The sequence below is a fragment of the Bifidobacterium sp. LH_426 genome (assembly GCF_056356875.1).
Genome location: NZ_JBKEVB010000010.1, coordinates 1 through 57,671, shown reverse-complemented (window position 1 = coordinate 57,671; position 57,671 = coordinate 1). Strand labels below are relative to the sequence as shown.

General features: G+C 65.7%; 50 protein-coding genes, 1 tRNA gene and 1 rRNA gene (1 of these 52 running past the window's edge). 14 read left to right on the top strand and 38 right to left on the bottom strand.

Annotated features, from left to right (window positions below; translation table 11 throughout):
* The 3 genes from AC1AYD_RS09340 to AC1AYD_RS09330 all read right to left on the bottom strand — a co-directional run.
* Positions 1-460: the beginning of an AMP-dependent synthetase/ligase gene (locus tag AC1AYD_RS09340; RefSeq protein WP_476501621.1), read on the bottom strand. The gene continues 1,637 nt to the left of window position 1, outside the view; 460 of the gene's 2,097 nt are visible here — the first part of the coding sequence; its start codon is at positions 458-460; its stop codon lies beyond the left edge, outside the window.
* 77 nt (positions 461-537) lie between these two features.
* Positions 538-1,041, bottom strand: a complete 504-nt coding sequence (locus tag AC1AYD_RS09335; protein ID WP_476532236.1) for an Rv3235 family protein — start codon at positions 1,039-1,041, stop codon at positions 538-540.
* A 186-nt stretch (positions 1,042-1,227) separates the two neighbouring features.
* The gene (locus AC1AYD_RS09330; protein ID WP_476501619.1) at positions 1,228-2,355 is read right to left on the bottom strand and encodes a GuaB3 family IMP dehydrogenase-related protein; all 1,128 of its coding nucleotides are present in this window, start codon (positions 2,353-2,355) and stop codon (positions 1,228-1,230) included.
* Positions 2,356-2,493: 138 nt separating this feature from the next.
* On the opposite strand from AC1AYD_RS09330, the gene AC1AYD_RS09325 reads away from it, so the two are divergent.
* Positions 2,494-3,714, top strand: a complete 1,221-nt coding sequence (locus AC1AYD_RS09325; RefSeq protein ID WP_476501618.1) for an NADP-dependent isocitrate dehydrogenase — start codon at positions 2,494-2,496, stop codon at positions 3,712-3,714.
* A gap of 96 nt (positions 3,715-3,810) precedes the next feature.
* Positions 3,811-5,469, top strand: coding sequence for a type 1 periplasmic-binding domain-containing protein (locus AC1AYD_RS09320; protein ID WP_476545053.1), 1,659 nt, complete (start codon positions 3,811-3,813; stop codon positions 5,467-5,469).
* Positions 5,470-5,559: 90 nt separating this feature from the next.
* Here the strand turns inward: AC1AYD_RS09320 and era are convergent, their stop codons facing one another.
* From era to AC1AYD_RS09290, 6 genes are all read right to left on the bottom strand, one after another.
* On the bottom strand, positions 5,560-6,570 hold the full coding sequence (era, locus tag AC1AYD_RS09315) for a GTPase Era (RefSeq protein WP_476501616.1): 1,011 nt from the start codon (positions 6,568-6,570) through the stop codon (positions 5,560-5,562).
* A 1-nt stretch (position 6,571) separates the two neighbouring features.
* Positions 6,572-8,014, bottom strand: coding sequence for a hemolysin family protein (locus tag AC1AYD_RS09310; protein WP_476545052.1), 1,443 nt, complete (start codon positions 8,012-8,014; stop codon positions 6,572-6,574).
* A gap of 36 nt (positions 8,015-8,050) precedes the next feature.
* Complete coding sequence (gene ybeY, locus AC1AYD_RS09305) at positions 8,051-8,596, bottom strand: rRNA maturation RNase YbeY (protein WP_476501614.1); 546 nt, start codon at positions 8,594-8,596, stop codon at positions 8,051-8,053.
* Complete coding sequence (locus tag AC1AYD_RS09300) at positions 8,586-9,758, bottom strand: PhoH family protein (RefSeq protein WP_476501613.1); 1,173 nt, start codon at positions 9,756-9,758, stop codon at positions 8,586-8,588. The genes ybeY and AC1AYD_RS09300 overlap by 11 nt, the downstream gene beginning before the upstream one ends.
* An 82-nt stretch (positions 9,759-9,840) precedes the next feature.
* A complete protein-coding gene (locus AC1AYD_RS09295; protein ID WP_034528096.1) occupies positions 9,841-10,179 on the bottom strand; it encodes a histidine triad nucleotide-binding protein in 339 nt (112 codons plus the stop codon).
* Between the two features lie 110 nt (positions 10,180-10,289).
* A complete protein-coding gene (locus tag AC1AYD_RS09290; protein WP_476545051.1) occupies positions 10,290-11,087 on the bottom strand; it encodes a 16S rRNA (uracil(1498)-N(3))-methyltransferase in 798 nt (265 codons plus the stop codon).
* Positions 11,088-11,187: 100 nt separating this feature from the next.
* Here AC1AYD_RS09290 and AC1AYD_RS09285 point away from each other — a divergent pair.
* The 3 genes from AC1AYD_RS09285 to glgC all read left to right on the top strand — a co-directional run bounded on the left by AC1AYD_RS09285 (position 11,188) and on the right by glgC (position 13,637).
* Positions 11,188-11,276 (top strand) — tRNA-Leu (locus tag AC1AYD_RS09285).
* A gap of 105 nt (positions 11,277-11,381) precedes the next feature.
* Complete coding sequence (locus AC1AYD_RS09280) at positions 11,382-12,248, top strand: TrmH family RNA methyltransferase (RefSeq protein WP_476501611.1); 867 nt, start codon at positions 11,382-11,384, stop codon at positions 12,246-12,248.
* A gap of 141 nt (positions 12,249-12,389) precedes the next feature.
* Entirely contained in the window at positions 12,390-13,637 is a 1,248-nt protein-coding gene (glgC, locus tag AC1AYD_RS09275; RefSeq protein ID WP_476501610.1) for a glucose-1-phosphate adenylyltransferase, read from the top strand.
* Between the two features lie 94 nt (positions 13,638-13,731).
* Here glgC and AC1AYD_RS09270 read toward each other — a convergent pair whose 3' ends face one another.
* From AC1AYD_RS09270 to sufB, 6 genes are all read right to left on the bottom strand, one after another.
* The gene (locus AC1AYD_RS09270; protein WP_476545050.1) at positions 13,732-14,319 is read right to left on the bottom strand and encodes a metal-sulfur cluster assembly factor; all 588 of its coding nucleotides are present in this window, start codon (positions 14,317-14,319) and stop codon (positions 13,732-13,734) included.
* Positions 14,320-14,411: 92 nt separating this feature from the next.
* On the bottom strand, positions 14,412-14,969 hold the full coding sequence (sufU, locus tag AC1AYD_RS09265; RefSeq protein ID WP_476501608.1) for a Fe-S cluster assembly sulfur transfer protein SufU: 558 nt from the start codon (positions 14,967-14,969) through the stop codon (positions 14,412-14,414).
* A gap of 80 nt (positions 14,970-15,049) precedes the next feature.
* Positions 15,050-16,321, bottom strand: a complete 1,272-nt coding sequence (locus AC1AYD_RS09260; protein ID WP_476545048.1) for a cysteine desulfurase — start codon at positions 16,319-16,321, stop codon at positions 15,050-15,052.
* A 177-nt stretch (positions 16,322-16,498) separates the two neighbouring features.
* Positions 16,499-17,278: a Fe-S cluster assembly ATPase SufC gene (sufC, locus tag AC1AYD_RS09255; protein ID WP_476501606.1), complete on the bottom strand. Its 780-nt coding sequence runs from the start codon at positions 17,276-17,278 to the stop codon at positions 16,499-16,501.
* A gap of 31 nt (positions 17,279-17,309) precedes the next feature.
* A complete protein-coding gene (gene sufD / locus AC1AYD_RS09250; protein WP_476545047.1) occupies positions 17,310-18,545 on the bottom strand; it encodes a Fe-S cluster assembly protein SufD in 1,236 nt (411 codons plus the stop codon).
* 4 nt (positions 18,546-18,549) lie between these two features.
* Positions 18,550-20,049, bottom strand: a complete 1,500-nt coding sequence (sufB, locus tag AC1AYD_RS09245) for a Fe-S cluster assembly protein SufB (RefSeq protein ID WP_034528076.1) — start codon at positions 20,047-20,049, stop codon at positions 18,550-18,552.
* 159 nt (positions 20,050-20,208) lie between these two features.
* Between sufB and AC1AYD_RS09240 the strand changes: the two genes are divergently transcribed.
* The 4 genes from AC1AYD_RS09240 (at position 20,209) to AC1AYD_RS09225 (ending at position 23,815) form a co-directional block, all read left to right on the top strand.
* The gene (locus AC1AYD_RS09240) at positions 20,209-20,883 is read left to right on the top strand and encodes a LuxR C-terminal-related transcriptional regulator (protein ID WP_476545045.1); all 675 of its coding nucleotides are present in this window, start codon (positions 20,209-20,211) and stop codon (positions 20,881-20,883) included.
* A 77-nt stretch (positions 20,884-20,960) separates the two neighbouring features.
* A complete protein-coding gene (locus AC1AYD_RS09235; protein WP_476545044.1) occupies positions 20,961-22,106 on the top strand; it encodes a sensor histidine kinase in 1,146 nt (381 codons plus the stop codon).
* Positions 22,107-22,337: 231 nt separating this feature from the next.
* Positions 22,338-22,844, top strand: a complete 507-nt coding sequence (locus tag AC1AYD_RS09230; RefSeq protein ID WP_476501602.1) for a hypothetical protein — start codon at positions 22,338-22,340, stop codon at positions 22,842-22,844.
* 68 nt (positions 22,845-22,912) lie between these two features.
* Positions 22,913-23,815 (top strand): TraX family protein, encoded by a 903-nt coding sequence (locus tag AC1AYD_RS09225; RefSeq protein WP_476501601.1) that lies wholly within the window; start codon positions 22,913-22,915, stop codon positions 23,813-23,815.
* A 157-nt stretch (positions 23,816-23,972) separates the two neighbouring features.
* Here AC1AYD_RS09225 and AC1AYD_RS09220 read toward each other — a convergent pair whose 3' ends face one another.
* From AC1AYD_RS09220 to aroC, 5 genes are read right to left on the bottom strand one after another with little or no spacing between them, the layout of a single operon-like run.
* On the bottom strand, positions 23,973-25,634 hold the full coding sequence (locus AC1AYD_RS09220) for a CTP synthase (RefSeq protein WP_034528073.1): 1,662 nt from the start codon (positions 25,632-25,634) through the stop codon (positions 23,973-23,975).
* A gap of 6 nt (positions 25,635-25,640) precedes the next feature.
* Positions 25,641-27,092, bottom strand: coding sequence for a DUF2142 domain-containing protein (locus AC1AYD_RS09215; protein ID WP_476501600.1), 1,452 nt, complete (start codon positions 27,090-27,092; stop codon positions 25,641-25,643).
* 31 nt (positions 27,093-27,123) lie between these two features.
* On the bottom strand, positions 27,124-27,573 hold the full coding sequence (gene aroQ / locus AC1AYD_RS09210; protein ID WP_476501599.1) for a type II 3-dehydroquinate dehydratase: 450 nt from the start codon (positions 27,571-27,573) through the stop codon (positions 27,124-27,126).
* Positions 27,574-27,598: 25 nt separating this feature from the next.
* Positions 27,599-29,221 (bottom strand): bifunctional shikimate kinase/3-dehydroquinate synthase, encoded by a 1,623-nt coding sequence (locus tag AC1AYD_RS09205; protein ID WP_476502012.1) that lies wholly within the window; start codon positions 29,219-29,221, stop codon positions 27,599-27,601.
* A gap of 8 nt (positions 29,222-29,229) precedes the next feature.
* Complete coding sequence (aroC, locus tag AC1AYD_RS09200; protein WP_476501598.1) at positions 29,230-30,423, bottom strand: chorismate synthase; 1,194 nt, start codon at positions 30,421-30,423, stop codon at positions 29,230-29,232.
* Positions 30,424-30,534: 111 nt separating this feature from the next.
* Here aroC and AC1AYD_RS09195 point away from each other — a divergent pair, with 111 nt between their 5' ends.
* The gene (locus tag AC1AYD_RS09195; protein WP_476501597.1) at positions 30,535-30,993 is read left to right on the top strand and encodes a peptidase A24; all 459 of its coding nucleotides are present in this window, start codon (positions 30,535-30,537) and stop codon (positions 30,991-30,993) included.
* Positions 30,994-31,057: 64 nt separating this feature from the next.
* Here the strand turns inward: AC1AYD_RS09195 and mltG are convergent, their stop codons facing one another.
* The 11 genes from mltG to AC1AYD_RS09140 form a co-directional block, all read right to left on the bottom strand.
* On the bottom strand, positions 31,058-32,236 hold the full coding sequence (gene mltG / locus AC1AYD_RS09190) for an endolytic transglycosylase MltG (protein WP_476501596.1): 1,179 nt from the start codon (positions 32,234-32,236) through the stop codon (positions 31,058-31,060).
* Positions 32,237-32,245: 9 nt separating this feature from the next.
* On the bottom strand, positions 32,246-32,701 hold the full coding sequence (ruvX, locus tag AC1AYD_RS09185) for a Holliday junction resolvase RuvX (protein WP_476501595.1): 456 nt from the start codon (positions 32,699-32,701) through the stop codon (positions 32,246-32,248).
* 5 nt (positions 32,702-32,706) lie between these two features.
* Positions 32,707-35,400, bottom strand: coding sequence for an alanine--tRNA ligase (alaS, locus tag AC1AYD_RS09180; RefSeq protein ID WP_476501594.1), 2,694 nt, complete (start codon positions 35,398-35,400; stop codon positions 32,707-32,709).
* Between the two features lie 131 nt (positions 35,401-35,531).
* Positions 35,532-35,768 carry a hypothetical protein gene (locus tag AC1AYD_RS09175; protein WP_476501593.1) on the bottom strand — a complete coding sequence of 79 codons (237 nt, stop codon included), beginning with the start codon at positions 35,766-35,768 and terminating at the stop codon, positions 35,532-35,534.
* Entirely contained in the window at positions 35,768-36,160 is a 393-nt protein-coding gene (locus AC1AYD_RS09170; RefSeq protein WP_476501592.1) for a DUF948 domain-containing protein, read from the bottom strand. Before AC1AYD_RS09170 ends, AC1AYD_RS09175 begins: the two co-directional genes overlap by 1 nt.
* Before the next feature lie 36 nt (positions 36,161-36,196).
* Positions 36,197-36,871 (bottom strand): histidine phosphatase family protein, encoded by a 675-nt coding sequence (locus tag AC1AYD_RS09165; protein WP_476501591.1) that lies wholly within the window; start codon positions 36,869-36,871, stop codon positions 36,197-36,199.
* Positions 36,872-37,040: 169 nt separating this feature from the next.
* Positions 37,041-37,667, bottom strand: a complete 627-nt coding sequence (rpsD, locus tag AC1AYD_RS09160; protein WP_101623104.1) for a 30S ribosomal protein S4 — start codon at positions 37,665-37,667, stop codon at positions 37,041-37,043.
* A 213-nt stretch (positions 37,668-37,880) separates the two neighbouring features.
* Positions 37,881-38,639 carry an ABC transporter ATP-binding protein gene (locus AC1AYD_RS09155; protein WP_476501590.1) on the bottom strand — a complete coding sequence of 253 codons (759 nt, stop codon included), beginning with the start codon at positions 38,637-38,639 and terminating at the stop codon, positions 37,881-37,883.
* A gap of 1 nt (position 38,640) precedes the next feature.
* Positions 38,641-39,858 carry an ABC transporter permease gene (locus tag AC1AYD_RS09150; RefSeq protein ID WP_476501589.1) on the bottom strand — a complete coding sequence of 406 codons (1,218 nt, stop codon included), beginning with the start codon at positions 39,856-39,858 and terminating at the stop codon, positions 38,641-38,643.
* 20 nt (positions 39,859-39,878) lie between these two features.
* On the bottom strand, positions 39,879-40,271 hold the full coding sequence (locus AC1AYD_RS09145) for a DUF4418 family protein (RefSeq protein WP_476501588.1): 393 nt from the start codon (positions 40,269-40,271) through the stop codon (positions 39,879-39,881).
* Positions 40,272-40,482: 211 nt separating this feature from the next.
* Positions 40,483-43,149, bottom strand: coding sequence for an ATP-dependent helicase (locus tag AC1AYD_RS09140; RefSeq protein WP_476545042.1), 2,667 nt, complete (start codon positions 43,147-43,149; stop codon positions 40,483-40,485).
* A 171-nt stretch (positions 43,150-43,320) separates the two neighbouring features.
* On the opposite strand from AC1AYD_RS09140, the gene AC1AYD_RS09135 reads away from it, so the two are divergent.
* Positions 43,321-43,902: a xanthine phosphoribosyltransferase gene (locus tag AC1AYD_RS09135; RefSeq protein ID WP_476501586.1), complete on the top strand. Its 582-nt coding sequence runs from the start codon at positions 43,321-43,323 to the stop codon at positions 43,900-43,902.
* Between the two features lie 86 nt (positions 43,903-43,988).
* Positions 43,989-45,353, top strand: coding sequence for a nucleobase:cation symporter-2 family protein (locus AC1AYD_RS09130; protein ID WP_101623109.1), 1,365 nt, complete (start codon positions 43,989-43,991; stop codon positions 45,351-45,353).
* 133 nt (positions 45,354-45,486) lie between these two features.
* Here the strand turns inward: AC1AYD_RS09130 and nhaA are convergent, their stop codons facing one another.
* Positions 45,487-46,854: a Na+/H+ antiporter NhaA gene (gene nhaA / locus AC1AYD_RS09125; protein ID WP_476501585.1), complete on the bottom strand. Its 1,368-nt coding sequence runs from the start codon at positions 46,852-46,854 to the stop codon at positions 45,487-45,489.
* A gap of 234 nt (positions 46,855-47,088) precedes the next feature.
* On the opposite strand from nhaA, the gene AC1AYD_RS09120 reads away from it, so the two are divergent.
* On the top strand, positions 47,089-47,340 hold the full coding sequence (locus AC1AYD_RS09120; RefSeq protein ID WP_476501584.1) for a helix-turn-helix transcriptional regulator: 252 nt from the start codon (positions 47,089-47,091) through the stop codon (positions 47,338-47,340).
* Positions 47,341-47,427: 87 nt separating this feature from the next.
* Complete coding sequence (locus AC1AYD_RS09115; protein WP_034528036.1) at positions 47,428-48,909, top strand: ATP-binding protein; 1,482 nt, start codon at positions 47,428-47,430, stop codon at positions 48,907-48,909.
* A 52-nt stretch (positions 48,910-48,961) separates the two neighbouring features.
* Here AC1AYD_RS09115 and AC1AYD_RS09110 read toward each other — a convergent pair whose 3' ends face one another.
* The 6 genes from AC1AYD_RS09110 to rrf all read right to left on the bottom strand — a co-directional run bounded on the left by AC1AYD_RS09110 (position 48,962) and on the right by rrf (position 57,410).
* Entirely contained in the window at positions 48,962-51,079 is a 2,118-nt protein-coding gene (locus tag AC1AYD_RS09110; protein ID WP_476501583.1) for a hypothetical protein, read from the bottom strand.
* 5 nt (positions 51,080-51,084) lie between these two features.
* A complete protein-coding gene (locus AC1AYD_RS09105) occupies positions 51,085-52,137 on the bottom strand; it encodes a glycosyltransferase family 2 protein (protein WP_476501582.1) in 1,053 nt (350 codons plus the stop codon).
* A complete protein-coding gene (locus AC1AYD_RS09100; protein ID WP_476501581.1) occupies positions 52,137-53,651 on the bottom strand; it encodes a lipopolysaccharide biosynthesis protein in 1,515 nt (504 codons plus the stop codon). The genes AC1AYD_RS09105 and AC1AYD_RS09100 overlap by 1 nt, the downstream gene beginning before the upstream one ends.
* Positions 53,648-55,510 (bottom strand): DUF6020 family protein, encoded by a 1,863-nt coding sequence (locus AC1AYD_RS09095; RefSeq protein WP_476501580.1) that lies wholly within the window; start codon positions 55,508-55,510, stop codon positions 53,648-53,650. Before AC1AYD_RS09095 ends, AC1AYD_RS09100 begins: the two co-directional genes overlap by 4 nt.
* Before the next feature lie 126 nt (positions 55,511-55,636).
* On the bottom strand, positions 55,637-57,118 hold the full coding sequence (locus AC1AYD_RS09090) for a DUF1846 domain-containing protein (protein ID WP_476501579.1): 1,482 nt from the start codon (positions 57,116-57,118) through the stop codon (positions 55,637-55,639).
* Between the two features lie 175 nt (positions 57,119-57,293).
* A 5S ribosomal RNA gene (gene rrf / locus AC1AYD_RS09085) occupies positions 57,294-57,410 on the bottom strand.
* Between the last annotated feature and the right edge of the window lie 261 nt (positions 57,411-57,671).

Sequence of the window (57,671 nt, the reverse complement as noted above, 5' to 3'; positions counted from 1 at the left end):
CCTTCGCCTTGAAGTTGAACACGTATTCGAGGCTCTTGACCTCGTCGCGCACCTGTTCGAGGGTCTGTGCATGCGCCTGGTCGCCGGCGAAGGCGATCAGCGGCGCGGTGTCCTCGATGATCGAGGCGGCCTGGCGTTCCGAGTCGGTCTCGTAGATCGGCACGCTGACCGCGCCGATGGCCGCGCAGGCGAAGTCCGTCACGCCCCACTCGTAGCAGGTGGCCGAGTAGATGGCGACCATGGTGCCGGGACGCACGCCCAGCCCGAGCAGCCCCTTCGCCACGGCGCGCACGCGTTCCAGCATCTCGGAGGCCTTTACCGAATGCCAGCGCCGGTCGTCGTCCTGGTATTCGGCGATCTCGTCATCGGGAGCGCTCTCGGCGCGGGCGGCGAGCAGCGAGAAGATCGTGTCGCCGTCGTTGGTCACATACTCGGGGTCGGAAATATACTCACGCAACATGGACACCAGACTATACCCGGTCCGGTATCAGCCGTGCCGGCGCGGCCGCACGTCCGCGCGAGGATCCGGGACCGTCGCTATCCGATGTCGGCGACGGTGCACATCCACCGCGACCCGCGGACCTCGAATCTGAGGTTCGACCAGTAGGACTCCCCTCCGACGGACAGGTGCACGGCGAATTCGAGCGCGGTGGCGCTCACCAGCATGCCGCTGAGCGAGAGAGGCACCACCGGCAGGTAGCGCATGCGCGCCCGGTACGCGTCGTCGGCGCGCATCCTGCCGTCCATCATGTACGCCATCGTCTCCAGCTTGCCCACGCATGACGGTTCGACGGCGCGTCGCAGTATCGACGAGGACAGGCTGCCCCGCATCACGTCGGCCGCCAGGCATGCGACCCGGCAGCCGGACACGGCCATCGCGTGCATCTGCTCGTCGCTCATCGCGTCGTCGACGACCGCGACGACGCGGTACGGGACGGGTTCCGGCGACAGTTCGACGTGGACGACGCCCTCGTAGACGGGAGGCGTACGGCCATACGAGAATCCGGCTGACGGGAAGATGACGTACTGCTGCGGCTGCATGATGGGCTCCTTCGTCCGATGTCTCGCGTCCGGACCGGCGGCGGGCCGGACGTGGGGCCATCACATCATGCGAAAGGTCCCGCGTCAACAGGCGCGGGACCTTGGTGCATCACCGTGGACGACACGGTGGACAAGCGCGCACGGACGCGGCGGGGAGCTCCCTCGCCGCGCCCGTGCGCCGCCGTCTCAGCGGCGGCCGGCGTACGGCGTGACGACCACGCCGCAACGCTGGAAGTTCTTCACGTCCACGTATCCGGTGGACGCCATCGCGCGGCGCAGCGCGCCGACGAAGTTCGTGGTGCCGTCGGCCGTGTGGCTCGGCCCGAACAGGATCTGCTCGAGCGGCGCGACCGTGCCGACGTCGGTGCGGAAGCCGCGCGGCAGCGTCTGGTGGCGAGCCTCGGCGCCCCAGTGCTTGCCGCGGCCCGGCGCCTCGGTGGCGCGGGCGAGCGGCGCGCCGAGCATGACCGCGTCGGCGCCGAGGGCGAGCGCCTTGACGAAGCTGCCGGAGTCGCCCATGCCGCCGTCGGCGATGAGCTGCACGTAGCGGCCGCCCGACTCGTCCATGTAGTCGCGACGGGCCTCGGCCACGTCGGCGATGGCGGTCGCCATCGGCGCCTCGACGCCGATCGTCTGGCGCGTGGCGGACACGGCGCCGCCGCCGAAGCCGACGAGCACGCCGGCCGCGCCCGTGCGCATCAGGTGCAGGGCCGCCGTGTAGTTGGCGGCGCCGCCGACGATGACCGGGACGTCCAGATCATAGATGAACTGCTTGAGGTTGAGCGGCTCGTGGTCCTGCGACACGTGCTCGGCGGACACGGCGGTGCCGCGAATCACGAACAGGTCGACGCCCGCCTCGACCACGGTCGAGTAGAACTGCTGGGTGCGCTGCGGGGAGAGCGCGCCGGCCACGGTGACGCCGGCGTCGCGGATCTCGTGCAGACGCTTCGTGATGAGCTCCGGCTTGATCGGCTCCGCGTAGATCTCCTGGATGCGGCGGGTCGCGCTCTCGGCCGGCAGGTCCGCGATCTCCTTCAGATACGGTTCCGGATCGTCGTAGCGGGTCCACAGACCCTCGAGGTCGAGCACGCCGAGCGCGCCGAGCTTGCCCATCGCGATCGCGGTGGCCGGGCTCGTCACCGAGTCCATCGGGGCGCCGATGACCGGCACGTCGAACTCGTAGGCGTCGACCTGCCAGGACGTGGAGACGTCCTGCGGGTCGCGCGTCCTGCGGGAGGGGACGATCGAGACGTCGTCCAGCGAGTAGGCCATGCGGCCCTTCTTGCCCAAACCGATTTCAATTTCCTGAGACATGCCTCCGAGACTAATGCGCGCGCGGGACGGCGGCGCGCGGCATACCGCCCGCCATCTCACATAATCGAACGCCCGCATGCGGCGTTACATTCCTGCGCTAGGAATGGCAATGTCTCAACCGAACTGTCAGGAGGAAGCATGGCCAGAATCAAGGTCGAAGGCAAGGTCGTCGAGCTCGACGGCGACGAGATGACGCGCGTCATCTGGAAGGACATCAAGAACCGTCTCATCCTGCCGTACCTCGACGTGGATCTCGACTACTACGATCTGGGCATCGAGAACCGCGACGCCACCGACGACCAGGTCACCATCGACGCGGCGCACGCCATCCAGCGCGAGCACGTGGGCGTCAAATGCGCGACGATCACCCCCGACGAGGCGCGCGTCAAAGAATTCGGCCTGAAGAAGATGTGGAAGTCCCCCAACGGCACGATCCGCAACATCCTCGGCGGCACCATCTTCCGCGAGCCGATCGTGATGAGCAACGTGCCGCGCCTCGTGCCCGGCTGGACCAAGCCGATCGTCGTCGCCCGCCACGCCTTCGGCGACCAGTACAAGGCCACCGACTTCAAGGTGCCGGGCGCCGGACGCCTCACCGTGACCTTCACGCCGGAGGACGGCTCCGAGCCGATCCAGCACGTGGTCTACGACTACGGCCCCGACGGCGGCGTCGCCCAGGTGCAGTACAACGTCAACGATTCGATCCGCGGCTTCGCGCGCGCCTGCTTCAACTACGGCCTCATGCGCCACTACCCCGTGTACCTGTCCACGAAGAACACGATCCTCAAGGCGTACGACGGCCAGTTCAAGGACATCTTCGCCGAGATCTACGAGACCGAATACAAGGAACGCTTCGAGGCGGAGGGCCTCACCTACGAGCACCGCCTCATCGACGACATGGTCGCCAGCTCCCTCAAGTGGCACGGCGGCTACATCTGGGCCTGCAAGAACTACGACGGCGACGTGCAGTCCGACTCCGTCGCCCAGGGCTTCGGCTCCCTCGGCCTCATGACCTCCGTGCTCATGACCCCCGACGGGCAGACCGTCGAGGCCGAGGCCGCCCACGGCACCGTCACCCGCCACTACCGCCGCTGGCTCAAGGGCGAGAAGACCTCCACGAACCCGATCGCCTCAATCTTCGCCTGGACCGGCGGCCTCAAGCACCGCGCGGACCTCGACGGCACCCCCGAGGTCCGCCACTTCGCCGAGACGCTCGAGAAGGTCATCGTCTCCACCGTCGAAGGCGGCCAGATGACCAAGGACCTCGCCATGCTCATCGGCCCCGACGAGCCGTGGCTCGACACCGAGGGCTTCATGGACGCGCTCGACGAGAACCTCGCCAGGGCGCTCGCCGACTGACGGCGGCACGCGCGGCTCCCCCAGCGGCGTATCCGCGGGGATGCTACTACAATCGACGGCAGTGCACAGCCCGCCGATCGAAAGGAATCCCGTCCCATGGCACTTCGCAGCAGCAATCCCGCGGCACGACTGATCGCCATGGCGGCGGGATTCGCCATGCTCGCGTCCTGCGCGGCGTGCGGCGCCGCGCAGGACGGTCCGACGAATGGCGCCACATCCTCCGGCGGCACCGCGACCACGTCGAAGACGTCCGCCGGCAGCGCCGTCATCTTCACACCGTCGGACGGCATCACCATCTCCCAGCGCACGCCGCTCAACAAGTGGGCGAAGCTGACGCCCGAGATCACCGCCAAACTCGTCGACGCCGGCATGGCGAAGAAGTCGATCGAGACGAAGACCTCCTCCGACCTCGACACGCAGAGCCGTGACGTGCAGGATTGGGTCGTGGACCATATGACCGCCGCGGACGCGTCCAAGTCCGGCAAGGCGGAGGCGAAGCGCACGACGCTGATCGTCGCCCCCGCCGTCGACGTGGATTCCTCGACACGCCAGTACGGCGACTACGTCACGCAGCCGCAGTCCGAGTCCTCCTCCGACGCGTCGCGGTCCGATTCGGCGGACACGGATACGACGGACAAGACGGATACCGCCACGGATACGTCCACGGACGACCAAACGCAGGACGACGCATACTCCCGTCTCGCCTCCGCGCTCCAACTCGCGCAGGATTCCGGCATGCACGTCGTGCTGCTCGCCAACGGGGTGGATGACATCACGCCGGACGCGTTCGTGCGGTTCTCCACGGCCGAGCAGATCGGCCGCATGCAGGCGCAGAAGCTCGTCACGAAGCTCGACCTGGCCAAGGCCAGCAAGGACAATCCGAAGGCCGTCGAGGTGTTCATCCCCTACTCCGCGAACGCGAAGGACGGCGACGAGGCGACCGACGCCGTCGATGACGACGCGTTCGCGCGTGAGGCGTTCGCCGGCATGTGGCAGGTGCTGCAACCGTATTTCACGCAGGGCAAGGCGTATTCGCCCTCCGGCCTGCTCACCAAGGACACGTCGGATTCCGATTGGGACGACGTGACCGTCGACGCCACCGATGAGAAGCACATCACGGCGGAGGTCGACAAGCGTCTGCCGACGAAGAAGACCGCCGACGGCACCTCGTTCACGCGCATCGACGGCGTCATCGCGATGAACGACTACGTCGCCTCCGCGGTGACCGACGAACTCGACACGCTCGGATACACCGGTTCGGCGGCGGACGTCAACCCGCAGATCACCATCTCGGGCATCGTCGGCAACATCGCCGGCCGCAAGGACCTGCAGCGCGGCGGCGTGCCCGATCCGGCGAAGGCCCCCGAAGACGATACGGACGGCAGCCAAGGCGACGAAGCGGACGGCTCCGACACTCCCGCGCAGACCGGGACCAGCGAAGTGAACCGACGCTGGCCGATCGTCACCGGCTTCGGCGGCTACGTGGACACCCTTCCCCAGGTGGTGAACGGCAAGCAGTGGATGACCGGATTGGAGAACCGCGTCGCCCTGGCGGCCGACACGGCCGAGGTCACGGTGAGGCTCAACCGGGGCGAATCGCTCGGCAAGCTCGCCTACGTGTCGAGGAAGAAGGCCCCCGGCGCGTTGAAGAAGACGAATGTCGTGGAGGAGGAGCCGCTGGCCGTCAGCGCCTCGAACCTCAAGGCCACGCTCATCGACCCCGGCTACATCACCATGGCCGACGCCGGCCTGTGACGTTCCCCGACGTTCCCCGCACAACATCCGGATACGATGAAGGCCCGCTCCCCCTGATGGGAAGCGGGCCTTCATCGCGCGATAGAACGGCTAGAAGCCGAGACGCTCCAATTGCTTGGGATCGGACTGCCAGCTCTTGGCGACCTTGACGTGCAGGTCGAGGCGCGCCTTCTGGCCGACGATGCGGTTGACGGGGGTGCGTAGCTTCTTCTTCACGGCGGTCAGGTTCCTCGCGCCCTTGCCGATGATGATCGGCTTCTGCGAGTCGCGCTCCACGTAGATGGACACGCGCACGTCCGCCTTGCCGTCGTAGGCCTCGCCGGTCTCGTTGTCCTCCGGATAGTCGATGGAGTCGACGACGACCGCCAGCGAATGCGGCAGCTCGTCGTCCAGCTGTTCGAGGAACGCGCCGCGGATGAGCTCGGCGATGGTGTCCTCGGGGCGTTCCTCGCTGATCTGCTCCTCCGGGTACATCTGCGGGCCTTCCGGCGTGTGCTCGATGAGCACCTTGCGCACCTCGTCGACGTTGTCGTGTCCGAGGGCGCTCACCGGCACGATGTCCGCGAAGTCGGCGAACCCGTCGATCTCGATGAGCTTGGCGACGAGCTGTTCGCGCGAGAGTTCGTCGATCTTGGTGACGACGGCGATCAGCGGCACCTTCCATGCGAACGTGCCGTCGTCGCGCTTCACGGCGAAGTCGGAACGCAGACGGGACAGGATGCGTTTGTCGCCGGGGCCGATCTCCTGGTCGGCGGGCAGCAGGAACGCCACCTCGTCCACGTCGGACAGGCTTTCGTCGACGATGTCGTTGAGACGCTGGCCGAGCAGCGTGCGCGGACGGTGGATGCCGGGCGTGTCGACGAGCACGAGCTGCGCGTTCTCGGTGGTAAGGATGCCGCGGATCGCCTTGCGCGTGGTCTCCGGACGGGACGACGTGATGGCGATGCGCTTGCCGATGAGCGCGTTGATGAGCGTGGATTTGCCGACGTTCGGCCTGCCCACGACCGCCACGAATCCGGAACGGTACGGCTGCGCCTCGCGGCGGTCCGCGCCGTCGTCAGCGGTCGTGTTCTCGTTCGTCGATACGGCGGTTTCGGTCATGTCACTCCTTGGCTTGGGTCTTCGTGTCCGCGGCCCCGCCGTCGGCGTCGTCCTCGGACGCCTTGGCCTGCCGCTCGCCGTCTCCGGCGTTGCCATCTTCCTCGCGCCCCTCGACGTGGGCGGGCTCCACCACGATGGTGGACACCTTCTTGCGTCGGCCGGCGGAATCGACGGCGGTGAGCTTCAGGCCGCGAGTCACGGCGGAGGCGCCGACGATCGGTACGCGGCCGAGCAGTTTGGTGAGCAGTCCGTAGACGGTGTCGACGTCGTCCTCGTCGATGTCGATCTCGAAGATCTCCTCCAGATCGGCGATGGGCGTACGCGCCGGCATCCGCCATTTGCGGTCGCCGATCCGCTCCGGCTCCTCGCGCTGCGTGCGGTCGTGCTCGTCCTCGAGTTCGCCGACGATCTGCTCGATGGCGTCCTCGATGGTGACGAGTCCGGCGATGCCGCCGTATTCGTCGACGACGACGGCGACGTGCTGCCGGGAGCGCTGCATCTGGTGGAACAGGTCGTCGACCGGCTTGGATTCGGGCACGAGCATCGGGTCGCGCACGATGGATTCGACCGCACGGCCGAGCGCCGCCTGGTTGAACGCGGTGGCGCGCACGGCGTCCTTGAGGTAGGCGACGCCGATGAGGTCGTCCACGTCGTCGCCGATGACGGGCACGCGGGAGAAGCCGGAACGCGAGCACAGCTTGAGCATCGCCTCGAGCGTCGCGTCCCTCTCGATGCAGATCATGTCGGTGCGCGGCACCATGATCTCACGGGTCAGTGTGTCGGACAGGGTGAGCACGTTGCGCAGCATCTCGGAGACCTCGGGGTCGAAGTCGTTCGATTCGACGAGACGGTCGATGGTGGCGCGCCCCTGCTCCTGCTGGATCTTCTCCAGTTCCTCGTCGTCGGACAGCTCCTGCGCGCGGCGACGCCCCTCGCGCGCCGCGCCGAGGCGCAGGAACGGCGTGAGGCGGACGGCCGCGGCGACGAGACGGGAGTGTTCGATCATGATGTCGGCTGGCTTGATCGCGCCGGTCTCGCGCGGACGGACGAACACGCTGACCACGGCGACGACGATGGCGACGACGGCCCCGATGACGAGCGCGAGCCACACGCGGGCGTCCCACAGCCCGGCGACGATGGCGACGAGCACGCCGACGAGCACGTTGCTGGCGATGCGGAAGAACGCGCACGCGCCGGCGGTCACGTACCGGTCGGCGATGAGCCGCTGCACGCGGTGGATGCGGTCGACGCGCTTCATGCGGCTGAACTGGGTGAGCTCGCCGTCGGTCTGCGCCTCCAGCACGAGGTTGTTGAGGCTGGCGCGCGTGACCCTGCCGACCGCGCCTTCGGCGGCGGCGAGGGACAGGGACAGCCACACCATCAGCGCGGCGACGATGACGAGCGCGGCGGTGACCGCGATCAGGGTCTGTTGGGAATACTCCATCGGTGTCGTGTTTCCTTTTGTGTCGGCGGTCGGCGGTCAGTGGGTGATCTGGCGGCCGGAACCGTGCTGCGCGTCGTAGGCGGCGAGCGCGTCCTCGCTGCCGGCGGGCAGCGCGACGGGAGCGCCGAGGTCGTGGCGCACGGCGATGAACGTGAGCAGCAGCTGGCGTTGCAGGCCGAACATCTGGCGTTCCTGCTGCGGGTTCACGTGGTCGTAGCCGAGCAGGTGGAGGATGCCGTGGATGGTCAGGAGCATCATCTCCTGGAGCACGCCGTGTCCGGCGGCGGCGGCCTGCTGGGCGGCGACCCATGGGCAAATGACGATGTCGCCGAGCACGCCTTCCATCACGGTCTTGCCGTCGCCGGGGCGCAGCTCGTCCATCGGGAAGCTCATCACGTCGGTGGGTCCTTCGAGGTTCATCCAGTGCTCGTGCATCTCGGCGATGGGTTCCGGGTCGACGAACAGGATCGTCAGGTCGGACTGGGTGCTCACGCGCATCTGGTCGAGGACCCATACGCCGAGGTCGGAGAAGAGTTTCGGGTCGATGGTCCATACGGTCTCGTTGGAGACGTCAACGCTCATCGGTGTCGGTGTCCTTTCGTTCGTCCGTCGCGCCGTCCGCGGCTTCGGCGGTCATGGCCTTCGTGTCTTTCGAGCCTTTCGCCCGCGAGATGCGCCGGTGGTCGCCGTCCAGTCCCTCGTGGCGGTTGTAGGCTTCGACGATCTGGCCGACGAGGCGGTGGCGTACCACGTCCTCGGCTTTCAGGTGCACGAACGCGATGTCCTTGATGCCGCCGAGGATGCGTTCGATGGTGGCGAGACCCGAACGCGGCACGGTGAGGTCGACCTGCGTGATGTCGCCGGTGATGACCATCTTCGTGTTGAAGCCGAGGCGGGTGAGGAACATCTTCATCTGCTGTTCGGTGGTGTTCTGCGCCTCGTCGAGGATGACGTAGGCGTCGTTGAGGGTGCGTCCGCGCATGTAGGCGAGCGGCGCCACCTCGATGGTGTTGTCGTCCATGAGCCGTCTGAGCTGGTCGGCGCCGAGCATGTCGCCGAGCGCGTCGTACAGGGGGCGCAGGTACGGGTCGACCTTGTCGTTGAGGGTGCCGGGCAGGAAGCCGAGGCTCTCCCCCGCCTCGACGGCCGGGCGCGTGAGGATGATGCGGCGCACCTGACGGTCCTGGAAGGCCCGCACCGCCTTGGCGACGGCGAGGTAGGTCTTGCCGGTGCCGGCCGGGCCGATGCCGAACGTGATGGTGTGCGATTCGATGGCGGCCACGTAGGCGGCCTGTCCGGGGGTCTTGGCGCGTACCGGGTTGCCGTTCGCGTAGGTGATGACGCCGGGCACCGCGGGCCTGCGCCGTCCGCCCCCGTCGCGGCGGTTCTTCGTCGACGCGGCTTCGACGCGCTGCAGCGTCTCAATCTCGCGGCCGTGGCCGGGGTGCGTGGCGCGCGTGCGGTTGTCGAGCACGTCCTGGTCGATCATGCGCCGCACGGTGTCGGCGTCCATGGGCGCCGTGTGGGCGGCTTCGATGATCGTGTTGATGAGTTCCTCGGCCTTCGACGCATCGGTCTCGGTCTGCTTGGATCGCGAGACGATGGCCACGCGGTTGCCGCGCACGATGATCGTCAGTTCGGGGAACGCCTTCTCTATCTCGCGAATCACCTGGTCCACGGGGCCGAGCACGGCCACCGGGTCGAGCTGGGTGGGGATGGTGATGGTGCGTGTTGTGGTCGCCACGGATTCCTTTCTGGAATATGGACCGTTCCTGAAGGGTGGATGGCCCGCGCGTCCGGCGGTCCGCCGGCGCGGGCCGGTTCCGCTACTCGTCGAGCTTCTCGCCCGTCATCACGTGCGCGTGCACGTGGAAGACGGTCTGGCCGGCGTCGAGCCCGGTGTTGAACACGAGGCGGAACGCGCCATGGAAGGCGTCGTCGGCGATGTGCTGGGCGACTTCGACGATGTGCGCGAGTTCGGCGGGGTCGGCGGCGGCGAGTTCGGCGACGTTCGCGTAATGCTTCTTCGGCACGACCAGCACGTGGACCTTGGCCTTGGGGTTGATGTCCTTGAAGGCGTATGTGGTGTCGTCCTCGTAGACCTTGGCGCTGGGGATGTCCCCGGCGATGATCTTGCAGAACAGGCAGTCGTCCGATGCGCTCATGGTTGCTCCTTCATGCGGGCCGCGCGGTGTCGGGACGCACGGCCATGGTTTCCGCACCCAGCTTAGCGCGTCCCGTCACCCGCCTTCCATACGCCCGACGGACGCCCGCCCTACGCGAACCGTCCCAGGGCGCGGCTGAGCAGGGACAGCGCCACGGGGCCGGCGGCGGACGCCCTGAGGATGTTCGAGCCGAGCACGACGCTGTGCGCGCCGGCCTCGGTGAACGCGGCGACCTCATCCTCGCTGATGCCGCCTTCGGGGCCGACCACCACGTAGACGGTGCGGGCCTTGGCGTCCTTCAGGCAGCGGTCCATGAGTCCGAACACGAGCCCCTCCACCGACGCCCATGTGTCGGTGGCGTCCTGGTGGAGCACGATGACCAGGTCGCCGTGCACGTTGGCGCGCAGGCACATGGCGACGATCTGCTTCGAGGAGACGCACTCCCCCAATCCGGGCCGCCACGCGCGACGGGACTGCTCGGTGGCCGCGTCCAGCGTGGTCCTCCACTTGCGGTCGGTGCGGCCGGCCTTCCATTTGGCGATGGAACGGTCCGCCTGCCAGGGGATCACCTCGTCGACGCCGATCTGCGTGGCCATGTCGATGGCCTGCTCGTCATGCCCGTTCTTCGCGAGGGCCTGCACGAGCGCGAGGCGGGTCACGGGCGCGGGTTCGCGCACGAATTCGCGCACCTCGGCGACGCCGTCGTCCGGATCGTCGAGCACCGCGGTGACGCGCAGCCCCCGGCCGTCGGACAGCTGGAGCTCGTCGCCGGCCTTGAGGCGCATCGACTGCACCGCGTGCCGTCTGACCTGCGCGGGCAGCGTGAGCTTCCACCCGGCGTTGAGCTCGTCCGAGTTCACGGGGACGTCGTCATGGTCGGAATCCAAGAGGAACAGGGCTTTCGTCATGACCACAAGGCTATCAGCATCATTGCGACACGCCGACGATTGCGCAAGCTCGGAAACCGTGTATTGTAATCACTCGTTGCTTCACAGCGACAACGCACCTGCCCGGGTGGCGGAATGGTAGACGCGCTAGCTTGAGGTGCTAGTGCCTATTTTTTAACGGGCGTACGGGTTCAAGTCCCGTCTCGGGCACCGTCGAAAACCCCTTGGAAACAAGGGGTTTTCTCGTATCTGCATGCATATCGTCCCCGTGTCCCCGCGATACGGCCCATCACACTCACCACAGGAGGCACCGCCATGCGCTTCGTCCATCTGGAATCCATCGACGACGAACGTGTGTCCGCCTACGTCAACCTGACGGAGATCCAGCTGCGCAATCGTCTCGAACCGGCCAAGGGCCTGTTCATCGCCGAATCCCCGAAGGTGATCGACCGGGCGCTGGCGGCGGGCCGCGAACCCATCTCCCTGCTCGTCGAGGAGCCGTGGATCGAGGGCATGGCCGCCACGTTCGACGCCATCGACGCGCGTTGGGGCGCGGACGTCCCCGTCTACGTCGCCTCCCCCGAACAGCTGAGGCGGCTCACCGGCTATCGCCTGCACCGGGGCGCGCTCGCGGCGATGCGCCGCTGGCCGCTGCCGTCCGTCGCCGACGTCTGCCGCGGCGCGCGCCGCGTGGCCGTGATGGAGAACATCGTCGACCATACGAACGTCGGCGCGCTGATGCGCTCCGCGGCCGCGCTCGACGTGGACGCCGTGCTCGTCACCCCCTCCTGCGGCGATCCCCTGTACCGTCGCGCGGCGCGCGTGTCGATGGGCACCGTCTTCCAGATCCCGTGGACGCGCATCGGCGGCGAGGACAAGCGCTACTGGCCGTTCCAGGGCATCGACGAGCTGAAGTCGCTCGGCTTCACCACCGTCGCGATGGCGCTGGAGGACGATTCGATCAGCCTGGACGAGCTCACGCGACGTCTCCACGCCGACGACGGCGACCCCGACCGCATCGACCGTCTCGCGCTCATCTTCGGCACCGAAGGCGACGGATTGTCGCGCCACACCATCGCCCGCGCCGACCTGACGGTGAAGATCCCGATGAGCCACGACGTCGACTCGCTCAACGTGGCCGCCTCCAGCGCGGTCGCCTTCTACGCCACGCGCATGCGCTGACGCGACGCGCTGGACACGATTCGGGCGTGTCGCGGTTTTTGTGCAATCATTGTCATTGTGAGTTCGGAGCGAGGAAGCCCGGACCAAACCCGAGCGCGGCGCCGAAAGGCGCTGTTGGTTGTTGAGAGGAGCAACACGACAATGGCCAAAAACAAGCAGAAGATTCTGTCGATAGTGTTGGCGGGCGGCGAGGGCACCCGACTGATGCCGTTGACTCGCGACCGCGCGAAGCCGGCCGTTCCGTTCGGCGGCGTGTTCCGCCTCATCGACTTCCCGCTGTCCAACCTGGTGAACTCCGACTACCGCCACATCGTCGTGCTCACCCAGTACAAGTCCCACTCCCTTGACCGTCACATCTCCCAGATGTGGCGCTTCTCCTCGCTGCTCGGCAACTACGTCTCCCCGGTCCCCGCGCAGCAGCGTCTCGGCAAGCACTGGTACCTCGGCTCCGCGGACGCCATCTACCAGACCATCAACATCATCGAGGACGTCCAGCCGGACATCGTCGTGATCGTCGGCGCCGACCACGTCTACCGCATGGACTTCGGCCAGATGGTCGAGCAGCACATCGAATCCGGCGCGGAGTTCACCGTGGCCGGCATCCGCCAGCCGATCGAGCAGTCCAACCAGTTCGGCGTGATCGACGTCGATCCGAACCACCCGAACCAGATCAAGAGCTTCCTGGAGAAGCCGGACACCTGCGCGGGCCTTCCGGACGACCCGAATTCGTTCCTCGCCTCCATGGGCAACTACGTGGCCAACACGGACGCCCTGTTCGACGCGCTCGCCAAGGACGAGAAGAACGAGAACACGAAGCATGACATGGGCGGCGACATCGCCCCGTACTTCGCATCCCGCGGCGAGGCCGGCGTGTACGACTTCAACTCGAACGAGATTCCGGGCTCGACGCCCACCGACCACGCCTACTGGCGCGACGTGGGTACGATCAAGCAGTTCTACGACGCGCACATGGACCTGATTGCCTACGTGCCCGAGTTCAACCTGTACAACCAGGCCTGGCCGATCTACACGAACTCCGGCACCCTGCCGCCGGCCAAGTTCGTGCACGCCGGCCGCGACCGCCTCGGCCACGCGACCGATTCGATCGTCTCCCCCGGCGTGATCGTCTCCGGCGGCGAGGTGCACCATTCCGTGCTGTCGCCGAACGTGCGCATCCACTCGTGGGCGCAGGTCGTGGACTCCGTGCTGTTCGACGGCGTCGTCGTGAACCGTCGCGCGCGCGTGTACAAGGCCATCCTCGACAAGAACGTCGTGCTCACCGAGAACTCGACGGTCGGCATCGACACCGAGCATGATCTCGCCCGTGGCTTCACCGTCACGCCCGAGGGCATCACCGTCGTGCCGAAGGGCACCGTCGTCGACGACTGACGGATTCCCGAGGACGCGAAAAAGGCCCCGAACCGTTCATCCGGTTCGGGGCCTTCCCGTATCCTCAGCCGTTTCCGATTGGATCGGCATCGGATCAGTACTTCGGCAGATTGTCGAAGTTGAAGCCGAGGGCGGCGAGCTGCTCGCGTCCCTCCGGCGTGATCTTGTCCATCGTCCAGCGCGGCTGCCACGTCCAGTCGATGCGGAACTCCTCGACGAGGCCGGCGAGCGTGCTCGCGCATTCGTCCTCGATGAGGTTGGTCAGCGGGCAGGCGGGCGTGGTGAGCGTCATCGTGATGATCGCGCGGCCGAGATCGTCGATCTCGATACCGTAGACGAGTCCCAGGTCGATGACGTCGATGCCGAGCTCCGGGTCGATGACCTGGTGCAGCGCCTCGCGCACGTCCTCCGCGGTGGCGCGGCCGATGTCGTCGACGAACTTCAGCGGGATGTGGCTGTCATCCGATTCCGCATCGTCGCCGTGACCGCATTCGCTCTTCTTGTGGCGTCCGCATGCGCACATGTCGTCGTCGGAGGCCGGTTCGGCGGGACGGCCGTTCGGGAATCCCTTCGCGAGGGCCGGGTTGGCCATCACGCGACGGGACGCCTCCTCGTCCTGCAGCACGCCGTTCACCGCGTCGAACACGCTGGGCTGGGGTTCGGGCACGAGATTATCGCTCATAGTTCACTCCAAAATCGTCGGGTCGTATCCACTGTACGCGTCGCCCACGGCTTTTCGCCCTGGGCGACGCGCATACGGGAATCGGGCGTCGGTCACTGCTTGGCGGCCAGCGCCTTGGCGACGGAGTCCTTGAGCCCCTCCCAGGCGAGGAGCGCGCATTTGATGCGCATCGGGTACTTGGACACGCCCTGGAAGACGATGCCGTCGCCGAGCGACTCCTCGAGCTCGTCGTCGCCGAGACCCTTGCCGCGCGATTCCATGAGCTTGTGGAACGTGTGCTCGAGCTCCATGGCCTCATCCACGGTCTTGCCGTCGACCAGATCGACCATGACGGACAGGCTGGCCTGGGAGATGGAGCAACCCTGGCCGTCCCACACGACGCGTTCGATGGTGTGCGGCTCCTTGTCGGAGACCTCCACGTGCACGGTCGCCTCGTCGCCGCAGGTCGGGTTGAACTGGTGGGATTCGCCTGGCGTGCAGTATTCGTGGCTGGCGCGCACCACCGTGTCGCCGGACGACTGGGCGCCGGTTCCCTCCTTGGTGAGGTCCGCCGCGAAATGCTCCTTGCCATGCGGGTTTTTCGCGGCCTCGAGGATGACCTCCTGGTACATCTGCTCGAGGTCGTCGCCGCTCATGCCGTAATCGTTCATAACTTCCTTATCGTATCGTCCCCTCGGACAGACGTGGACGGTCGGGTGCCGCCGGACTCGTCGGACGCCTCCGGACGCCGTCAGGCGCCGAAGAACTTCCTGATGCCCTTCGCCGCCTCGACGAGCGCCTGCGCGTCCTCGACGGTGTTGTACACGCCGGACGAGGCGCGGTTGGAGGCGTACAGGCCGAAGTGGCGGTGCACGGGCTGGGCGCAATGGTGGCCGACGCGGATGGCGATGCCCTGCGCGTCGATGTACTGGCCGACGTCGTGCGGGTGCACGCCCCTGACGTCGAACGCGACGGTGCCGATACGGTCCACGTTCTCGCGGGGGCCCAGGATGCGGATGCCGTCGATGTCGCCGAGCTTGAGCAGTTCGGCGGCGATCGTGCGCTCATGCGCCTCGATGTTCTCGAGTCCGACGTTCATCATCCATTCGGCTGCGACGCCGGCGGCCACGACCTGCGCGACCGGCTGCGTGCCGGCCTCGAAGCGGGCCGGCGGCTCCATGTACTGGGCCGGCTGGTCCATCCATGCGAGCTCGACCATCGATCCGCCGAAGTTGGCCGGCGGTAGCGCCTCGAGCAGCTCGCGCCTGCCGTACAGGAAGCCGACGCCGGTAGGGCCGTACATCTTGTGCGCGCTCCATGCGGCGAAGTCGACGTCCAGCGCGTGGAAATCGACCTTGAGATGCGGCACCGACTGGCAGGCGTCGAGGATGAACACGGCGCCCACGGCGTGCGCGCGGGCGACGATCGGGGCGATGTCGGTGATCGCGCCGGTCGTGTTGCCCACGTGCGTGACGGCCACGACCTTCGTGCGTTCGGTGATGACCTCGTCGAGATTGTCGGTGCGCACGCGGCCGTCCTCGGTCAGGTCGATCCACTTGAACGTGGCGCCGGTGCGGTAGGCAAGCTCCTGGAACGGCAGCAGCACCGAATGGTGCTCCGCCTTCGAGACGACGATCTCGTCGCCCGGCTTCAACGCGAAGCGCTTGGCAGCCGCTCCCCCACGGCCGAGCGACGCGTTGCCGAACGCGGTGGCCAACAGGTTCAGGCCCGCCGTCGCGCCGCCGGTGACGACGATCTCCTCGTTGCCCTCTTCGGCGCTCGCGCCGACCAGCTTCGCGACCTTCGCACGCGCCTCCTCGAACGCCACCGTGGAACGCGCCGCGAGCTCGTGGGCGCCGCGGTGCACGCCCGCGTTGATCGTGCGGTAGAAGTCGCTCTCCGCGTCGATCACGCATTGCGGCTTCTGCGAGGTGGCCGCCGAGTCGAGGTACACGAGCGGATGCCCGTGGATCTCCTGGTCCAGAATCGGGAACTCGTCCCTGATCGCTGCGAAATCAACCATTGTCATTTCCCCCATTTCGTGACATTCACATGCAAGTGAGTGGGAGTCGGCGGAACGCATGTCGAGACCGTAAAGACTCGGCCAGAGCGGCCCGGAGCGTGTCACGGTATGCGTTCCGCCGACTCCCATGGCTCCGCCGGAACCGTGAAGAAGCCGGATGGAACCGTCCGTCGGATGTCAGGCGAGTGCGGACTCGGAGTCCGCCCCTTCCGGCAGGTACGCGTCGTAGCCGTTCTCCTCGAGCTCGTCGGCCAGCTCCGGGCCGCCGGTCTTCACGAAGTGGCCGTCGGCGAACACGTGCACGATGTCCGGCTTGATGTACTTGAGGATGCGCGTGTAGTGCGTGACCATGAGGATGCCGAACTGGTTGGCCTCCTTGGCGCGGTTCACGCCCTCGGACACGATGCGCAGCGCGTCCACGTCGAGACCGGAGTCGGTCTCGTCGAGGATGGCGAACTTCGGCTTGAGCAGTTCGAGCTGCAGCACCTCGGCACGCTTCTTCTCACCGCCGGAGAAGCCCTCGTTGACGGAGCGCGTGGCGAACTTCGGATCCATCTTGAGGCGCTTCATCGCCTGGGACAGCTCCTTGGTCCACGTGCGGATGGACGGGGCCTCGCCGTCGACCTCGGTCTTCGCGGTCCTGAGGAAGTTGGTCATCGAGACGCCGGGCACCTCGACCGGGTACTGCATGGCGAGGAACAGACCCGCCTTGGCGCGCTCGTCCGGGGTCATCTTGAGGATGTCCTGGCCGTCGAGCAGCGCCTCGCCGGAGTCGACCACGTACTTGGGGTGGCCGGCCAGCGTGTAGGCGAGCGTGGACTTGCCGGAGCCGTTGGGGCCCATGATGGCGTGGGTCTCGCCGGAGTTGACGGTCAGGGAGGCTCCCTTGAGGATCTGCTTGGTGCCTTCCTTGGTTTCGACGTGGACGTAGAGGTCCTTGATTTCGAGAGTGGACATTGGTTCTCCTAACAGTCCGAAAAGTCTTGGGTTACTTGTCTTCCAGCACCTGCGCCATGGCCGCGTCCTCGCCGCGCGCCAGGCGGCGGTCGATGACGTCCATGAGATGGTCGGAGACGGCGGGGATGCCGATCTCCTCGACGAGTTCGCCGAAGAAGCCGCGCACGACGAGCTTGCGCGCCTCGGCCTCCGGGATGCCGCGCGATTCGAGGTAGAACAGCTCCTCGTCGTCGAAGCGGCCCACCGAGGAGGCGTGGCCGGCACCGATGATGTTGCCGTTCTCGATCTCGAGGTTCGGCTCGGAGTCGGCGATGGCGCCCGGCGTGAGCACGAGGTTGCGGTTGAGCTCGTAGGAGTCGGTGCCGGGGGCAGTCGGCTCGATCAGGGCGTTGCCCACCCACGTGGAGTGCGCGCCCTTGCCGTCGAGCGCACCCTTGTAGACGACGCGGCTGCGGCAGTCGGGATGGTTGTGCACGACCATCGTGCGGTGCTCGATGTGCTCGCCCGGGTCGACGAAGTAGATGCCGAGCATGTTGAGCTCGCCCTGCTCGCCGCCGAAGTCCTGGTCCATGCGGATGCGCACCACGTCGCCGCCGAGCGTGACGACGGAGTGGCGCAGGGACGCGCCCTCGCCGACGTGGATGCGATGGTTGCCGACGTGCTTGGCCGTGCGGTCCCACTCCTGGATGAACGTGGCGGAGACGTGCGAGTCCCTGCCGGTCGTGATCTCGACGCCCTCGGCGAGGCGTGCGTCGCCGTCGTGTTCGACGACCACGTCGGCGTGCGCGCGGTCCGCGGCGTCGATGACGAGATGGAACGCGTCGAGGTCCTCACCGGCGCCGTGCACCTTGACGAGCACCGGCTTGGCGATCTCGCCGTCGAGGCGCAGGATCGTCGCCGTGGAGCCGGAGTTCCATTCGACGGCGGAGACGCGGTCGTTCGGCTTGGAGACGGTGCCGGACGCGCCTTCGCCGAGCCTGACCTGGCTGATCGTGACGCCTTCGGCCAGCGGCGAGCCGTCGATCATCGACACTTCGATCTCGGTCTCGCCGGAAGGCTTGAACACGTCGAAGAACTCGCCGATGCGGTCGATCGGCGTGTATCGCCAGTCCTCCTGGTCGCGCGCGGGCACCGGGAACGCGGACACCTCGAAGGAGCGGGGCGCGCGGTCGGCGCTCGACGGCATGGCCGCCGGGATCTTGTACGGGTCGTTCGGGTCGGCGACCGGGATGTTCAGTTCCGCCGCCTTGTTTTCGGTTTCGGCCATGGGATCAGCCCACCGATCCTTCCATCTGCAGTTCGACGAGTCTGTTGAGTTCGAGCGCGTATTCCATCGGCAGCTCACGGCTGATCGGCTCGACGAAGCCGCGCACGATCATGCCCTGTGCCTCCTCCTCGGACAGGCCGCGGCTCATCAGGTAGAACAGCTGGTCCTCGGAGATCTTGGAGACGGTGGCCTCGTGGGCCATGGAGACGTCGTCCTCGCGCACGTCCACATGCGGGTACGTGTCGGAGCGGCTGAAATCGTCGACGAGCAGCGCGTCGCACACGGTCGAGTTGGAGGAGCCCTCCGCGCCCTTGACGATCTTGACCAGGCCGCGGTAGGCGGAACGGCCGCCGCCGCGCGAGATGGACTTGGCGACGATCGTGGAGCTGGTGTGCGGGGCGAGGTGGATCATCTTCGCGCCCGTGTCCTGGTACTGGCCCTTGCCGGCGAAGCCGAGCGACATGGTGCTGGCCTTCGCGTACGGCTCGGCGAGGATGCAGGCGGGGTACTTCATCGTGGCCTTGGAGCCGATGTTGCCGTCCACCCATTCCATCGTGCCGCCCTCGCGCACGTAGGCGCGCTGGGTGACGAGGTTGTAGACGTTGTTCGACCAGTTCTGCACGGTGGTGTAGCGCACGCGCGCGTGCTTCTCGACGATGATCTCGACGATGGCGGCGTGCAGCGAGTCCTCGGACCAGATCGGGGCGGTGCAGCCCTCCACGTAGTGCACGTAGGAGCCTTCGTCCGCGATGATGAGCGTGCGCTCGAACTGGCCCATGGCGGGCGTGTTGATGCGGAAGTACGCCTGCAGCGGGATGTCCACGTGCACGCCCTTCGGCACGTACACGAACGAGCCGCCGGACCATGCGGCGGTGTTGAGCGCGCCGAACTTGTTGTCCTCCGGCGGCACGACGGTGCCGAAGTACTTCCTGACGAGGTCGGGGTATTCGCGCACGGCGGTGTCCGTGTCGACGAAGATGACGCCCTGCTTCTTCAGGTCCTCCTGGATGGAGTTGTAGATGACCTCGGACTCGTACTGGGCTGCCACGCCGGAGACAAGGCGGTTCTTCTCCGCCTCCGGGATGCCGAGGCGGTCGTAGGTGTTGCGGATGTCGTCCGGCAGCTCCTCCCACGACTTCGCCTGCTTCTCGATCGGCTTGACGTAGTACTTGAAGTCGTCGGCGTTGAAGCCCGACAGGTCGACGCCCCACTTGGGCATCGGCTTGTCGAGGAACGCCTTGAAGCCGCGCAGACGCATGTCGAGCATCCACTCGGGTTCGCCCTTGTCGGCGCTGATGTCGCGCACGACCTGTTCGTCGATGCCTCGCTTGGCGGCCTCGCCGGCCGCGTCGGAATCATGCCAGCCGTAGCTGTAGTCGCCGAACTGCTGGATGATCTCGTCATCCTGTCTGATCTTCTCCTCGTTGACGCGGGAGCGATCGGCCACGTACTGGCTCATCTCCACGTCAGCGGCGGCGTTTGGCGCTTGTGTTTCGCTCACCATCCTGCCTTCCGTTGGTCACAACATTCCTACGTCAATGTAGCAGAACCCATGCGCGAACTCCACGACCGACACCGCATGTCGGCTATGGATGAACGTGAGCTTGGTTACGGGCGATTGTTCCCCGGCACAAGACCATAATGAGATGGAGGGGAGGTAACGATGCCGGGTGCACAAAAAGGAACAGGCTACCGCATAGGGCTCGTCGACGACGACGCATTGACCCTTGCGGCGTTGCATGCGCTCATCACGCAACGCCTCGCGGAGGAGGGCGTGTCCGTGGCATGGACGACGAGATCCGGCGAAACGGCCATCGACCTGTGTGTGAATGAACGGAGCAGACCGGATGCGGTACTGGTCGACATGGGCATGGATGATGTGGACGGGGCGTCGGTGTTGGAGCGGCTCCGGCGTTTCTCATCACGGATCATGTTGTTGGCGATGACCTCGCATTCCCTGAACCGTTACAGGACTTCCGCCCAAAGGGCAGGAGCCAGGATTCTGTTGGACAAGTCCGATATCGCCGGATTGCTCCGCTGCCTACATGATTGCGTATCCGGAGACCTCAGCCCGGCCCCCGATCGGATGTCGCCACCGGCAGCCGCGGTCGTCGAATACCCCGACGGCGAATCGTCTGTTCCACAATCGTTGTCCTCCAGGGAGGCCGAAGCCATGGATTGGACCATCGAGGGATTGACGGCCAAGGAGGTGTCCCTGAAGATGTCGGTTTCCGAATCAACGGTGAAAACCCATATCCGCCACGCCATCGAAAAGCTACAGGTACGCAACAAGCTGCAGGCCGTCAGGGTATGGTCCGAAATCAGAAGAGGGCGATGATGCGCGTTCCATCCTTATCTTCCGCCGGAATAGGGCATGAACCCACAAAGCTGATCAGGCGTCCCCGTACGGCGGCGATGATAGCCATCGCCGTATGCTGCACCTGCATCCAGGGAATGGCCGATGGGGTTGGTGGGGTCATACCGCTGACCATCATCGCCGTCTATATCGGTCTGCTGATCGGGATGTACTGGAATCCATTCCTCTGTGGAACCGCGATTTTATCGCTGTCCATCGTTCTCGGCTGCGTTCCGGATGCCGATTTCCCCATGCAGTTCTGGAATGTCTGGCTGGCCTTCGGCTTGCTCGGATATGGTCGTCATCTCCTGGCTGCGGCCATGACGATTCTCGTCCAGGCCGCAGCTATGACAGGTATGTGGCATCTTCATGGTACCAGCGGTTGGAGTCTTTCCGGGATAGGAACCTTCAATGCAAGCTGCATCATCATGATCGTCGTCGGATACGCCATAGCGGAGCATCGATCGGCCGACATCCTGCGGCAGAAGGCCCTGGAGACGGCGAATGCGAAACGTGAACGCGATCTGCTGCGACGGGATATCGAATTGGCGAGCCGCATCCATGACTCCACGACGCGCGGGCTTGCGCTCATTACGATTCTGGCCAATCAGTGCATGGATTGTCCTCCGGATGAGCGGCAGGCCAATCTGGCACTCATCCAATCCACCGCGCAATCCACGTTGGCCGACGTGCGCAAGGTGATAGACGCCCTTGAAACCGACCGAAATGCGAAATCCGCACACGACGATGCACCGCTCACCATTGCGGATATGGTGCACGGCATCATGAAGAGCAACGATGCGGAACTGCGCAGCATCGGCATATACGGGCACAGCGCAGTGCAGAGTGAAACGGCACCGGATATGCGTACCGTTCCGTCCGATATCATTCAGGAAATCTCGGACTTCCTGAATCAACTATATTCGAACATTGCCGTATACGGCACCCAAGGCGATGACGCCTACTACATGCACGTGGAGATCGAGAACTCGGTGCTGTGTGTGGAGCAGTTCAATATCATCAGGAATGAATCGCGGATGTGGCCGCACCGCGGCAGAGGTCTGTCCCTCCACGCAACACGCATCCATGCGCTCGGAGGTTCTCTTGAGACGCGCAAGGAGGAAGAGAATTGGATTGTGCGTGCGCGTATCCCTCTTTATCACACTACCAATTGCAGAACCATGCAAACCATGGCGGACAACTGAATCCCACCACCGTCTGCATGGATATCGACGTATTCACCGTTTCCATCCGTTGATGCGAAGGGGCGTGCTGACCGACCATAAGGACCACAGCAATCATGATGCCTGATATCAATCGCATGACAACTCCTTTCCTCGTACCAATTCTATGGGCTGATGACCCCTATCATCTTTTAGATGATGCCACCGATTATTGATCTAATATTGAAAACGTCTCTATAAGAAAGGATAACGATGTCCACTATCTACAAGAACCTTGCAGCACTGTTCTGCATCATCGCGCTTCTCTGCGCCGCTACAACAACTTCCACGGCTTTCGCCGCTTCCAGTGACGAAGCCCCTCCGGTCTATGGCCTCTCCACCACTCCACCCACCGATGCCCCTCCAGCCACGAGAAGCACCGACTATCCGACAAACGTGAGAAACATGTCTGTCGGGGGCCAGTATTCTTTCGGAGCTTCAGTCCGCTATGGCAGTCTAATGTACACAGATTATCGTTTTACGGGAAAGAGTTCCTACACCGTCACCGTGTACAACACCGGCAATTACAGGATCCTGGTACGCGCGTTTAAAGTCAAGCGGTTCAGCGCCAATGACGATATGATTAAATACATCACCATTGCCCCCAAGGCTTCCGCTACCTTCACTGTTGGTGGACTCAGCAACAGTGATCAGATTTACCTTGGTTTCAATAATGATGTAAATGATGATTTCATCATCTTCAATGGCGTGATTCGCTAATACTTAGCGGGTCATCTTCATATGAGATCTGAAGATGACCCGCTTCTTGACATACGGACGATATACATATGAACAGTTTTCAATTGAAGGCATTTGCCTGCCTGCTCATGGTCATCGATCACATAGCGGAATTCCTACCGTCCATGCCATTATGGATGCACTGGACCGGCCGCCTATCGGCACCTATTTTCTATTTCCTTATTGGATGGAGCTGTGTATATACCAGCAATCGAAAGCGCTTCCTGATACGACTTTATATAGCCAGTATTGGCATGTCGATTATACAGGCCGCTTCTTTCGCCCTTATTCAAATGAATATTCCCTTTATTCACAGCGCTCAACCGATAGGCAATAATATTTTTGCAACGCTTTTGCAGATGGCTTTAATCATATGTCTGCTGTCCACACCAACACGTCATGAACGGGTAATCAATATTACAATCTACATTCTGGCCCAATTTACCATTAGCGCAATTGTGCACTTCATAGCAACGTTTTTGGACAGATTTAACCCAAACGCGACACCTGTTCTCTATGTTCTGTTCGCTTCAAGCGGAACCGTCCTGAACCTAGAAGGAGGTTTGCTCGTTGTTGCAATCGGCATCATCCTATGGGCGACCCGCACTAATAGGATTCACATGTCATTGGCCTTCAGTGGAATCTCCTTTACATATCTATTTGTTTCGATGCCTGCTGTAGGTCACGCATTCGCAAATCTGTCGCATTCGGAATCTCTTTTTACAATCGTCACTTTTGCTTTGAGAACAATTGGGATTTCTCCGTTCAGTCTCGGACAATCTCCTCTTACAGCAAACTATCAATGGATGATGATTTTCGCGTTACCCTTTTTACTGTCATACAACCAGAAGCGCGGCCCACACGTCAAATGGTTTTTCTATATTTTTTACCCTGCACACATCATCGTGCTGTTCCTTACCGGCATAGCGTTAAACAACTATATGCTGTTCTGATACACACCGAATAATCATCTCCCTCACCTCCATGTCGCCGTCAGAAAGACGACCTTCATAAAGACGATGACCGGTGTGGGTGGCCATCTCCTATAGGGATGGCCACCCACACCGGTCATCGCATCAACCGCTCAGACGAGCGCCGAAAACAGACCGTTCAGCGTTCGCGCTGGTGGTCGAGCGCGGCCTTGACGAGGCCGGCGAACAGCGGGTGCGGCTTGGTCGGGCGGCTCTTGAACTCCGGGTGCGCCTGGGTGGCCACGTAGAACGGATGCACCTCCTGCGGCAGTTCGACGAACTCGGTGAGCTCGCCGTCCGGGCTCTGGCCGGAGATCCGCAGGCCGCCTTCGCGCAGGCGGTCCTTGTAGGCCACGTTCACTTCGTAGCGGTGGCGGTGGCGTTCGGTGACGTGCGTGGAGCCGTACAGCTCGGCGACCAGCGAACCCTCCTCGAGGTCGGCCGGGTAGGAGCCGAGACGCATGGTGTGGCCCATGTCGCCCTTGCCGGCGACGATGTCCTTCTGCTCCTCCATCGTGGCGATGACCGGGTTGACGCAGTCCGGCTCGAACTCGGTGGAGTTCGCGTCTTCGATGCCGAGCACGTGGCGGGCGTATTCGATGACCATGGACTGCAGGCCCAGGCACAGGCCGAGCGCGGGCAGCTTGTGTTCGCGGGCGAACTTGAGGGCACCGATCTTGCCGTCGATGCCGCGGATGCCGAAGCCGCCGGGCACGACGATGCCGTCGACCTGGTCGAGCGCGGCGGCCGCGCCCTCCTCGGTCTCGCAGCGGTCGGCCGCCACCCACTTGACGTTCACCTTCGCCCAGTTGGCGAAGCCGCCAGCCTTGATGGCCTCGGTGACGGACAGATAGGCGTCCGGCAGGTCGATGTACTTGCCGACGATCGCGATGTTGACCTCGTGCTTCGGGTGGTGGACGCGCTCGAGCAGGTCCGCCCACTCGTCCCAGTCGACGTCGTGGAACGGCAGTCCGAGCTCGCGCACCACGTAGGCGTCAAGGCCCTCGTTGAACAGGATCTTCGGCACGTCGTAGATGCTGGGCGCGTCCACGCAGTTGACCACGCCCTCCGCGTCCACGTCGCACATGAGGGAGATCTTGTCCTTGATGGACTGGTTGAGCGGACGGTCGGAGCGCAGCACGAGCGCGTCCGGCGTGATGCCCAGCTGGCGCAGCATCATCACGGAATGCTGGGTCGGCTTGGTCTTGAGCTCGTGGGCGGCGGAGATGTACGGCACGAGGGAGACGTGCACGAACATGCAGTTCTCCTGGCCGAGCTCGCGGCGCACCTCGCGGGCCGCCTCGAGGAACGGCTGGGATTCGATGTCGCCGACGGTGCCGCCGATCTCGGTGATGATCACGTCCACGTCGTCCGCCGCCTGGGCGCGCATGCGGGACTTGATCTCGTTGGTGATGTGCGGGATGACCTGCACGCACTGGCCAAGGTACTCGCCGGCGCGCTCCTTGCGCAGCACCTCCTGGTAGATCTGGCCGGTGGTGACGTTCGCCTTCTGCGAAAGGAACACATCGAGGAAGCGCTCGTAGTGGCCGATGTCGAGATCCGTCTCGGCGCCGTCCTCGGTCACGTACACTTCGCCGTGCTGGAACGGGTTCATCGTGCCCGGATCCACGTTGATGTACGGGTCGAGCTTCTGCTGCAGCACATGCAGACCGCGGGAACGCAGCAGACGGCCGAGCGAGGACGCCGTCAGGCCTTTGCCGAGGGAGGAGACCACGCCGCCGGTAACGAAGATGTGCTTGGTGACGTGCTCTTGCGAATTGCCATGTGTTCTTCTAACCATGGAATTTCACTCTATCACGCGTGCGTGACCCGGCGTGTTCGCCCGGAGGCATCGCCGTACGCCCGTCGTACGCCGCTTCAGGTGCGACGCGCTTTCGGCGACGCACAGCACGCCGAGAACCGTCAACGGCAGGAAGTACCGGTGCTGCATGCCCTCGACCATGACGGAGCCTGCCGGCGTGTACTGGAGCCACAACGCCAGATAGGTGAGCAGCGCGATGCCGACCATCACGGCCGACGTGCACCACCAGAACACCGTCTCCCGCGCGTCCATGGCCCGGCGCGCGGTAGCTATGGCGAGCACGACCACCATGGCCAGCATCGCCGCCCAGCAACAGCGGATGAGCCACGTGTCCACGGGCCTCTCGAGGTTCGCCCGCCCGGTGACGACGGACAGTCCGATCGCCTTGAGCGTCGCCAGCAGCGCCTGCGGATCGGTGAGCATCGCGTGCTTGCGTTGCTCCATCTCGGCGTAGGGGACCATCATCGGCGTCGTGACGAACCATCCGGTGAGCCTCATCCACACGGCGAGCCATGCCATCGAGACGACGACGCCGGCCGCCGCGATGGGAAGACCGGAGCGGGACGTCGATTGCGACGGGACCGACGACGCGGCCTCGTCGCCGTCGGCGTCACGTGGGGCGGACCCGCCGCCGCGCGACGCCGCCCACGCGGCCGGCAATGCGAGCAGCACGAGCGGCGCGTAGATGAACTTGCACATCGCGAGCATCACGCACACGACGGCCGTCGCGGCATGACCCGCGACGCCCGCGCGCCGGTGCAGCATGCGCAGCAGCATGCAGGAGAGCAGGAACGTCAACGCCTGGGTCAGCGAGTCGGCGGATATGGCAAACGAGTAGCGGTAGAGCAGCACCGGGCACAGCATGACCAGTCCGACGAGAATCCTCCACTTGGGCAGCAGGGCGACGGCCGCCGCGGCGCAACCGGCGTACACGACGAGCATGATCGTCTCGGCGAGCAGGTAGGTCGCGCCCGCGGTCAGCCCCAGCGCCCGGCCCAGCGCGAATCCGGCAAGCTGCGGCAGATAGGCCGTCGGCGAGTTCGTGGCCGTGTTGTTGTACGGCACGTCGGCGCCGGAGGCGTCCGAGACGGTGATCGTGTCGGGGAGGATGATCGTGGGATCGTGTCCTTCATCACGCTCCAGCGAGAACTCGATCCACTGCCAGTCGACGCGACCGCCCACGTTGCCGTCGCGGTGGTGCAGGTAGCTCATCGATCCGACCGGACGGGCGAGCACATCGCCGTTGAGGATGCCGTCCACCCGGTAGACGTGGGACCAGATGTCGGGGATGCGCCATGGCGGCATGTGCGTCATGAACAGTCCGCCGATGAGCAGGGTGCCCATGGCGACGACGACGGGCATGACGGCGCGCAGCGTCGTGAGCCATGCCCTGCCGCGCCCGCCGCCGGTATGTTTCGATTCGTCGGTACGACTCATATACGGAAAGGTTCCTGGGACGATCCGGAAATCAGCCGTTGACGATGTGGGCGACGGCGTCGAGCGCCAGCTTGTAGCCGTAGAAGCCCATGCCGGTGATGGTGCCGGTGGCGACCGGGGAGATCACGGAGCGCTTGCGGAACTCGTCGCGCGCGGAGGGGTTGGAGATGTGCACCTCCATGAGCGGCAGGCCCGCGTCGCCGACCATGTGGGCGGCGTCGGCCAGCGCGTACGAGTAGTGGGTGAACGCGGCCGGGTTCATGACGACCGGCGTCTTCTCGTCGGCGGCCTGGTGCATCCAATGCACCATCTCGGATTCGTCGTCGGTCTGGCGCACCTCGACCTCGAGGCCGAGTTCGGCGCCCCATGCGGCGCACAGGCGACGCAGCTCGGCGAGGTCCTGACGGCCGTACACGTCGGGCTGGCGCACGCCGAGGCGACCGAGGTTCGGCCCGTTGACGACGATGACTTTGGTGGACATGGTTCTCCCTCCTCCTTCGGACTGTTCAGTGCTGGATGCGGCGGAACGCCTCGTGCACGGCGTCGGCCGGCGGATCCTCGAGGTGGATCATATGGCCGGGCGTGCCGTCGAGGACGACGAAGCGCAGCTTGTTGCCACGGGCCTTCTTGTCCTTGTGCATGAGCGCGAGCACGTCGTCGAACGAGCCTCCGTTCCAGGAGATCGGCAGTCCGAGCGAGCTGAGCAACGCGCGATGGTAGTCGACGAGCTCCTGGTCGATATAGCCGAGCTGGTGGGCGAGTTCGGCCGCGTACACGCAGCCCACGGCGACCGCGTTGCCATGCCTCCAGCGGAAGTGCTCGAGCTTCTCGATGGCGTGGCCGAGCGTATGCCCGTAGTTGAGGAACTCGCGCTTGCCCTTCTCCTTGAGGTCGGCGGACACGTGGTGCACCTTCACGGTGACGGTGCGTTCGATGAGCTCGCCGACCACGTCCTCCAGCCCGGAGCCGAGGAACGTCGCGCCGTCGAACGCGCGCAGCTCGTCGGCGTGCTCCTCGAGGATGCGCAGAATCTCCGTGTCCTCGATGAAACCGGATTTCGCGACCTCGCCGAGACCCTCGATGAAGATGTCGTTCGGCAGCGAGGCGAGCGTCTTCGTGTCGGCGAGCACACCGGCCGGCGTGTAGAACGAGCCGACGAGGTTCTTGCCAGCCTCGGTGTTGATGCCGGTCTTGCCGCCGGTGGAGGCGTCGACCATGGCGAGCAGCGAGGTCGGGCAGTTCACGTAGCGGATGCCGCGCATCCACGTGGCGGCGATGAAACCGGCCAGGTCGGTGGCCGCTCCCCCGCCCACGCCGACGATCGCATCGGAGCGGGTGAAGCCTTCGTCGCCGAGGCGCGTCCACACGCCGTTCGCCACGTCGACGGTCTTGCCGGCCTCGGCGTCGGGCACGACGATGTCGACGACGTCGTAGCCGCCCTGGCGCAGCAGGGTGCGTGCACGGTCGGAGTGGCGCTGCACGGGCTGCGTGTGGATGAGCGCGACCTTGGCGACCTTGTCCCCCAGCACGTCGGCGAGATGGTTCATCGCCCCCTCGCCGATCACCACGTCGTATGGTTCGATGCCGCTGCCGGTCACGTGGACCGTGCGTTCGCCGATCATGTCCATCACCTTCCTCGCCGCCATCTGCGGCGTCTGTCTGCGCGTGCGTACATGCACGTTCGCGACCTCGCGGAACACGGGGTCGCGCTGCTTGTACAGCTTCCTCCAGCGCGCGTTCGCGTCGCCGTTGAGCATGGGACGGCCGCCGCCGCGGTTGGCGCGTTCCATCGCCTCGTGCGGGTCGGCGTCGAGGTAGACGACGCGTCCTCCGTCGGCGATGTAGTCGGCCAGAGCGTCCTGCGTGGACGGCGTCATCGGCGCTCCCCCGCCGAGGGAGAAGATGCCGTCGAAGTCCTCCAGATAGTCGGCGATGAGGTCGGCCTCCACCTCGCGGAACGCAGGTTCGCCGTACCGTTCGAAGTAGGCGGGGATCTTCATCCCCACCTCGCGTTCGATCTCGATGTCGGCGTCGGCGAACGACAGGTGCATGAGGTGCGCCACCTCCTTGCCGACGCGTGTCTTGCCGGCGCCCATCATGCCGATGATGACGGCCTTCGGGCGGATGATGCCGCGCCTCACCTCATGTGCTCCGGCCAGGAGGCGAGGTAGTTCTCGCAGTTGCGGCGCGTCTCGGCGACGCTGTCGCCGCCGAACTTCTCCAGCGCGTACTTGGCGAGCGTGAGACGCACCATGGCCTCAGCGACGACAGATGCGGCGGGCACGGCGGTCGAGTCGGAACGCTGGTTGATGGCCTGCGCCGCCTCGCCGTTGGCGACGTCCACGGTGCGCAGGGCGCGCGGGATGGACGGGATCGGCTTCATGGCGGCGCGCACGCGAATCGGCTGTCCGTTGGACATGCCGCCTTCGATGCCGCCGGCGCGGTTGGTGAGGCGGGTGATGCGGCCGTCCTCGCCGGGCACCATCTCGTCGTGCGCGGCGGAGCCGGGGCGCACGGCCTCGAGGAAGCCGTCGCCGATCTCGACGCCCTTGATGGCCTGGATGCCCATGACGGCGGAGGCGAGGGCGGCGTCGAGACGACGGTCGGATTCCACGTAGGTGCCGATGCCCGCGGGCACGCCGTAGGCGATGACCTCGATGACGCCGCCGACCGTGTCGGCGTTCGCCTTGATCTCGTCGATGCGTTCGATCATGCGCTGCTCCGCGGCCTTGTCGAGCGTGCGCACCGGGGAGGCGTCGAGCGCGGCGACGTCGTCCGGGGTGGGCAGCGCGGCGTCGTCGGCGTCCTCGACGCCAGCCCCGCCGATGGAGATCACGTGGGCGACGGTGCGGATGCCGAACGCCTGCTCCAGGAACTTCGCCGCGATCGAACCGAGTGCGACGCGCGAGGCGGTCTCGCGCGCGCTGGAGCGTTCGAGCACCGGACGGGCGTCGTCGAAGCCGTACTTGCGCATGCCGGTCAGATCGGCATGGCCGGGGCGCGGACGGCTCAGCGGCGCGTTGCGGCCCTCGCGCGGAATCTCATGGTCGAGCGGGTCGGCGCTCATCACCTCGGTCCACTTCGGCCATTCGGTGTTGGCGATCTCGACGGCGATCGGGCCGCCGAGCGTGGAGCCGTGACGCACTCCGGTCAGCAGCCTCACCTTGTCCTGCTCGAACTTCATGCGCGCGCCGCGGCCGTAGCCGAGTCGGCGGCGGGCCAGCGCGTCCACCACGTCCTGGCTGGTGACGGACACCCCCGCGGGCAGCCCCTCGATCATCGCGACCAACGCCTCGCCATGCGACTCCCCCGCCGTCTGCCAACGCAACATACTCTCTCGCTCCTCCATGGTCGTACGCCGCCTCGCCGCCGGTCGGGACATGGCCCGCGGCCGCGGCGTGGGCGGCTCTCGCGTTTTGCAACTAGGGGTTAATGTTAAGGCATGCCATACCTGTATTGTCTGCCCGGTCTCATTTGCGGCATCGCCCTCACCGTCGAGGACGTGCGCCGGCGGCGCGTGCCGCGCGCGTGGGTGGCTGCCGGATGCGGGTTGCAGCTCGCCGCGGATCTCGTGTGGGCGGCGATGGCCAATGATTTCTTCACCGTGCTGCAGGCGCTGCTGTTCACGGCCCTGTGCGCGGGCGTCCAGCTGCTGCTCGCCCTGGCGAAACCGGGGGCGCTGGGGCTCGGCGACGTGACGGCGATGCTGCCGTCGGGGCTCGCCGTCGGCGCATACGGACTGGTCCATGTGGCCGTCTGGTGGCTCGCGATGGGTGTGCTGGGTCTGGTGTTCGTCGCCGCGTGGACGCGTCTCGACCCCCAGCGCGGGACCCCCTATGCGGGCAAGGCCCCGTTCGTCCCGGTGATTGTGATGGCCGCCGTCGCCGCCGTGCTGGCCTGATACGGATGTGGGCTCCTCCCCGTTTCCCGGGAAGGAGCCCACATGGTTCCGATCGCGTTGCGTATCAGTTCGCGTCGGCGTTGTTGCTCTTGTACTCCTGCACGAACTTGTCGAATTCGTCCTCGTTGTCGGTGAACTTGGTCTCGCCGCTCTGGAGGTCCACGGTCACGAAGTACAGCCAGTCGCCGTTCTCCGGGTGGAGCGCGGCGTCGATCGCGTCGTCGCCCGGATTGGAGATCGGCGTGGGCGGCAGCCCCTTCCTGATGCGCGTGTTGTACGCGTTCGAGGAGTCGTCGAGCATGGCCTGCGTGATGTCGGCGGACTTCACGTTGTTGCCGTAGGCGACGGTCGAATCCATGCCGAGGGTCATGTTCTTGTCCAGACGGTTGAGGATGACGCGCGTCACCTTGCCGTAGTACTCCTTCGAGTTCACCTCGGCCTCGGCGATGGAGGCGATGTTGAGGATGCGCTCACGCTCGTCGCCGGTCGGCACGCCGAGATCGTCGAGCTTGGCGATGCGCCTGTCGACCATCATCTTGAGGATGTCGGAGGCGGACTTCTTCGACTTCACGTCGTACTGGCCGGGCTCGAACCAACCTTCGAACTTGCCCTTCGCCTCGGCGGGCAGGATGCCGCTGCCACCGCCGTCGACGACGGACTTGAATTCGGACTCGTCGATGCCGCTCAGCTGTGCGGCGTTCGCGATCACGTCGGACACGCGTTCGCCGGACTTCACGTCGAGGAAGCCGGTGGCCTTCGTCTGGTCGGAGAGGATCTCGACCGCGTCGGCCGACTGCATGTGGTACTGCATCTCGTACGTGCCCGGGTAGAGCGTCGCCGAATTGGCGGACACCGTGGCCGCGAACGTCTCGGCGGATTTGACGATCTTCGCCTTGACGAGGTTCTTGCCGACGGTCAGCGAATCCTGCCCTTGTTCGATGGTGAAGTAGACGGTGCCGTACGCCTTGCCTTTGAACTCCTGGGAGATGCTCTCGTTGTACGCGTTGACCGCGCGGATCGCGGCGATGCGCCGGTAGCCGAAGAAGCAGCCGACGCCGATGAGCGCGAGCACGACGAGGACGGAGACGAGGACGATCACCTTCTTCTGCCGTCCCTTGCGACGATGCCTGCGCATCTCCTTGCGGGATTTCGGAGGCCTGGGCGGTTCGGCCGCCGGCGCGGCGGAATTGCCTGAGACCTTCTGCGCGTTCTCCTCGAAGAAATCGTTGAAGCTTTCGGACATCACTTCTCCCTATCGCTCTTTGCGATCCAACGCGGATTGCAGGATCACGACGGCGGATTGTTGGTCCACCACCGGGCGGTGCCTCCGACCGGCGATGTTCGCCTCATGCAGCTGACGATGCGCGCTCACCGTGGTCAGACGCTCGTCCAGCAATTCTACGTCAGGTGTCGCATCGAGGTGTATGTCGCCGTCGGCGATCATACGCTCGATGCGTTTGACGAGATTGGCGGCCCAACGACGCGCCTTTTTGGCGCTTTTTCCTTCATCGCCGTTGAGCAGCAGGGGCAACCCGACGACGACGTGGTCGACCTGTTCGTCCTCGATGACGTAGATCACATCGTCGAGCGCACGGAATGAATCACCGTACGCCTGGATGTTGCCGATGGGGTGTGCGAGGGTGAGCTCCGGGTCGGACAACGCGAGTCCGACCCGGGCGTCACCCAGATCGATGCCAAGCCAGGTCAAACGGCTCAGCCCTTCAGCGCCTCGTGTTCGAGAGCGGAGATCGCGTCGTCGATCTTCGACGCGTCGGCGCCGCCGCCCTGGGCGAAGTCCGGCTTGCCGCCGCCACCGCCGCCGAGGACCTTGGAGGCGCCGCGCACGAGATCGCCCGCCTTGATGCCGAGCTTGCGCGCCGCCTCGTTCGTGGCGACGGCGACCATCGGCTTGTCGTCGGCGCTCACGCCGGCGAGGGCCACGACGACCGGCGACTCCTCGCCGAGGCGGGAACGCACGTCGAGCACGGTCTTGCGCAGCGCGTCGAACGAGCCGAAGTGGCCGACGTTCTTCGCGGCGACCTTGACGGGGGCCTGGGAGGCCTGCGCGTTCTTCACGAGCTCCGGGACGGCCGCGGCGAGCTGGCTCTCATACATGGAGGCCAGACGGCGGTCGGATTCCTTGAGCTTGGCGAGCAGCGCGTTGACGCGCTCGGCGAGCTCGTCCGGACGGGCGTTGAGCTTGTCGCTCAGCTGGGAGACGAGCGCGTGCTCGCGGGCGTTGAACTCGTAGGCACCGGCGCCCACCACGGCGTCGACGCGACGCACGCCGGAACCGATGGAGGATTCGGACATGATGTTGATGGCGCCGATCTTGCCGACGTGGTCGACGTGGGTGCCGCCGCACAGTTCGCGGCTCCAGCCGTCCTCGCCGATGGACACGACGCGCACGATGTCGCCGTACTTCTCGCCGAACAGGTGCATCGCGCCGAGTGCGATGGCGTCGTCGAACTTCATCTCCTTGGTGGTGACGACGAGGTTGTCGCGCAGACGGTCGTTGACGCGCTCCTCGACGGCGCTCATCACCTGCTTGGTCGGAGCCTTGGACCACTGGAAGTCGAAGCGCAGACGGTTCGGGGCGTCCTCGGAGCCGCGCTGGGTGGCCTGCGGGCCGAGCTCCTCGCGCAGCGCCTTGTGCACCATGTGCGTGGCGGTGTGCGAACGGGCGATGGCGCCGCGGCGGGCCAGGTCGATGCTGGCGTTCACCTGAGTGCCGACGACCAGCGTGCCCTCGGTCAGGCGGCACTGGTGGACGATGAGGTCCTTGATCGGCTTCTGCACGTCATCGACCTCGAGCACGGCGCCGTCGTCGGACAGGATCTCGCCCTGGTCGGCGAGCTGGCCGCCGGCCTCCGCGTAGAACGGGGTGCGGTCGAGCACGACCTCGATGTTGGCCGGTCCGGTGACGGCGGGCACGGAGCCCTTGCCCTCCTGCATGATGCCGAGCACGGTGGCACGGGCGGACATGTCGGTGTAGCCGAGGAAGTCGATCGGCTTGACGAGCGTCTTCTTGAAGTCGTCGTAGACGGACAGGTCCACGTTGTGGCGCTTCTTCAACGCGTCGGCGCGGGCGCGGCCCTTCTGCTCCGCCATGAGCTCGCGGAACTTGGCCTCGTCGACCTTCACGCCCTGGTCGGCGGCCATCTCGAGCGTGAGCTCGATCGGGAAGCCGTAGGTGTCGTGCAGCTTGAACGCGTCGTCGCCGGAGACGACGGCCTCGGACCTGCCGTCGGCGGAGTCCTTCTTCGCCTTCTTCACGGCGACGTCGAGGATCTCGATGCCGGAGGTGAGGGTGCGGCGGAAGGCGTCCTCCTCGCCGTACGCGGATTCGCTCACCTCGTGGAACGTCTTGTTGAGCTCCGGGTAGCTGGGCTCCATGGCGGCCTTGGAGGTCGGGAACAGGGTGGGCAGCACCTCGTTCTCGACGCCGAGCACACGCATGGCCTCGATGGTGCGGCGCAGCAGGCGGCGCAGCACGTAGCCGCGGCCGTTGTTGGACGGGCGCACGCCGTCGGACATGATCATGAGCGCGGAGCGCACGTGGTCGGCCACGACGCGGAACTTGACGTCCATCGCCTCGTCCTCGCCGTACTTGCGGCCGGAGAGGCGCTCGGCGGCCTCGATGACGGGGAAGACCTCGTCGGTCTCGTAGATGTTGTTCTTGCCTTGCAGCAGGTAAGCGAGGCGCTCAAGACCAGCACCGGTGTCGATGTTCTTGTTCTCGAGCTCGCCGACGATGTGCAGGTCGGTCTTGGACTTGACGTTGTCGACCTCGTAGTTCTCGAACACGAGGTCCCAGATCTCGATGTAGCGGTTCTCATCGGCGATCGGGCCGCCCTCCTTGCCGAAGGCGGGGCCGCGGTCCACGTAGATCTCGGAGCAGGGACCGCCGGGGCCGGGGCCGCCGGTGGTCCAGAAGTTGTCCTCCATGCCCATCTTCTGGATGTGCTCGGGGTCGACGCCCTCGTTGACCCACATGGAGCGGGCCTCCTCGTCGTCGGTGAACGTGGTCATCCACAGCTTCTCCGGGTCGAAGCCGTAGCCGCCCTTGTCCTGCGGGGAGGTGAGCAGCTCCCACGCGTAGTGGATGGCCTCCTCCTTGAAGTAGTCGCCGAAGGAGAAGTTGCCGATCATCTGGAAGAACGTGCCGTGGCGCGTGGTCTTGCCGACCTCGTCGATGTCGAGGGTGCGCACGCACTTCTGGTTGGAGGCCATGCGCTTGTGGGGCGGGGTCTGCTCGCCCATGAGGTACGGGATGAACGGGACCATGCCGGCGATGGTGAACAGCGTGGTCGGGTTCGGTGAGATCAGCGACGCGGAGGGGACGACCATGTGGTCGTGCGCCGCGAAATAGTCGAGGTAGCGCTTCGCGATTTCTGAGGTGCGCATAAGCGGATGGAACTCCTTGTTGTGTGTTTGTGCGGGCATGGGGCCCTATGGGAACGTATCGTCGCCGTAACCGTCCTACATCATGCGTGTGCCGCCCGTACGGCGCGGGCGGCACACGACGCGGGACCGTCTCAGCGGTCTTCGCCGATGTACTGCTTGTTGAGTTCAGCCTCGCGGGCTCGGCGCGTGGCGTTGAACTCGTTGACGAGCCCTTCGAGCGTCTTCATCCCGACATGATCCTGATCGGGGCCGAGCAGGAACTGCCGCGCCGTGTCCGGGGTATTGGCCTTGACGTAGGCCTGGGCCTTGGTGACGGCGATGACTCCGAGCGAGAAGCCGAGGCCGACCCAAAAGATGCGTTTGAACATCACTCCCCCTTGGCCTGGTCGTCGGGGCGCCCGGCGGACTGGCGGACGAGGAAGGACTGCGCGGTGGACTTGAGGGCGTACGCCGCGGAGGCGACCTTGATGACCGGCTTGCCGAGGAACGAGCCGTACAGGTCGGTGAGCGCGCCCACGTTGTTCGCGGTCGTCGAGGCGGCGGCGGAGATCTTGTTGACGTCCTCCAGCGACTTGTTGACCTGCTTGACGGTGGTGACGCCCTCGTCGAGCGCCGGGATGGCGTGCTCGCCCGATTCGCGCACGGTGTCGGCGATCTGGTCGAACAGCTTGCCCAGACGGATCAGCGGATAGATCATGAACCCGGCGAGCACGGCGAACGCTATCGCGGCGACGAGACCGGCGATCTCTCCAACTCCCATATTGCCTCCTAGTACACAGTTACCCGCACAAGACTATCACTTGCCATACGACACGATGGCGATCGCCTCGGCGAACGGCTTGTCCGTATCGAAGTCGACGAGCGTGACGGACCCGTTCGCGGGACGCTCGCTCAGGTCGAGATCGGGGCCGCCGAAGCGGTGCCCGAGGCTCAGCAGCGTGTTGCCGTGCGAGATCTGGAGCACGTGGTCACCGTCCTTGAGATCGGGGTTCGAGGCGATGAGCGCGAACGCCCCTTCGACGCGCTTCCAGTATTCCTCGTCGGATTCCGCATCGTGAAACGGATCGGCTTCCTTGAGGAAATCGCGGGTGGCGGCGAGCCCGAACCTCGCGACGATGTCGTTGTAGTTCTTCGCGCCGTGGGGGCCGCCGGCAGCGGTCCATGCGAGCGACATGTCCTGTCCTTCGAAGTAGCCGTAGCACTGCTCGCGGAAGTGCATGTCGGCGACGAGCTCGGGGCGGCGGTGCCCGGCGGCCTCGTTGATGTCGAGGATTCGTTTCGCGGTGATTTCGGCGCGGGAGGTGTCCGAACAGTAGGCGGCGGCGAAGTCGAGGTCTTCGAGCTTGTGTCCGGCCTTGTCGGCGTCGGCGAGTCCGGATTCGGTCAGGGGGGCGTTGCACCAGCCCTGGAGGCGGTTGTACTTGTTGAACGTGGTCTGTCCGTGGCGGACGAGATGCAGGTGGAGAATCATGGCACCACTCTACAACGGGAAGCGGCGCGAAGGCTCCGGCCGGGGCCGGCGGACGCCACGGCCGCCACGCCGGGGTCCCGGGAACGCGGAAACCCCGCGTCCCTTCCGGGAGGCGCGGGGTTTCGGCGGTATGTCCTTGACTGTATGTGGATACAGAAGTGGGCCCGGATCAGCGGGCGTAGAATTCGACCACGTACTGGATGTTGACCTGCACCGGCACCTCTTCGGCCTCCGGCTTGCGGGTCAGGGTGGCCTTGAGGGAGGCCAGGTTCACATCGAGGTAGCCCGGGACCGCGGGCAGGACGTCGCGGTGGACGCCTTCGGCGGCGATCTGGAACGGGACCATCGTCTGGCTCTTGGCCTTGACCTGGATGGTCTGGCCCGGCTTGACGCGGTAGGACGGGCGGTTCACGATGTTGCCGTCCACGAGGATGTGGCGGTGGGTCACGAACTGGCGGGCCTGGGCGGTGGTGCGGGCGAAGCCGGCACGCAGGACCAGGTTGTCGAGGCGGACCTCGAGATCGGCCAGCATGGCGTTGCCGGTCTGGCCGGCGGTGCGGGTGGCCTTCTCGTAGGAGGCGCGCAGCTGCTTCTCGGACACGCCGTACTGGGCGCGCAGACGCTGCTTCTCGCGCAGACGCACCGCGTAATCGGACTCGGTGCGGCGGCGGGTGCGGCCGTGCTCACCCGGAGCGTACGGGCGCTTCTCGAAGATGCGCTGGGCCTTCGGGGTCAGGGCGATGCCGAGGGCGCGGGACAGGCGCACCTGACGGCGGGAACGCTGAACGTTCGTCATTTTGGTTTGTTCTCTTTCTGTCGTTATCTGAACGGAACGCGATGCGCCTGTGCGGCGCCCCGCGCTGAGTCGGGCCTCTCCAACGCTTCATCGTGATTGCTCACGAGCGGCCGTATCATTCGGATTCTGACGATTCCGGCTGCCGACCCGTTGACGGGCTAAGACTCCAGATGACGTCCGCCTTGCGGCAGACACCAATCGACTAATCTACACCTATGCCCGGGACAACGTTCCGGCATCCATCCGGTACACCGTGTCGGCGTAGCCAATCGCGTCCGCGTCATGCGTGACCATGAGCACTCCGGCGCCGGAATCCGCGCGCTCGCGCAGCAGACGCATGACCGTCGTGGTGCTGTCCGCATCGAGGTCGCCGGTCGGCTCGTCGGCGATGATGAGCTTCGGATCGTTGATGAGGGCGCGGGCGATCGACACGCGGCGCATCTCGCCGCCGGACAGTTCGCGCGGCAGGCATCCCGCGAGATCGTCGACGCCGAGCCGTTCCAGCAGCCGCATCGCGCGGTCGACGAGTGGATCGCGGCCCTCCCCTTCCCCGTCGCCTCGTTCCCCGGACGGCTCCGACCCGGCTTTCCCGTCCGGGAAGAAGGTGGCGGGCAGGATCACGTTATCGAGCACGGGCAGGTTGCCGAGCAGCGTCTGCTCCTGCGTGACGAATCCGATGGTCCGGTTGCGCAGGAGCGACAGCCCGCGGTCGTCGAGGTCGGCGACGCGCGCGCCGTCCACCTCGACGGATCCGCCGGTGGGCCGCACGAGTCCGGCGACCATGTTGATGAGCGTGCTCTTGCCGTTGCCGGAACGCCCGACGATGGCGACGAATCCGCCCGCGTCCAGGTCGAGACTCACATGGCTCACCGCATCGAACGGCTTGCCACGGCGCGTGAAGGTCCGGGTCAGGTCGTCGATGCGCAGCAGCGGGGTCGCGCCCGGGTCTCGCTTCTCCGTTTCGGCCGTCATGTCAGCGTCCCTCCTTGAGGATGATGTCGGCGTCGCCGCGGGAGATCCTGCCCATGACGGCGAACGACGAGACGACGCCCACCGCCGTGGAGCAGGCGACGGCGAGCAGGGCGAGGCCGATGACCGTCCAGGGCCCGGCCTGCAGGTACGGCAGTTGGAGTCTGCTGCCGATGAGCGCGCTGAACGGCAGGATGCCCAGAGCCCCCAAGGCGACGCCGATCACGCCGCCGGCCGCTCCGATGACGGCGGCCTCCTTCGCGATGACGCCGTTGACCATGCCGCGTGTGGCGCCCATGATGCGCAGCGACGCGAATTCGCGTTTGCGCTCATTGGCGCTGGCCGCGAACACGGCGAGCAGGACGATGACGCCCATCGCCCACAACGCGGCGACGAACGCCGCCATATAGCCGGTCAGCGCGTCCAGCGCGGTCTTCGTCGTCGCGGTCACGCCTCCCGGATACACGTAGCCGAGATCGGCGAACCGCGTGTCGAGCCGTTTGATGTTCGCGGCGACGGTCTGCGGGTCGTAGCCGTCCTTCACCTTGATCATCACGGTGGAGACGGCCTTGCCCGCGTATTCCTCGGGCATGACGCGCTTGGAGACCGCGGCGGACGCCTCGACCATGTCGGGCACGGTGCGCTGGTTGATGAACACGGAGTTGTCGAGTCCGGTGCCGGTGTTCGCGAGTTGGGCGACGACCGGCCAGCTGCGTCCGTAGAGTTCGATGGTGCCGTCCGTGGAGACGTTGACGTTCGCCCCGGCGACCATCTGCCCGTCCTCCAACTCGCCTTGGAACTGGGAGGCCACCCATGGCGCGATGACGAAGTCGGTGGCGGGATCGTAGCCGATGATCTGGAGCTTCTCCTCGCAGCATGCGGCGGCGAGCGACGAGATGTAGGTCTGTTCGGTGGCCTGTGCGATGCCGTCGGCGCGTTCGACCTTGCGCGCGATGTCGCGGGTGAAGTAGAACGTGCTGGAGTTCGATCCGATGAGCAGCGCCTCGGCCTGGTTCGCGCTGTTCTGCGGCACGACCATGAGGTCGGCGCCGAGCCGGCGTTCCATGCTGCGCATGCCGTTGCCGAGGTTCATGCCGAGCATGGTTCCGCCGAACAGAGCGACGGCGAGTACGGTGACGACGGCGAGCAGCGCCGTCGTGCGCAGGGGTTTGCGTGCGAGGTTCGCGAGGGGAAGGTCGCGGAGCGTGACGTGCGTGTCCATGGCGTCGCCGTGTCGCGTCGTCACGCGCGGGTGCGGGAGTCGAGCCATGCGCCGGCCGCCGCGAAGGCGATGCCGAGCACGCCGAGCACGATGAGTGTCGGCAGCATGACCATGCGGCAGTGCATCATCGCGCCCGGGCAGACGCCGATGAGGATCGTGGGCACGGCGAGCAGCAGCAGACAGTCGGCGATGACGGCGATGTTGAGGCCCATGCGGGTCTTCGGTCCGGAGAACAAGGCGATGACGCCGAGAACGAGGATCACGACGCCGATGCCGGCGGCGGCATGCTGCGACCAGTGGCAGGCGCCGAACGTGCCGTGACCCGTGCAGGCGTGGGCGAAGGTTTGCGGCGCGATGGCGGTCAGGGCGCCGATGACGATGGACGGGACGGATGCAATGAGCTTGTTCTTCATGGTTCTCTCTTCCTATGCTGCTGTCCCGTTTGCCGGAACGTCTGGCATTATGCGCAGATGATCCCATGGAACACAAGTCTTGACTGTCGCCCGCCCGTCTGCTACGGAATCAGAGCTTTTCCATGGCCGGGCCGTCGAACGGACGGCCCGGTGGGACGTCCGTAGGCGAGGTGAGCGGCGGCGGCCGCGAAGGGCGCCTATCGGGAAGCCGTCAGAGCTTCTCGATAGGCGCCACGCGCAGCATGAGGCGTTTGACGCCGTCGGTGCCGAAGTCGACGGTGATGACCGAGTTGCGTCCCTTGTCCTGCACGTCGACGACCTTGCCCATGCCGTAGCGGTCGTGGGTGATGCGGTCCCCGATCGCGAAGTCCTTGACGTCGAGGCCGTTGTCCTTCGTCAACGACGACGCCGTCACGCCGTGACTCGACGACGCGGCCTTCGGCGTGACACGTCGCGTCGTGACCTTGCCGGAGCGCGAGCCGGAACCCGAACCATATGAGCCCGAGCCGTACCGTGAGCCGGAGGAGCCGCCGTATGTGGACGAGCCGTAGGCCGATCCACGCCGCGACGAACCGGACGAGCCGCGCGAGCCGGAACCGTACGAGGAGCCGTACGAGCGCGAGCGCGAGCCGTACGACGAGCCGCCGCCGTACGAACGTGAACCGGAACCGTAGGACGACGACCCGTAGGAGCCGCCGAACGTCGGTCCGGACGAGGGCATGCCGTCGTCCCATCCGCCGAACTCGTCGTCGTCCCAGCTGGAGCGCATGCGTTCGACGCCGGCCTCGCGGCGCTTCCAGTCGATGAGGTTCTCGGGGATCTCGTCGAGGAACTGGCTGGGCATCATGTCCGCCGCCTGGCCCCACTGGGCGCGCACGGCGGCGCGCGTCACGTACAGGCGACGCTTGGCGCGCGTGATGCCCACGTAGGCGAGACGACGCTCCTCCTGCAGTTCGCTCGTGTCCTCCATGGAACGCGAATGCGGGAACGTGCCCTGCTCCATGCCCGTCAGGAATACGACCGGGTATTCAAGTCCCTTCGCGGTGTGGAGGGTCATCAGCGTGACCTTGCCGGAATCCTCGTTCTCGCCGGGCAACTGGTCGGAATCGGCGACGAGCGCCGTGGTCTCGAGGAACCCGGCGAGCGTGGCGTCCGGCGTCTTCTGCTCGAATTCGGCGGCGGTGGACTGCAGCTGGGAGAGGTTCTCGACGCGTGACTCGTCCTGCGGATCGGTGGATTTGCGCAGCTCCTCGAGCAGGCCGGACTTCTCGAGCACTTCGGCGACGATCTCGCTCGGCTTGGTCTCGTTGGCGCGCGCGAACGCGGACAGTCCGCCCATGAGGTCGCGGAACGCGTGCAGCTGCTTGAGCGTGCGGGTGGGGATGCCCTCGATCTCGTCCATGTGCATGAGGCCGGCGAAGAAGCTCGCCCCGTGCGCCCGCGCGTAGTCGAGGATGATGCCTTCGGCGCGCGCGCCGAGACCGCGCTTGGGCACGTTGAGGATGCGCCTGAGGTTCACATCGTCGTCCGGGTTGACGATGGCCTGCAGGTAGGCCATCGCGTCCTTGACCTCGCGGCGCTCGTAGAACTTGGTGCCGCCGACCAGCTGGTAGGGCAGCCCCGCGTTGATGAGCGCCTCCTCGAGGGAGCGGGACTGCGCGTTGGCGCGGTACATGACGGCCATGTCCGAGTACGCGATGGCCTCCTCGGCGTGGAGACGGGCGATCTCGCCGGCGACCCACTGCGCCTCCTGCTGCGCGTTGTCGGCCGCATAGCCGACGATCGGCTCGCCCTTGCCGAGCGCCGTCCACAGCTTCTTCGGCTTGCGCCCCTCGTTGTTGGAGATGACGGCGTTCGCCGCGTCGAGGATGGTCTGCGTGGAACGATAGTTCTGTTCGAGCATGATGGTCTTCGCGTCGGGGAAGTCCTGCTCGAAGTCCTGGATGTTGCGGATGTCGGCGCCGCGGAACGCGTAGATGGACTGGTCGGAGTCGCCCACCACGGTGATCCACGCCGGGCCCTGGCGGCCGGCGGTCGCCTCCTGCGACGGGACGGCGGGCGCGACGGCCTTCCCCTCCCCCGCGTCGACGCCAGCGAGTTCGCGCACGAGCACGTACTGCGCGTGGTTGGTGTCCTGGTACTCGTCGACGAGGATGTAGCGGAAGCGGTGGTGGTAGTACTCGGCGACGTCCGGATGGTCGCGCAGTAGCTCGACGGTGCGCACGATGAGGTCGTCGAAGTCGACGGCGTTGGCGAGCGCGAGCCGGTGCTGGTATTCGGCGTAGACGACCGCGTACAGCGCTTCGATGTCGCCGACGGTGCCGATCTTGTAGCCGCGCTGGCCGGGTTTGAAGTCGGGCGCGTACTGGGCGAGCTGCGTCTGGACGCCGATGAGCTGGTTCTTGTAGTCGGAGATGCGTCCGAGGATGGATCGCGGCGTGTAGCGTTTGACGTCGATGTTGAATTCGGTGGCGATGATCTTGACGAGGCGTTCGGAGTCGGCGGAGTCGTAGATGGAGAATCCGCTGTTGAGCCCGATGGCCTTGCCGTCGCGGCGCAGGATGCGCACGCAGGCGGAGTGGAAGGTGGACACCCACATGCGCTGGGCGACGGGCCCGATGAGCGTTTCGAGGCGTTCGCGCATCTCGGCGGCGGCCTTGTTGGTGAAGGTGATGGCGAGGACCTGGCTGGGCCATGCGCCGAACCGGCTCAGGATCCATGCGATGCGTCGGGTGAGCACGCGGGTCTTGCCCGATCCGGCGCCGGCGCCGATGAGCAGCGCGGGACCGCGGTACTGCACGGCCTGCGATTGCTGCGGATTGAGGTCTCCGACGAGTTCGTCGGCGCTTCTTGCGATGACGTCCGGATCCTGCTGCACGTTGCTCCCTTGTGTCGTCTGATGGGTTCTTCCGGGGGACGCGCTCCCCCTGTTTTCGGCCATCCATGTCTACCACATGCCGTCGTCGTGCGGATGGGGCGTGGAGGTCATGCGCGCGGCGTAGACTGTCGGTTCAATCATCCGTTACCCGTTATTCATCAAAGGGGTTGTATGAAGGAACTCGAGGAGCGCATCCGCAGGGAAGGCACGGTCAAGCCGGGCGACGTGCTGAAGGTGGACGCCTTTCTGAACCACCAGTGCGACGTGACCCTGTTCGACCACATGGGCGCCGCGTGGGCCGAGCATTTCGCGGGAAAGACCATCACGAAGATCCTCACGATCGAGGCGTCGGGCATCGGCATCGCCTGCGTCGCCGCCCGTCATTTCGATGGCGTGCCGGTCGTGTTCGCGAAGAAGGCGCAGTCCATCAACCTTGATGGGGACCAGTACACGACCACCGTCTACTCCTTCACGAAGCAGAAGGAGTTCCCGGTGATCGTCGCGAAGAAGTACCTCAACGCGGGCGACCACGTGCTGCTCATCGACGACTTCCTGGCGAACGGCAAGGCGCTGCGCGGCCTGATCGACCTGTGCGAGTCGGCCGGCGCGGTGGTCGAGGGCATCGGCATCGCGGTGGAGAAGGGCTTCCAGGGCGGCGGCGACAGGCTGCGCGAGGAGGGCTACGACGTGGATTCCCTCGCGATCGTCGAGAGCATGGACGCCGAGACCGGCGACATCGAGTTCCGCCGCTGACCGTACGATGACGATGTGACCGCGCCCTCCCCTTGACCATCCTCGGGGAGGGCCGTTCATGTCGCAAGGAATCAAGAGAGGACATCATGGAAGAGAAGAAGAACGTCGGGAAGGCGGGCATCTCGATGGAGGCGCTGACCTCCCTCGACGCGCCGGTCTCCTTCTGGAAGGGCATTCCGTTCGGCCTGCAGCATGTGATGGCGATGTTCGTCGCGAACCTCGCCCCGATCTTCATCGTCGCCTCGGCGGCGAAGATGAGCGCCGCCCAGTCGGCCGCCGTCATCCAGGCCGGCCTGCTGGTGGCGGGCCTCGGCACCTGCCTGCAGCTGTACGGCGCGTGGCGCATCGGCTCGCGCCTGCCGATGGTGACGGGCATCTCGTTCACGTACGTGGCGGCCGCGGTCGCGATCTGCGCGGACAAGGGCTACGGCGCGGTCGTCGGCGCCGTCATGGTCGGCGGTCTGCTGGAACTGGTGCTCGGCCTGACCGCGAAGTACTGGCGTCGGTTCGTGCCGCCGATCGTCTCGGCGATCGTCGTCACGTCGATCGGTTTCTCGCTGCTCAACGTGGGCGCGACGAGCTTCGGCGGCGGCAGCGGTGCGAAGGACTTCGGCTCGTGGCAGAACCTCACGCTGGGTCTGATCTCGCTGGTCGCCTGCCTCGCGTTCCAGCTGCTGATGAAGGGCACTGCGAAGCAGCTGTCCGTGCTGTTCGGCCTAGTCGTCGGCTATGTGGCGGCCATCTGCATGGGCAAGGTCGATTTCTCCGGCTTCCAGCATCTCGCCATCGTCTCCGTGCCGCAGTTCATGCCGTTCAAGCCGGTGTTCGACTGGGGCGCGATTATCTCCCTCGGCCTGCTGTACGTGGTCTCCTCGGTCGAGGTGCTGGGCGACACGGCCGCCCTCACCAAGGTCGGTCTGAACAGGCTCCCCACGGAGAAGGAGACGGCGGGCGCGATCGCCGGCGACGGTCTCATCTCCTCCGTGTCCGGCCTGTTCGGATGCCTGCCGCTCACCTCGTTCGCGCAGAACATCGGACTGGTCGCGATGACGAAGGTCGTCAACCGCAAGGTGATTCTCTCCGGCGGCCTGATTCTCGTGGTGGCGAGCTTCGTGCCGGCCATCGCCGAGGTGTTCAACTCGCTGCCGCAGGCGGTGCTCGGCGGCTGCACGATCATGATGTTCGGCAACATCATCCTCTCCGGCTTCCAGATGATCGCGGAGGCGGGCTTCACGCAGCGCAACATCACGATCGCCGCGCTGAGCCTGACGATTGGCATCGGCTTCACGCAGGTGAGCGACATCTTCGACCAGTTCCCGGCGCTGTTCCAGCAGATCTTCGCCTCGAACTGCATCGCGGTCGCATTCGTCGTGGCCGTGATCCTCAACGCCGTGCTACCGAGCGAGGAGCACTTCCTCTCCGCTCCGAAGGAGCAGGCGGACGCCGAGTGACGACGTTCCGGCCGGTTCCTGAAACGGGATCGGCCGCATGACGAAAGGGCGGGGCCCGAACCGATATGGTTCGGGCCCCGCCCTTTCGCGTACCTGTTGCATATCCGGGACTCTCCGGCATGGGTCCGGAGGCCTATGCCTCCTCCGTGTCCGCCACCTGCCGGCGCAGGACGAGGAAGCCGATCGCCCCGGCGAGAATCGACGCGGCGAGAATCGCGGTCTTCGCGATGGCCGCGGTCTGCGGGTCGGCGAACGAGAGGTTCGTCACGAAGATCGCCATCGTGAATCCGACGCCGCCCAGGATGGACACGCCCGCGATATGCCCCCACCTGACGCCGTCCGGCAGACCGGAGACGCCGAGGCGCACGGTCGCCCACGTGGCGAGGAAGATGCCGAGCGGCTTGCCGACGAACAGGCCGAGGAACACGCCGATCGCGACCGGGCTGGTCACGATCTCCCCCACGGACATGCCGCCCAAGACGACGCCGGCGTTCGAGAACGCGAACAGGGGCAGCACGAAGAAGGTGACGAACGTGTGCAGGCCGTTCTCCAACCGGATGGTCGGCGGGATCGTGGCGCTGGAGACGCGCCGGATCGACTCCACCTCGCGCAGGTACTCCTTCTGCGCGATGTCCGGCTCGCCCGGATCGTAGCGGTCCTCGGCGGAGCGCACGCGCTTCGCGAACCATGCGCCCACACGGTCGAGCTTGATCTCGGACCGGGCGGGGACGGCGAGCGCGAGCATCACGCCGGCGAGCGTGGCGTGCACGCCGGAGAACAGCACGCACACCCACATGACGAATCCGACGGCGAGATAGGGCGGCAGGTCGTGGATGTGGAGTCGGTTGAACGCGAACAGCACGGCGAGCATGACGAGCGCGGCGATCAGCCACGGCAGATCCAGATCGGACGTGTAGAACAGGGCGATCACGCCGATGGCGATCATGTCGTCGGCGATGGTGAGCGTGGACAGGTAGGCGCGCAGGCCTGCGGGCACGCGGCTGCCGAGCAGGGCGAGCAGGCCGAGGCAGAAGGCGATGTCGTTGGCCATGGGCACGCCCCAGCCGCCCGCGTGCTCGCCGCCCATGTTGACCGCGAGGTAGACGAGGGCGGGCAGGACGGCGCCGCCGGCCGCGGCGACGATCGGCAGGACGGCCTTGCGCGGTTCGGTGAGCTCGCCGGCGCGCATCTCGTGTTTGATCTCCAGTCCGACCATGAGGAAGAACAGGGCCATGAGGAAATCGTTGATGAAGTGTTCGAGGCTGATGTCCGCGTGGAGCGGGCCGATGGAGAACGAGAGATGCACGGACTGCCAGAATTCGTTGAAGTACGGCAATGCGGGCGTGTTCTCGATGAGGAACGCGGCGAGCGCGGCGCCGACCATGAGCATGGTGGCTCGCGTCGACGAGTGGGTGAACCGGATGAGGCGGCGTTTGCCCTTGTGTATCCTGACGGCGCCCGGTTCGAGGATGCCCTCGTGGATCGGAGGGTGTGAGGTCATGTGAGGCTCCTGACTGCTTGGGGTGAATGGAGTCGGCCGCCCGGCATGACTTGCCATGCCCGTCATGCGCGGCCGCGAGGATTCAACCCATCCACTCTACCGGACTCCCCCAAACATCCCTCCGCCGCCCGCGAAACCGTCCGGTCGCGGACGGACGGGGGAACGTGTCCGATCGCACCGTGGCATGCGGTATGTTGGATGGGCAGGGACACCGTGAGAAAGGCTGTGACGACTATGACCGAGACAACAATCGACGGCGACGCATCCGCATCCGACAAGCCGCGCGTCTACCCGGAGGTGGGTGCGGCGCTGCTCAAGGCGCGCAAGGAGTCGGGGATGACCCAGCAACAGCTGGCCGACGCGACCGGTGTCTCGCGCATCACCATCCAACGCATCGAACAGGCGCACATCAACCCGTCGTTCAAGACGCTGGAGGCGCTCGCGCACGGGATGGGCCGCACGCTCACCATCAGCTTCGACGCGTGAATTCCGGGTGAACGGCCGACGGCGAACCGACGCACGCACGCCGGACGCCGCCTCGCATACGGCACAATGGTGGCAAGGAGGCCCGCCATGGTCGATGACTACACCGCGAAGATGACCGAACTGATCGGTCTCATGCGTCTGATCGGCAACGATACGCAGCAGTGCGAGGTCAAGGAGTGCGCGCGGCGCATCTCGTCCACGATCACGGACACGCTGTCCGCGTTCTCGAACGGCTCGGGCGGTTGGATCATCCTCGGATTGAGCGAACGCAACGGGTTCACGCCGGTCGAAGGGTTCAACGCGCGCGCCATGCAGGAGGCGCTGAGCCAGGCGTGCGAGAAGATGACGCCGGTCGTGCGTCCGGTGATCGTCACCTGTCCGTTCGAGGGAGCGAACCTCGTGTTCGCCCGCATCGACGAGATGATTCCCCGCGACAAGCCCTGCTTCATCACCGAACGGGGACCTTACGGCGGCTCCTATATCCGCACCGGCGACGGCGACCGGCATATGACCTCGTACGAGGTGGACCGACTCATCGAGGAGCACCTGCAACCCACCTATGATCTGGACGTCGTGCCGCGCGCCACGCCCGACGATCTCGATCCCGGACTCGTCGCGGGGCTGCTGGAGCGGGTCAGACGGCAGCATCCGCACGTGTTCGCCGGTCGCGGCGACACCGACATGCTACTCGATCTGGAGGTGCTGCGCCACGACGATTCCGACGTCAGGGCGGTGGGCGGCGTGCTGCGCCCCACGCTCGCGGGCCTCCTCGCGCTCGGCCGCTACCCTCAGAAATACTATCCGCGTCTGAGCGTCTCCATCGCCGTGTTTCCGGGTACGAGCCGCGACGACGTGTTCCGCGGTGACGAACGGCTCGTCGCCTCGCAGACCATCGTCGGGCCGATTCCGGTGATGATCGACGATGCGGTCGACGCGCTCATGCACTGGATCGGCGCGAAGAAGCCCGACTATCCGCCCGTGGCCCTGCGGGAGGCGATCGCGAACTCGCTCACCCACCGCGACTACTCCCCCGACGCCCGCGGCACGCAGGTCAACATCAACGTATTCACCGACCGCATCGAGATCACGAATCCCGGAGGCCTCTACGGCACGGTGACGCATGACGTGCTCGCCAACCCGCATCCGGTCACGGGCGTGCCGTTCGTCTCCACCCGCAACCAGTTCCTGTTCACCCTGCTCGAATCCACCCCCTATCCGGGCGGCGGCTACGTGAACCCGGAGGGCGGCGACGGCTACCAGCGCATCGCCGCCACGTTGCGCGAGGCGGGCATCGAACCGGCGACGACGCGCAACACAATCAACACGTTCACGATGACGATCACCCGGCATCGGACCGCCGTGGCCGGGACCCCCAGCGACATCGCCAAGGCGATCACCGGCGTTCTGGAACGCCATTCGGCGATGAGCATCCGGGAGATCCTGCACGAGCTGCAGCTGACGCCGCTGGCGGTGACCACCGGCATGCGCGAACTGATACGCGAAGGGCGGGTCACCAAGGTGCGTTTCCGCGACGACCCGACCCAACGCTACCGGCTGGCGAGCGCCTGACCCGGCAGGCGTATACGCCGCGTATCATACGGCGCGTGAATCGTACGTCGCGTCACATGAACACGAACCAGGAGGCCGTGTCCCACCAGATGGCGGCCGGCATGTTCATGCCCGAGGCGAACTGCTTGAAGAACAGGAACAGGAAGGCGGCCGCGATTCCGGTGGTGAACCATCCGAAGGTGAGGCGCCGCGTCACGTCCCGCCACGGACCATACCCCGCCCGGTTCGCCGCGCCGTCGACCGCGTAGAGCAGGACGAGCACGGCGGTCATGATCATGAAGCCGAAGTCGATCTCGTAGCGGAAGTCGACGCCGGGGACGCGCGCGTCGATGAGGAACGTCAGCGCGGATGCGGCGAGCGCGCCGACGATGAGACGTGTGGCGGCGACGCGGCGCAGCGCGAACCGCCACACGAGCATCGTGAACAGCAGGAGCGCGAACGGCGCGGCGGTGAACAGCCACCCGCCGAACATGGGGTGTTCGCTCCGCCACGTGGTCAACGGCACGCTCTGCAATTGGACGAACGGGAAATGCGCGGTGAGGTTCGGCGGCTGGAACAGGTATTGGAATACGAACGACAGGTATTGGGTCAACGGCGGATGCGTGTTCGTCATGTCGTATCCGGTGAGGTTGTATTTCGCGCCGAAGTCGGTGAACCTGCCGAACCGCGCCTGGTTGTAGGCGAACTGTGGCAGGAAGACGACCAGGTACGGGACGGCGGCACACGCCCACACGCGGGTCTCATGCGTCAGCGCCCGCGCGTCGTGCAGCCCGCGTGACCAGAGGTCGCGGATCTCGTCGGCGAACAAGGGGATGGCGATGAACGTGGCGAGGATGACCTGCGGCCGGCAGGCGATGGTCAGCGCCATGCACGCCGATCCGGCGGCGAGCAGCGGCAGGTGGTTCTCCAGGCCGCGCAGCTTCGCCTCGATCCACAGCGCGAGGCCGAGCGAGGCGAACGCCACGGCTATCTCCTGCGGGATCTGGTAGAACAGGCCGAGCTGGACGAGCATGGCGATGCCGTTGCCGAACATCATGGCGGTCACGCCGAGCATGGCCGCGCCGAGCGAGACGGAGCGGTGCCGTGCGAGCAGGCGCGCCAGCTGGATGGCGAACAGGGTGGTCGCCGCGGATGCGAGGGCGACGGCGATTGCCACTCCCGCGTTCGTGGGCAGGCGCATGCCGGTGACCGCTTTGAACGGGGCGAACAGGAGCAGCGCGGGGAGCGCGCCGAAATACGAGTAGTACCGGCCATTGTGGAAGGCCACGTCGAAGTAGACGGGCGTGTCCGGACTGTCGAGGGCCGTCATCGTGCGCGCGCGGGTGTCGTACGGGTTGCCCATGGCGGCGAGCGCGTCGTTGACCGGATAGCCGAGCCACGTCCTGCCGTGGAGGATCGCGTCGGCGAGCCGCTGGTACTGGTCGGTCGCCTGATAGGAGGCGAAGAAATCCCAGTACACGGGTTCGGGGCTTTCCTGCGGCGCGGCCATGGCGAACAGGGCGAGCGGCAGGATGCATGAGACCGCGGCGCATACGGCGAGCGGCACGATCGTAGATCGGCGGCGCAAGGCGAGCCGCATGCGGTAGAAGGGCGATGCGGGCCGGAAGGCGATGATGATGAGCGCCGTAAGGATCTCGACGACGAGGCGGATGGGGTCGAACCGCATCGGCACGTGCGGGTTGACGGTGATCGTGTTGATCGGGATGACCGCGCCCTTGTCCGTCTGGTAGCGCAGGCGCACGTGCGTGGAGCCGTCGCCGATGCGCTGGTATCGGGAGTGTTCGGCGGACGGCGAATAGCCGACGTCGGCGTTGGCGTCGTACCAGCCGGAGTCGGTCGGCTTCATCGTGGACACCTGCCAGCGCACCGCGTCGTTCTGCCCGGGGCGTTCGGATGCGGCGTGGCCGATGTACAGGTAGTCGATCGGCTCGTCAGAGGAGATGTCGCGCCACGCGTGGTCCGGGTCGGTGACGACGGCGGTGCCGCCGGTTTCGACGACGAGGCCGTTGCCGAATCCCTCGTCGTGCGCCGTCCGCGGCGTCGAGCCGAGCGTCTGCCAGAACGGCAGGTTGAACACGAACAGTTCGAGCGCGACAATCACGGCGAGCGCGACCACGCAGGGTCTCGTCCACGGCGAGAGCCGGGATGCGAAACGTCGGAGATCCGGCATCGGGTTCACCGCGTTCCTCCCTTCGATCCGGAATCGTCCGCCGCCGCGCCGGGGACCAGGCTGTCGTCATCGCCGTCCACGGCATCGCCGTCGGCGTCCGTCCACAGGCGGCGGGAGGCCGACGCGTACGCGATCTCCTTGACGCGTTCCAGCTCGTCCTCCTCGAGCTTACGCTGGGTGCGCAGCACTTCGGAGACGATGAGCAGCAGCAGGGAGACGACCATCCAGATGAAGAACATGACGCCGAGCAGCAGCGACTGCATGTGGCCGCGTCCCTGTCCGGCGAAGAAGAACGTGAGATAGCGTACGAAGACGACGAGGGCGGCGATGCCGGGCAGGATCGCGGACCAGGTGAACACCGAGTGGGCCCGGAACATGAGGAAGCTGCGCACGATCGCGCCGGCGGATTTGCCCATGTGTTCGAAGATGTTGTGGAACAGGCGCGATCTGCGGGTCTTCGGATTGGTGACGATCGGCACGGAGGTGATGGCGATGCGCTTGTATCCGGCCTGGATGATCGTCTCCATGCAGTAGCTGAATTCGGTGACGATGTTGAGTTGGAGGAGCGAACGTTTCGAATAGGCACGGAAGCCGCTCGCCGCATCGGGGATGTCCGTGCCGGCGGCACGGTTGACGACCCATGAGCCGAACCGTTGCATGAGCCGTTTGAACGGGCTGAACTCCTTGATCGTGGCGGTCTGCCGGTCTCCGACGACGATGTCGGCCCGGCCTTCGATGATCGGGCGGACGAGGTCGCCGATGCGTTCGGACGGGTACTGGTTGTCGCCGTCCGTGTTGACGACGATGTCGGCGCCGTGCTTCAACGCGTAGTCGACGCCGTCGCGGAACGCCCGCGCCAATCCCATCGTGCCGTTGTGGCGCACGATGTGACGGATGCCGAGACGCTTGGCGACGGCGACCGTCTCGTCGGTGCATCCGTCGTCGATGATCATCACGTCGAGCCGGTCGACGCCGGGGATGCGCCTCGGCATGCGGGCCATGACGAGCGGAAGCGTCTTGGCCTCATTGAGGCAGGGTATCTGGACGAACACATGCATCAGTCGCCATCCTTTTCCTTGGCTAGGGTGTTCCTTGTCGCAATCGCGCGGGTCATGGATCCGTCGGCGTCCTCCGTCCGTTTCGCAAACATCATCGCGATCCCGCGCACGTCGAGGACGCCGATCCGCACGAGCACGGCGGCGAACGCGACGTAGACGACCGCGTACACCGCCATGAGCGCGACGAAGTCCGTCACGTGGGCCGTCCGCGAGACCACGGCCATGACGAGCCACAACACAGCGTCGCAGCCGATTGCCGCCCACGCGCGACGGCTCATCATGTCGCCGAACCGGCGGCGGACCTCGACGTACGAGACGACCATGGCCGCAGACGTCGCGACCATGCTGGAAGCGGCGAGCGCCGTGATGCCGCCGTAGCGGGCCGATGCGACGAACAGCGGCACGACCACGGCGAGGGAGACGAGCGACAGCAGGTCGGAGAAGCGCGTATCCCGCTCGGCATTGAGCGTCATGTTGAGGATCACGGTGACGCCCATGAAGAAGCTCGAGAACGCAAGACACGACAGGGCGGGCGCGGCGGTGGCGTAGGCGGACGAGTAGAACGCGGCGAGCAGGTCGGGGGCGGTGGCGGAGATCGTCGCGGCGATCGGCGCGACGAGCGCGAACACGAGCAGGAACAGGCCGCGGGCCTTGGCGAGCGCCTCGTCGCGCGCGTCCTCGGCGATCAGACGGGAGACGACCGGCAGGATGATCACGGAGAACGCCTGCAGCAGGTAGTACGTGGTCTTGCCGAAGTTCATGGCGCCCGTGTAGTATCCGGCCATCCGGTCGGGCAGTTCGGCCTTGACGACGAGCGTGTCGACGCTCAGGACCAGCGACGCCATGATGAAGAACAGGGAGAACGAGAGCGTGCCGTGCGTGGCGTCGCGCCACGGGAACGGCGTGCCGTCGCCGTCGGGCAGCAGGTTCCATGCGGGCAGGAGCATGATGAGGCCGATGATGATGGTCAGGATCATGGCGGTGCAGTAGCCGGCTTCGACGCCGATGACCGGCTCGTGCGGGAACACGAGGATGATGAGCGGGATCGTGCCCAGTTTGATGATCGGGTAGAACGTGGAGAGGAACGCGCTGCGACCGAACCGTTGGAGCCCGTCGTTGATGCCGAGCATGACGACGTACAGTCCGTTGGCCGGCACGAGGAACGCGGCGTAGCGGAAATAGCGGTCCAGCGTTCCGTCGCCGAGCATGAAGCCGAACAGCGGGGCCCCCGCGAAGTCGATGAGGAAGAACACGGCGACGATGGACGCTTGCACGGCGAGCGTGCGCACAATCACCTGACGGCCGTCATGACGGTGGGAGGCGATGTTGCGTGACAGGGATTGCCGGGCTCCGTTGCTGACGAACAGGTATTCGAAGTCGAGCACGGTGATGACCGTGCCGACCACGCCGTAGTCGGCTGGTGAGGCGAATCCGCCGAGAAACCAGTGGATCGCGTATCCGGCGACGAAGAAGGCGATGTTGCTGATCAGGTTGAGGACGAGGCCGCGTCTCATGCGTCGGCCCTCCTGACGCTCCGTTCCGTGCCGCGCCTGTCGTTCCACAGCCGTTCCGGCGCAACCATGTCGGCGCGGAGCAGCGCCAGCATCAGCATGACCGTGACGGGCGCCCACATCATGTAGCGTGTGGCCGTCGGCTTCAACGGAATCGAGATCGCGTTCGGCAGCAACGAGAGCAGCGACCAGAACAGCGGAATCGCGAACGGCCACCATGCGCGGCGCGGCGACGACTGAGGGAGGGCCGAGGCCCGCTCCCGCAGTCGTCCGGCGCGGCCGATGAGGCGGAAGGCGAGGAACAACGGCAGGATGAACGTCCACATCGCGGTGAACGTGGGAAGGTTCAGGATCGGCGTCGTACGCCATGCGTCCCAGAGCCGGTAGACGGCGGGACGGTCGACGGTGAAGCGGGGCGAGCGTTTCGCCAGCGGGCGGAACGACGGGCTGATCGCGTCGTTGATCTGGAACCACATGGTGTTGCCGATCGCCTCGTCCGCGTGCCGGGACAACCGGTCCAAGGAGATGCCCCGGTTCGTGGTGTTGAGTGGCGTGCGGCGCAGCGAGAACCACCCGGATTCCAAGGCGGCGAACGCGGCGGCGTACGAGTCCGGGTGCCGTGATCCCATGGCGGCCCAGACGCGCAGGTATTCGGGCACGGCCGCGGGGTCGCGCAGCGAATATTGGATGACGGGGTCGGCGAGATACGGGTTGTAGCGTGACGCCATCCGTTCATACGGCACGCGGTTGACCCGGTCGATGATCCGACGTTCCCGGTCGGTCACGTCATGGGGATGGTCGAGCGCGTAGCGTGCGGTCATCTGCATGGGGACGACGAGCAGCTGGTTCGCATCCTCCCCGCGCACGTGAAGCGGGCCGCGCACCATCGCCGGGAACGCCACGACGGAGACGAACGCCACGACGAGCATGCAGGCGAACGCCGCGATCCGCCGGCCGCGACGCGCGCGCAGCAACGGCAGACAGGCCAGGGTGAGGACGACGATAACCAGACCGGTCATCGTGGTGAGCGCGCACAGCGTCGAAACGACGATGAAGCCGATGAGGAAACGCCGCGAATCGAATGCGGCGAGACGCGTGCGCGTCGACTCAGCGACCATGACGAGCCACGGGATGAGCGCCATCATGTGCAACGTGTCCTTCACGATCGACATCGTGAAGATCGGGAACGCGGGGAATACGGCGAAGAACAGCAGCATGCACATCGAGGCGGCGCGACCGCACCCGATATGGCGCGCGTACAGGCACACGCCGGCCAACTCCATGCCGGTGACGATCACCTGGACGGTGAGATAGCAGGCGAGGCCGGTGCCGTAGCCGCCGAACAGGCTCTCCCCCATCCATGCGGCCGTTCCGAAGACGATGGTGTCCAGCAGAGGATGATGGGCGGACACCGCGCCCGTGGTTCCGTCCGGCGAGACGACGGCGAGGAACTGGACGATCTGATCGCCCGTGTCGTACCATATCGTGCCCGGAGCCATCACCACGATGACCGGCAGCCAGCATACGAGGATAACCGTCGCGCAGACCGCCAGTCTCACAGGCGCGCGGAGCGTGTCGAACCGGTCGAATCCCCCGCGCGCACGGGCGACGAACCGTCTCGCGGGCCCGGGGAGGCCGTCGGGCATTCCGACACGCAGTCGGACGGACAACAGCCATTCGCCCGCGGTGAACGCCACGTACAGGACTCCGGCGACCGCGCACGTCTCCAGCCAGAAGCCGCCGTCGAGCGGACCGGCCACGGCGCGCACGGCCATACGGTCGGCGAGGGAGATCACCAGACCGCCGGCGGCGCACGACGCGAGCCGCGCCACGGCCGACGGTCCGATACTCCCCAACAACATGGTTACGACGATAGGCGCGCCGGCATGCCGCTACGTTCCATTTGGCCTAAAGTTCATCCAATGCTGGCGCATCGGTAACATCCACCGCGTCGGAACCGGTGTATGCACCGGTGCGTATGCAGCGGTCTACTTGTGGTAGAGACTCAGACGCTCGTACTTCGGTTCGCAGCACACGTTGATGCCGAGCTTGCGGTAGAGCGCCTCGTCGGCGGCGGAGATGATGACCGAGAAGAACGCGTCGCAGCCACGCAATCGCTCCAGTCCGGCGATCACGCGTGCGGCGGTCTCGTCTTCGGCGCTCGTGATGGACAGGGCGATGAGCGTCTCGTCGGAGTGGAGACGACGGTTCACACTGTTGAGATGCTCGGTCTTGAGACGGCAGATTGGTTCGATCGCCTTGTCGTCGATCACCGGCAGATCGGTGTCCACGCCGGTGACGGCCTTCAACGCGTTCATGAGCAGGGCGCTGGCGGCGCCGAGCAGCACACCCGTCTTGCCGGTGACGACGCGTCCGTCGGGCAGTACCATCGCACCGGCCGGGGCACCGGTCTCCTCCTCGCGGCGCAACGCGGCGGCGCGCGCCGGAGACAGATCCTCGTCCACGCCGGCCTTCTTCATGATGGAACGCAACCGTTCGATCTGCTCCTCGCCGGCACCGGTCCGTTTGAAGTTCACGGCGGCGGTGAAGTAGCGACGCACGATCTCCATGTCCGCGGCTTCACGGCACGCCTCGTCGTCGACGATCGCGTAGCCGGCCATGTTGACGCCCATGTCGGTGGGGCTCTGATACGGGCTCTCCCCCATGATGCGTTCCATCAGCGCCTTGAGCACGGGGAACGCCTCCACGTCGCGGTTGTAGTTGACGGTGGTCTCGCCGTGCGCCTCCAGATGGAACGGGTCGATGATGTTCGCGTCGTCCAGGTCGACGGTGGCCGCCTCATAGGCGATGTTCACCGGATGGTTAAGCGGCAGGTTCCAGATGGGGAACGTCTCGAATTTCGCATAACCGGCTTCGACGCCGCGCTTGTGCTCATGGTAGAGCTGCGACAGGCAGGTGGCGAGCTTGCCCGATCCGGGGCCGGGCGCGGTCACGACGACGAGCGGACGGCTGGTCTCGATGTAGTCGTTGCGCCCATAACCCTCATCGGAGACGATGCGTTCGATGTCATGCGGATAGCCGGCGATCGGATAGTGCAGGTAGCAGGTGACGCCGAGGCGCGCGAGCCGGCGACGGTATGCGTCGGCGGCCGGCTGCCCGGCGTACTGGGTGAGCACCACGGAGCCCACGTAGCAGCCGCGCGAACGGAACACGTCGATGAGCCGCAGCACGTCCTCGTCGTAGGTGATGCCGAGATCGCCGCGTGTCTTCGCCTTCTCGATGTGGTTCGCGTTCACCGCGATGACGATCTCCACGTCGTCGGAGAGGCTCTTCAGCATGCGGAACTTCACGTCCGGCTCGAATCCGGGCAGCACGCGCGACGCATGATGGTCGTCGAACAGTTTGCCGCCGAATTCAAGGTAGAGTTTGCCGCCGAAGCGGGCGATGCGCTCCTTGATCCTCGCGGCCTGCAGCTCGATGTACTTGTCGTTGTCGAATCCCTGTCGCATATGCTGTGGCAACCCTTTCGAACGGCGGAACGGCATGGTCCGGCCCTGAAACATGACCACAGCATTATACCGATTCATGCGGCCCGTCACGTCATCGGGAGGGTCGTGGAATGGTTGCGTAGATATGCATGGACCCCCGGGAGCGTGTGCTCGACCGGAGGGCCTGATCGTTATAATGCGGCGGCGTGCTACTCTCCCACACTCTCTCGGGTGCAGTACCATCGCCGTGCCAGGTCTTAGCTTCCGGGTTCGGAATGGGACCGGGCGTCTCTCCTGGGCTATGACCGCCGCAAATCTTCAATTATCAAAGGGATATCGGCTCCCTTCGAACGCTGGTGGTTCGGGGACCGGATGGTGGACGCTTGTCGATTGTCTTATTGTGACGTGTCACGGTTGCTCCGTGTCGCGTGCATTCGCAGAAAGAGGTTGATGCCGTCCCGACCATGGGTCGGGATTGAGTGTGTCGCGCTTCCCCGTTAGTACCGGTCGGCTCCACCCCTCGCGGGGCTTCCACGTCCGGCCTATCGACCACGTGTTCTGCATGGGGGGTCTC

Coding starts and splice junctions, on each gene's coding strand:
- AC1AYD_RS09310 (WP_476545052.1), bottom strand. CDS start 8,014: ATGGAGTATTCCCAACAGACCCTGATCGCGGTCACCGCCGCGCTCGTC.
- mltG (WP_476501596.1), bottom strand. CDS start 32,236: ATGTCCGAAAGCTTCAACGATTTCTTCGAGGAGAACGCGCAGAAGGTC.
- AC1AYD_RS09110 (WP_476501583.1), bottom strand. CDS start 51,079: ATGCCGGATCTCCGACGTTTCGCATCCCGGCTCTCGCCGTGGACGAGA.
- AC1AYD_RS09130 (WP_101623109.1), top strand. CDS start 43,989: ATGGAAGAGAAGAAGAACGTCGGGAAGGCGGGCATCTCGATGGAGGCG.
- AC1AYD_RS09115 (WP_034528036.1), top strand. CDS start 47,428: ATGGTCGATGACTACACCGCGAAGATGACCGAACTGATCGGTCTCATG.
- AC1AYD_RS09145 (WP_476501588.1), bottom strand. CDS start 40,271: ATGAAGAACAAGCTCATTGCATCCGTCCCGTCCATCGTCATCGGCGCC.
- AC1AYD_RS09175 (WP_476501593.1), bottom strand. CDS start 35,768: ATGTTCAAACGCATCTTTTGGGTCGGCCTCGGCTTCTCGCTCGGAGTC.
- alaS (WP_476501594.1), bottom strand. CDS start 35,400: ATGCGCACCTCAGAAATCGCGAAGCGCTACCTCGACTATTTCGCGGCG.
- AC1AYD_RS09095 (WP_476501580.1), bottom strand. CDS start 55,510: ATGTTGTTGGGGAGTATCGGACCGTCGGCCGTGGCGCGGCTCGCGTCG.
- AC1AYD_RS09100 (WP_476501581.1), bottom strand. CDS start 53,651: ATGAGACGCGGCCTCGTCCTCAACCTGATCAGCAACATCGCCTTCTTC.
- AC1AYD_RS09230 (WP_476501602.1), top strand. CDS start 22,338: ATGTCCACTATCTACAAGAACCTTGCAGCACTGTTCTGCATCATCGCG.
- AC1AYD_RS09225 (WP_476501601.1), top strand. CDS start 22,913: ATGAACAGTTTTCAATTGAAGGCATTTGCCTGCCTGCTCATGGTCATC.
- AC1AYD_RS09220 (WP_034528073.1), bottom strand. CDS start 25,634: ATGGTTAGAAGAACACATGGCAATTCGCAAGAGCACGTCACCAAGCAC.
- AC1AYD_RS09170 (WP_476501592.1), bottom strand. CDS start 36,160: ATGGGAGTTGGAGAGATCGCCGGTCTCGTCGCCGCGATAGCGTTCGCC.
- aroC (WP_476501598.1), bottom strand. CDS start 30,423: ATGTTGCGTTGGCAGACGGCGGGGGAGTCGCATGGCGAGGCGTTGGTC.
- sufC (WP_476501606.1), bottom strand. CDS start 17,278: ATGTCCACTCTCGAAATCAAGGACCTCTACGTCCACGTCGAAACCAAG.
- AC1AYD_RS09235 (WP_476545044.1), top strand. CDS start 20,961: ATGATAGCCATCGCCGTATGCTGCACCTGCATCCAGGGAATGGCCGAT.
- AC1AYD_RS09165 (WP_476501591.1), bottom strand. CDS start 36,871: ATGATTCTCCACCTGCATCTCGTCCGCCACGGACAGACCACGTTCAAC.
- AC1AYD_RS09280 (WP_476501611.1), top strand. CDS start 11,382: ATGCGCTTCGTCCATCTGGAATCCATCGACGACGAACGTGTGTCCGCC.
- rpsD (WP_101623104.1), bottom strand. CDS start 37,667: ATGACGAACGTTCAGCGTTCCCGCCGTCAGGTGCGCCTGTCCCGCGCC.
- era (WP_476501616.1), bottom strand. CDS start 6,570: ATGACCGAAACCGCCGTATCGACGAACGAGAACACGACCGCTGACGAC.
- AC1AYD_RS09090 (WP_476501579.1), bottom strand. CDS start 57,118: ATGCGACAGGGATTCGACAACGACAAGTACATCGAGCTGCAGGCCGCG.
- AC1AYD_RS09295 (WP_034528096.1), bottom strand. CDS start 10,179: ATGAGCGCATCGGACGACTGCCTGTTCTGCAAGATCATCGCCGGGGAC.
- glgC (WP_476501610.1), top strand. CDS start 12,390: ATGGCCAAAAACAAGCAGAAGATTCTGTCGATAGTGTTGGCGGGCGGC.
- AC1AYD_RS09335 (WP_476532236.1), bottom strand. CDS start 1,041: ATGCAGCCGCAGCAGTACGTCATCTTCCCGTCAGCCGGATTCTCGTAT.
- AC1AYD_RS09135 (WP_476501586.1), top strand. CDS start 43,321: ATGAAGGAACTCGAGGAGCGCATCCGCAGGGAAGGCACGGTCAAGCCG.
- AC1AYD_RS09155 (WP_476501590.1), bottom strand. CDS start 38,639: ATGACGGCCGAAACGGAGAAGCGAGACCCGGGCGCGACCCCGCTGCTG.
- nhaA (WP_476501585.1), bottom strand. CDS start 46,854: ATGACCTCACACCCTCCGATCCACGAGGGCATCCTCGAACCGGGCGCC.
- sufD (WP_476545047.1), bottom strand. CDS start 18,545: ATGGCCGAAACCGAAAACAAGGCGGCGGAACTGAACATCCCGGTCGCC.
- sufB (WP_034528076.1), bottom strand. CDS start 20,049: ATGGTGAGCGAAACACAAGCGCCAAACGCCGCCGCTGACGTGGAGATG.
- aroQ (WP_476501599.1), bottom strand. CDS start 27,573: ATGTCCACCAAAGTCATCGTCGTCAACGGGCCGAACCTCGGTCGCCTC.
- AC1AYD_RS09330 (WP_476501619.1), bottom strand. CDS start 2,355: ATGTCTCAGGAAATTGAAATCGGTTTGGGCAAGAAGGGCCGCATGGCC.
- AC1AYD_RS09290 (WP_476545051.1), bottom strand. CDS start 11,087: ATGACGAAAGCCCTGTTCCTCTTGGATTCCGACCATGACGACGTCCCC.
- AC1AYD_RS09195 (WP_476501597.1), top strand. CDS start 30,535: ATGCCATACCTGTATTGTCTGCCCGGTCTCATTTGCGGCATCGCCCTC.
- AC1AYD_RS09215 (WP_476501600.1), bottom strand. CDS start 27,092: ATGAGTCGTACCGACGAATCGAAACATACCGGCGGCGGGCGCGGCAGG.
- sufU (WP_476501608.1), bottom strand. CDS start 14,969: ATGAACGATTACGGCATGAGCGGCGACGACCTCGAGCAGATGTACCAG.
- AC1AYD_RS09260 (WP_476545048.1), bottom strand. CDS start 16,321: ATGGTTGATTTCGCAGCGATCAGGGACGAGTTCCCGATTCTGGACCAG.
- AC1AYD_RS09270 (WP_476545050.1), bottom strand. CDS start 14,319: ATGAGCGATAATCTCGTGCCCGAACCCCAGCCCAGCGTGTTCGACGCG.
- AC1AYD_RS09105 (WP_476501582.1), bottom strand. CDS start 52,137: ATGCATGTGTTCGTCCAGATACCCTGCCTCAATGAGGCCAAGACGCTT.
- AC1AYD_RS09150 (WP_476501589.1), bottom strand. CDS start 39,858: ATGGACACGCACGTCACGCTCCGCGACCTTCCCCTCGCGAACCTCGCA.
- AC1AYD_RS09325 (WP_476501618.1), top strand. CDS start 2,494: ATGGCCAGAATCAAGGTCGAAGGCAAGGTCGTCGAGCTCGACGGCGAC.
- AC1AYD_RS09320 (WP_476545053.1), top strand. CDS start 3,811: ATGGCACTTCGCAGCAGCAATCCCGCGGCACGACTGATCGCCATGGCG.
- AC1AYD_RS09120 (WP_476501584.1), top strand. CDS start 47,089: ATGACCGAGACAACAATCGACGGCGACGCATCCGCATCCGACAAGCCG.
- AC1AYD_RS09240 (WP_476545045.1), top strand. CDS start 20,209: ATGCCGGGTGCACAAAAAGGAACAGGCTACCGCATAGGGCTCGTCGAC.
- ybeY (WP_476501614.1), bottom strand. CDS start 8,596: ATGAGCGTTGACGTCTCCAACGAGACCGTATGGACCATCGACCCGAAA.